The 50182-nt window shown below is 67.5% G+C and carries 38 protein-coding genes, 2 tRNA genes and 1 pseudogene (1 of these 41 cut by a window edge); 16 read left to right on the forward strand and 25 right to left on the reverse strand.

The window, feature by feature from the left end; genetic code table 11:
* Window positions 1-1302: the 3' portion of a cellulose binding domain-containing protein gene (locus QSK31_RS37225; protein ID WP_285689405.1), read on the forward strand. The gene continues 93 nt to the left of window position 1, outside the view; 1302 of the gene's 1395 nt are visible here — the last part of the coding sequence; the start codon falls outside the window, past its left edge; the stop codon is at window positions 1300-1302.
* A gap of 31 nt (window positions 1303-1333) precedes the next feature.
* Here QSK31_RS37225 and QSK31_RS37230 read toward each other — a convergent pair whose 3' ends face one another.
* Window positions 1334-1732 carry a ChaB family protein gene (locus QSK31_RS37230; RefSeq protein WP_285689406.1) on the reverse strand — a complete coding sequence of 133 codons (399 nt, stop codon included), beginning with the start codon at window positions 1730-1732 and terminating at the stop codon, window positions 1334-1336.
* 51 nt (window positions 1733-1783) lie between these two features.
* On the opposite strand from QSK31_RS37230, the gene QSK31_RS37235 reads away from it, so the two are divergent.
* Window positions 1784-1939 carry a hypothetical protein gene (locus QSK31_RS37235; RefSeq protein ID WP_285689407.1) on the forward strand — a complete coding sequence of 52 codons (156 nt, stop codon included), beginning with the start codon at window positions 1784-1786 and terminating at the stop codon, window positions 1937-1939.
* A gap of 21 nt (window positions 1940-1960) precedes the next feature.
* Here the strand turns inward: QSK31_RS37235 and QSK31_RS37240 are convergent, their stop codons facing one another.
* From QSK31_RS37240 to QSK31_RS37270, 7 genes are all read right to left on the reverse strand, one after another.
* Window positions 1961-3295, reverse strand: coding sequence for an AI-2E family transporter (locus QSK31_RS37240; protein ID WP_285689408.1), 1335 nt, complete (start codon window positions 3293-3295; stop codon window positions 1961-1963).
* 196 nt (window positions 3296-3491) lie between these two features.
* Window positions 3492-4523, reverse strand: a complete 1032-nt coding sequence (locus tag QSK31_RS37245; protein ID WP_285689409.1) for a serine/threonine-protein kinase — start codon at window positions 4521-4523, stop codon at window positions 3492-3494.
* The gene (locus QSK31_RS37250; protein WP_285689410.1) at window positions 4520-4786 is read right to left on the reverse strand and encodes a protein kinase family protein; all 267 of its coding nucleotides are present in this window, start codon (window positions 4784-4786) and stop codon (window positions 4520-4522) included. The genes QSK31_RS37245 and QSK31_RS37250 overlap by 4 nt, the downstream gene beginning before the upstream one ends.
* A gap of 10 nt (window positions 4787-4796) precedes the next feature.
* A complete protein-coding gene (locus QSK31_RS37255) occupies window positions 4797-7808 on the reverse strand; it encodes a type I restriction endonuclease subunit R (protein ID WP_285689411.1) in 3012 nt (1003 codons plus the stop codon).
* Window positions 7805-8878, reverse strand: coding sequence for a restriction endonuclease subunit S (locus tag QSK31_RS37260; RefSeq protein WP_285689412.1), 1074 nt, complete (start codon window positions 8876-8878; stop codon window positions 7805-7807). Before QSK31_RS37260 ends, QSK31_RS37255 begins: the two co-directional genes overlap by 4 nt.
* A gap of 194 nt (window positions 8879-9072) precedes the next feature.
* Window positions 9073-11034: a type I restriction-modification system subunit M gene (locus QSK31_RS37265; protein WP_285689413.1), complete on the reverse strand. Its 1962-nt coding sequence runs from the start codon at window positions 11032-11034 to the stop codon at window positions 9073-9075.
* Window positions 11031-12623 carry an N-6 DNA methylase gene (locus QSK31_RS37270; protein ID WP_285689414.1) on the reverse strand — a complete coding sequence of 531 codons (1593 nt, stop codon included), beginning with the start codon at window positions 12621-12623 and terminating at the stop codon, window positions 11031-11033. The genes QSK31_RS37265 and QSK31_RS37270 overlap by 4 nt, the downstream gene beginning before the upstream one ends.
* A gap of 200 nt (window positions 12624-12823) precedes the next feature.
* Between QSK31_RS37270 and QSK31_RS37275 the strand changes: the two genes are divergently transcribed.
* Genes QSK31_RS37275 through QSK31_RS37285 form a run of 3 tightly spaced genes read left to right on the forward strand, consistent with a single transcriptional unit; the run spans window position 12824 to window position 15744 of the window.
* The gene (locus QSK31_RS37275) at window positions 12824-13126 is read left to right on the forward strand and encodes a ricin-type beta-trefoil lectin domain protein (RefSeq protein WP_285689415.1); all 303 of its coding nucleotides are present in this window, start codon (window positions 12824-12826) and stop codon (window positions 13124-13126) included.
* A gap of 58 nt (window positions 13127-13184) precedes the next feature.
* Window positions 13185-14318 (forward strand): Ig-like domain-containing protein, encoded by a 1134-nt coding sequence (locus QSK31_RS37280; RefSeq protein WP_285689416.1) that lies wholly within the window; start codon window positions 13185-13187, stop codon window positions 14316-14318.
* 4 nt (window positions 14319-14322) lie between these two features.
* Complete coding sequence (locus QSK31_RS37285; RefSeq protein ID WP_285689417.1) at window positions 14323-15744, forward strand: Ig-like domain-containing protein; 1422 nt, start codon at window positions 14323-14325, stop codon at window positions 15742-15744.
* A gap of 220 nt (window positions 15745-15964) precedes the next feature.
* Here QSK31_RS37285 and QSK31_RS37290 read toward each other — a convergent pair whose 3' ends face one another.
* The 4 genes from QSK31_RS37290 to QSK31_RS37305 form a co-directional block, all read right to left on the reverse strand.
* Window positions 15965-20926 (reverse strand): diguanylate cyclase, encoded by a 4962-nt coding sequence (locus QSK31_RS37290; protein WP_285689418.1) that lies wholly within the window; start codon window positions 20924-20926, stop codon window positions 15965-15967.
* 448 nt (window positions 20927-21374) lie between these two features.
* Window positions 21375-21767, reverse strand: a complete 393-nt coding sequence (locus tag QSK31_RS37295) for a hypothetical protein (protein WP_285689419.1) — start codon at window positions 21765-21767, stop codon at window positions 21375-21377.
* Between the two features lie 389 nt (window positions 21768-22156).
* Window positions 22157-22507: a hypothetical protein gene (locus QSK31_RS37300; protein ID WP_285689420.1), complete on the reverse strand. Its 351-nt coding sequence runs from the start codon at window positions 22505-22507 to the stop codon at window positions 22157-22159.
* 1088 nt (window positions 22508-23595) lie between these two features.
* Window positions 23596-23671 (reverse strand) — tRNA-Arg (locus QSK31_RS37305).
* Between the two features lie 613 nt (window positions 23672-24284).
* Here QSK31_RS37305 and QSK31_RS37310 point away from each other — a divergent pair.
* Window positions 24285-24524, forward strand: coding sequence for a hypothetical protein (locus QSK31_RS37310; RefSeq protein WP_285689421.1), 240 nt, complete (start codon window positions 24285-24287; stop codon window positions 24522-24524).
* Between the two features lie 9 nt (window positions 24525-24533).
* On the opposite strand, the gene QSK31_RS48960 is transcribed toward QSK31_RS37310, so the two are convergent.
* Both QSK31_RS48960 and QSK31_RS37315 read right to left on the reverse strand, forming a co-directional pair.
* Entirely contained in the window at window positions 24534-24881 is a 348-nt protein-coding gene (locus QSK31_RS48960; protein WP_352244537.1) for a tetratricopeptide repeat protein, read from the reverse strand.
* A complete protein-coding gene (locus QSK31_RS37315; protein WP_285689422.1) occupies window positions 24847-25173 on the reverse strand; it encodes a tetratricopeptide repeat protein in 327 nt (108 codons plus the stop codon). The genes QSK31_RS48960 and QSK31_RS37315 overlap by 35 nt, the downstream gene beginning before the upstream one ends.
* 142 nt (window positions 25174-25315) lie before the next feature.
* On the opposite strand from QSK31_RS37315, the gene QSK31_RS37320 reads away from it, so the two are divergent.
* Window positions 25316-25573, forward strand: a complete 258-nt coding sequence (locus tag QSK31_RS37320; protein WP_285689423.1) for a hypothetical protein — start codon at window positions 25316-25318, stop codon at window positions 25571-25573.
* A gap of 1699 nt (window positions 25574-27272) precedes the next feature.
* On the opposite strand, the gene QSK31_RS37325 is transcribed toward QSK31_RS37320, so the two are convergent.
* The 3 genes from QSK31_RS37325 to QSK31_RS37335 form a co-directional block, all read right to left on the reverse strand.
* Window positions 27273-28268: an integrase core domain-containing protein gene (locus tag QSK31_RS37325; protein ID WP_285689424.1), complete on the reverse strand. Its 996-nt coding sequence runs from the start codon at window positions 28266-28268 to the stop codon at window positions 27273-27275.
* A 65-nt stretch (window positions 28269-28333) separates the two neighbouring features.
* Entirely contained in the window at window positions 28334-29110 is a 777-nt protein-coding gene (locus QSK31_RS37330; RefSeq protein ID WP_285689425.1) for a hypothetical protein, read from the reverse strand.
* Window positions 29111-29461: 351 nt separating this feature from the next.
* Entirely contained in the window at window positions 29462-29611 is a 150-nt protein-coding gene (locus QSK31_RS37335; RefSeq protein ID WP_285689426.1) for a hypothetical protein, read from the reverse strand.
* Window positions 29612-29680: 69 nt separating this feature from the next.
* On the opposite strand from QSK31_RS37335, the gene QSK31_RS37340 reads away from it, so the two are divergent.
* Complete coding sequence (locus QSK31_RS37340; RefSeq protein ID WP_285689427.1) at window positions 29681-29920, forward strand: hypothetical protein; 240 nt, start codon at window positions 29681-29683, stop codon at window positions 29918-29920.
* A 350-nt stretch (window positions 29921-30270) separates the two neighbouring features.
* Here QSK31_RS37340 and QSK31_RS37345 read toward each other — a convergent pair whose 3' ends face one another.
* Complete coding sequence (locus QSK31_RS37345; RefSeq protein ID WP_285689428.1) at window positions 30271-31524, reverse strand: alpha/beta hydrolase family protein; 1254 nt, start codon at window positions 31522-31524, stop codon at window positions 30271-30273.
* Window positions 31525-31561: 37 nt separating this feature from the next.
* On the opposite strand from QSK31_RS37345, the gene QSK31_RS37350 reads away from it, so the two are divergent.
* Window positions 31562-32998: a sensor histidine kinase gene (locus QSK31_RS37350; protein WP_285689429.1), complete on the forward strand. Its 1437-nt coding sequence runs from the start codon at window positions 31562-31564 to the stop codon at window positions 32996-32998.
* The gene (locus QSK31_RS37355) at window positions 32986-33627 is read left to right on the forward strand and encodes a response regulator (RefSeq protein WP_285689430.1); all 642 of its coding nucleotides are present in this window, start codon (window positions 32986-32988) and stop codon (window positions 33625-33627) included. Before QSK31_RS37350 ends, QSK31_RS37355 begins: the two co-directional genes overlap by 13 nt.
* Window positions 33628-33781: 154 nt before the next feature.
* Here QSK31_RS37355 and QSK31_RS37360 read toward each other — a convergent pair whose 3' ends face one another.
* Together QSK31_RS37360 and QSK31_RS37365 are read right to left on the reverse strand one after the other, a co-directional pair.
* Window positions 33782-34699 (reverse strand): type VI immunity family protein, encoded by a 918-nt coding sequence (locus QSK31_RS37360; RefSeq protein ID WP_285689431.1) that lies wholly within the window; start codon window positions 34697-34699, stop codon window positions 33782-33784.
* Between the two features lie 18 nt (window positions 34700-34717).
* Window positions 34718-35386 (reverse strand): SMI1/KNR4 family protein, encoded by a 669-nt coding sequence (locus QSK31_RS37365; protein WP_285689432.1) that lies wholly within the window; start codon window positions 35384-35386, stop codon window positions 34718-34720.
* A gap of 702 nt (window positions 35387-36088) precedes the next feature.
* Here QSK31_RS37365 and QSK31_RS37370 point away from each other — a divergent pair.
* Window positions 36089-36644, forward strand: a pseudogene (locus QSK31_RS37370) (transposase).
* A gap of 400 nt (window positions 36645-37044) precedes the next feature.
* Complete coding sequence (locus QSK31_RS37375) at window positions 37045-38430, forward strand: toxin-antitoxin system YwqK family antitoxin (protein ID WP_285689433.1); 1386 nt, start codon at window positions 37045-37047, stop codon at window positions 38428-38430.
* A gap of 45 nt (window positions 38431-38475) precedes the next feature.
* Here the strand turns inward: QSK31_RS37375 and QSK31_RS37380 are convergent, their stop codons facing one another.
* The gene (locus QSK31_RS37380) at window positions 38476-39216 is read right to left on the reverse strand and encodes an integrase core domain-containing protein (RefSeq protein WP_285689473.1); all 741 of its coding nucleotides are present in this window, start codon (window positions 39214-39216) and stop codon (window positions 38476-38478) included.
* A gap of 839 nt (window positions 39217-40055) precedes the next feature.
* Window positions 40056-40149 (reverse strand) — tRNA-Ser (locus QSK31_RS37385).
* 880 nt (window positions 40150-41029) lie between these two features.
* Between QSK31_RS37385 and QSK31_RS37390 the strand changes: the two genes are divergently transcribed.
* Complete coding sequence (locus tag QSK31_RS37390) at window positions 41030-42013, forward strand: hypothetical protein (RefSeq protein ID WP_285689434.1); 984 nt, start codon at window positions 41030-41032, stop codon at window positions 42011-42013.
* Window positions 42014-42171: 158 nt separating this feature from the next.
* Here the strand turns inward: QSK31_RS37390 and QSK31_RS37395 are convergent, their stop codons facing one another.
* Entirely contained in the window at window positions 42172-42936 is a 765-nt protein-coding gene (locus QSK31_RS37395) for a CPBP family intramembrane glutamic endopeptidase (protein ID WP_285689435.1), read from the reverse strand.
* Window positions 42937-43011: 75 nt separating this feature from the next.
* Here QSK31_RS37395 and QSK31_RS37400 point away from each other — a divergent pair, with 75 nt between their 5' ends.
* On the forward strand, window positions 43012-44118 hold the full coding sequence (locus QSK31_RS37400) for a globin domain-containing protein (protein WP_285689436.1): 1107 nt from the start codon (window positions 43012-43014) through the stop codon (window positions 44116-44118).
* Window positions 44119-44128: 10 nt separating this feature from the next.
* Here QSK31_RS37400 and QSK31_RS37405 read toward each other — a convergent pair whose 3' ends face one another.
* On the reverse strand, window positions 44129-45685 hold the full coding sequence (locus tag QSK31_RS37405) for a peptide deformylase (RefSeq protein ID WP_285689437.1): 1557 nt from the start codon (window positions 45683-45685) through the stop codon (window positions 44129-44131).
* Between the two features lie 274 nt (window positions 45686-45959).
* Here QSK31_RS37405 and QSK31_RS37410 point away from each other — a divergent pair, with 274 nt between their 5' ends.
* Window positions 45960-46721 (forward strand): IucA/IucC family C-terminal-domain containing protein, encoded by a 762-nt coding sequence (locus QSK31_RS37410; RefSeq protein ID WP_285689438.1) that lies wholly within the window; start codon window positions 45960-45962, stop codon window positions 46719-46721.
* On the opposite strand, the gene QSK31_RS37415 is transcribed toward QSK31_RS37410, so the two are convergent.
* On the reverse strand, window positions 46711-47859 hold the full coding sequence (locus QSK31_RS37415; RefSeq protein WP_285689439.1) for a monooxygenase: 1149 nt from the start codon (window positions 47857-47859) through the stop codon (window positions 46711-46713). The genes QSK31_RS37410 and QSK31_RS37415 overlap by 11 nt on opposite strands.
* A 268-nt stretch (window positions 47860-48127) precedes the next feature.
* Here QSK31_RS37415 and QSK31_RS37420 point away from each other — a divergent pair, with 268 nt between their 5' ends.
* Complete coding sequence (locus QSK31_RS37420; RefSeq protein WP_285689440.1) at window positions 48128-50011, forward strand: substrate-binding and GGDEF domain-containing protein; 1884 nt, start codon at window positions 48128-48130, stop codon at window positions 50009-50011.
* Window positions 50012-50182 lie beyond the last annotated feature (171 nt).

Raw genomic sequence — 50182 nt, forward strand, 5'->3', positions numbered from 1 at the left:
GACGGTGGGACGCTGACCGCGACCTTCAGCAAGGACTCCGACTGGGGCACCGGCTACCAGGCGAAATTCACGATCAAGAACGCCGGGAGTACGGCGGTCAGCGGCTGGGAGCTGGACTTCGGGCTGCCCGCTTCGGCCAAGCTCGGCAGTTTCTGGGACGCGTCGGTGAAGGCGGAGGGTGGCGTCGCCAAGGCCGAGGACCGCGGGTACAACGCGAGCATCCCGGCCGGCGGCAGCACCGAGTTCGGGTTCATCGTGGCCGGCAGCGGCGACCCGACGAGCTGCACCGTCAACGGCGCCGACTGCTCCAGTGGCGGCGGAACGACACCGCCTCCCGCGGAGGACCCGACGACCCCGCCGGCCGAGGAGCCGACGCCGCCGGCCGACGACCCGACCACGCCGCCGGCCACCCCGGCCGGTGGGGACGTGCTCGTCGCCCCGTACGTCGACATGGGTCTGCTCTCGAACGGCTCCGCGACCCTGGCGCAGCTGGCCGACAGCGGCAACGTGAACTCGTTCTCGCTGGCCTTCGTCACCGGGGCCGGCTGCAAGGCCAGCTGGTTCGGGGCGTTCGACCCGCGGCAGAAGCAGTTCGCCGACCAGATCGACGGGATCCGGGCGGCCGGCGGCGACGTCAAGGTCTCGTTCGGCGGCGCCACGGGCGTCGAGCTGGCGCAGGCGTGCACCGACGTCAAGGCGCTGCAGGCCGAGTACCAGGCAGTCGTCTCGGCGTACAACCTGAAGTACATCGACCTGGACATCGAGGGTGCCGCGTCCGCCGACGCCGCCTCGATCGCGCGCCGCTCGACCGCTCTGGCCGCGCTGCAGAAGGCCAACCCGGGCCTGAAGATCTCGCTGACCCTGCCGGTGCTCCCGGAGGGCCTGACCGGCGACGGCCTGAACGTCGTCCGCTCCGCTAAGGACGCCGGCGTCGACGTCGACCTGGTCAACATCATGGCGATGGACTACGGGCGGGCCGGCCAGGACTACGGCAACCTCGCCATCCAGGCGGTCCGGTCGACAAAAGACCAGATCAAGCAGGTGTACGGCAACAGCGACGCGGCCGCCTTCCAGATGGTGGGTGTCACCCCGATGCTCGGCCAGAACGACGACAACGGCCGGTTCGCTCAGGACGACGCGCGTGACCTGATCGCCTTCGCGAACCAGAACCACGTCGGCATGGTGTCGTTCTGGGAGGTCAACCGCGACAAGAACGCCTGCACCGGCGCCCTGTTCCAGTGCACGAACGTGGCCCAGTCCCCGTTCGAGTTCAGCAAGATCTTCGCCGGCTTCACCGGCTGACCCGGACTGCTCGAGGGAAAAGCCCGGAGTGCTACTTGCTCCGGGCCTTTCTCGTGCTGCGCTCGTTCGCCTTCTGAAGGGCGTCGACCAGCTCGGCCTTGGTCATCCGGGAACGGCCGCTGATGTCGAGTCGTTTGGCCAGCTCCATGAGGTGCTTCTTGCTCGCGTTGGCGTCCACGCCTTCGGCCGTCTTGGCCTTGCTGTCCCGGCCACCGGCGGCCTTGGCGTCGCTCGGGCCCTTCTTGGCCTTCGGCTCCCAGTGGTCGCCGACCTTCTCGAAGGAGTGCTTGACCGAGGAGAACGCCGTGCGATGCGCGCGTTCGCCGTCGCCGTACTGCTCGACCGCGGAGTCGAGCGTCTCGGCGTACGTGTCCTGGGCCTTCTCGGGCGACCGCTTCAGGGTGCTGGGCATGTCCTTACGTGCAGGCATGTCCCTCGATTGCCCGTTACTCCGGCCGTCAAACGGGTAGCCGGGGTAACCATGAGCGATAACAGGGAACCCATCGGCGATCCCGACGACGATGGCGGCGACTTCGCCGAGGAGCACGAGCAGACCGAGGTCACCCCGTCCGACGAGGGCGAGCCGGAGAGCCCCGATCGCTACTCGGGGGGCCTGGACGACGACGGCCCGGTGTAGGTTCGGCGAACTCCCTGTCGATCAGGTTGTGCTCACCGAGGTCTCCGGCGACGGCACCCCCGGCGCGGTCTCGCCCTCGATCTCGGTCTCGTCACTGTCGTCGGTGCCTGGCGGCTGACGGTCGGGCGTGGGGTCACCCTCCGGATGACGCACCAGATAGCGGATGGCCGTGTTCAAAACCGCGAGCAGGGGTACGGCGATGAGCCCGCCGACGATCCCGGCGACCACGATGCCCGACGCGATGGCCAGGATGACCGCGAGCGGATGCAGGGCCACCGCCCGTCCCATGATCAACGGCTGCAGGATGTGCCCTTCGAGCTGCTGAACCCCGATCACGATGGCCAGCACGATGAGCGCGTGGAACGGCCCGTGCGCGACCAGCGCGACCAGGATGGCCACCACGCCGGTCAGGGTGGCGCCGACGACCGGGATGAACGCGCCGAGGAACACCAGGGCGGACAGGGGCAGAGCCAGCGGAATGCCGAGCACGAAGAGCCCGATCCCGATTCCCACCGCGTCCACGAACGCGACGAGCACGGTCGCGTGCACGTAGGAGACGAGCGTGTGCCACGAGTAGTGGCCGGCGCGGGCGGTGGCCACCCGCGCCTCCCGCGGCAGCAGCCGGCACAGGAACGCCCAGATCTGCCCGCCGTCCCGCAGGAAGAAGAAGAGCGTGAACAGCACCAGGAAGAACCCGGTGACGACTTCACCGATGGTGCTGGCGGTGCTCAGGGCGCCCGTGGCAAAGCTGCCTTGGTTGTCGGTGATGGCCTGCCGTGCCCGGTCGACGTAGTCACCGAGCTGGTCGGCGGAGATGTGCAGAGGCCCGTTGGCAAGCCACTTCTGCACCTGCCCCACACCGTCACTGACCTGCGTAGACAGCGAGTCGATCTGCCCGATGATCGTCCGGATGATCAGACTCAACCCTCCGATCACGATGACCAGCGCCGCAATGAGCACCAGCCCCGCGGCCAGCGACCGTTTCATCCCCCGCCGGACAAGCGCTCCCGCCACAGGCTGAAAGAGAGCGGCAAGCAGCACGGCGACGACAACCGGGATGATCACCACCCGCAGCAGCGAGACCATCCGCAACGCCAGATAGGCCGCAACAACGAACAGAATGAACCGCCAGGCCCAGGCCCCCGCAGTTCGAACCCCACGCGGAAGCACATCGTCAGTGCCTTGCGCTTGAACAACAACAACGTCGTCCCCACCAACGTAGGGAGGCGGATTGCGCACAGCCGCCGCCGCAATCCGTTCGCGCGCCCGCTCCCGAATCCCCTGCACCCAAGTCATCAGCGTTCTCCGTGTCCAGCCGGTGCTCCAGGGCCACACCCCAGCCGGCTCCCCCTGCATGCCCCCTTTGAGCAGGTGTGACACTCAAAGTTCCCACCCGCCGCAAGGAGCGCGTGCCTGCTCGCGTTGCTGGAACACCGACGCCCGGCCGACCTCATGCAAAAAAGCTCGAACGGTGTCACCCTCGACCGTCTGGCCATGGATCTCCGGGATGTCCGTGACCACCTTGTGAGGCCCCGTACGCCGGCCCAAAAGACTAATGGTCAGTACCGTCCATCAGGTGTCGGAGGTGATCACGCAGCGCCTCGACGTCCTGAATGTCGGCGGGGCCCACACCAGGAGTTCGCCTCATGTCGCTCAACAGGTCGTCCAGTCCACCGCCAGCCTCGCCGATCCGGCCGAGGCTGGCGGTTATCACGGCGATCTGCTGCCGCATAGGGAAGCCCGCCGCGCCGGTTACCTCTGCGAGGAGAGTCCGCAACGTCCGCAACGCCTCGGTGGCCTCACCCAGCTCCGCCTGGCAGATAGCCACCTGCTGACGGCACTCCCGGACAAGCTCGTGGTCCGAGCCATACCGCCGAGCCAGGTCAACACCGAGCTGCTCGAACATTGGCAACGCGGCGCGGAAGTCGCCGGCCAGCATCAGCGCGGCTCCGTAGTCCAACCGGGCCTCGAGGATCTCAGGCGAACCGCTGCCATAGATCGGCGCGGCCCGGCGCAGCATGGTGGCCAGCGCGTCTGCTGCCTGCCCGAACCGTTCGTCCTCGATCAGCCCCATCGCCCTGTCCCGCGCTTCGCGCACCTCGTCGATGCTCGGGATGCTCGCCGGCGCCTCCTGGGCCGCGACCAGGCGCGTCCCCGCCACGCTGTCACGGGGCAGCGGGCCGAACGGGAACCGATACGGCGAGGTGGGGTCCGGGGAGCTGCGCTCCTGCGGCGCCCGCGCCATTGGTGGCAGTTCCGCGGTCACCCAGCGCAGCAGGCTCACATAGACCTCGCCGGCGGACTCGGGCCGGTCCTGCGGGTCTTTGGCCAGCAAGGCGAAAACGAGTTCGTCGAGCTCCTTCGGTACGTCGTCGCGGAAAGCGCCCGGATACGGGACCGGCGTGTCGAGGTGCTGGTGCAACACGCCCAGCGGGGTGTCCGACTCATACGGCGGCTGCCCGGTGATCAGCTCGAACAGCACACATCCCAGGCCGTACAGGTCGGCGCGGGGCCCGACCGGTCCCGCGCCGAGGGCTTGCTCGGGCGCCATGTAGGTCGGGGTGCCGATGGTCTCGCCGGTCATGGTGAGTCCCCGATAACGCCGGCGTCGTGCACTGCGGGGACGCCAGGGTGGTCGAGCCGAGCGGTGACCTTGGCTTCGCGCTTGAATCGCTCGATGACCAATTGGCGATCAGCGTCGCTGGCGTACCCGGGTTTGAGGAACTTGACCGCGACGGGCCGGTCGAGCCGCTCGTCGTAGCCGGCCCACACCTGACCCATCCCGCCGCTGCCGATCGGATGCGTCAGCTCGTACCGGCCGGCGATCCGCGTCCCCGGCTGCAGCACATCTCCCCCGTCAGGTCAGGCCGTGCTTACGCCTGATCAACTTGTACGCCTGGCTGCGTCCGAGCTGGTTCATGCGCTGACGCAACATGTCATCGTCTAAATAGCGCTGCATCAGTTTGCCGTTGTCGTCGTGGCGCGACAAGATGACCGACTCGATGCGTTTGTCGAAGACGACGCCGAAGTTGTCCTCGTCGTTGACCAGCGCGGCGGCCTCCATGGTCGGCTCCTCGGTCATCGCGACGATCTGCTGCTCGTACCAGATCTTGTCGGCCTCGCCGAGGCCCAGCCCGAACCGGTCGTTGAGCTCCTCGATCAGCTCGGACAGCGCCAGCTTGTCTGGGTCGTTCTGCGGGCCGGCGCCGCCGCCGAGGTAGCCGGGCAGCATCTGCTCGCCGTCGGCGTCCAGCGAGGCGTCGTGCTCACCGGTCTTGCTGACCCGCAGGTGGGTCAGCTGGATCTCGCCGATGTCGACGGACGGGTCCTGCCGGCGTGGCAGCCGGTTGAGCAGCGCCCGCCCGTACAGGTAGAGCCGTTCCAGGCCCTCGTCGTGGTAGGGAACGACCTGGCTGAGGAACGCGTACATCCGCACGTAGTCGCGCAGCGCGGCCCGGAACCCGTCGGCTGCCTCCGGGTCGTCGGCGACCAGGGCCACGAACCGGTCCTTCGCCGGGTCGGTGAACCGGTACAGCGCGGCGTGCGTCTTCTGCAACGCGGCGTCGGTCTTCGCCTTGCCTTCGGCGGCGAGCAATGCTTCGGCGTACGCCTGCATCTCCGAGTCCACCAGCAACGCGTACGAGGTGACCGCGTTCTCCGCCGTGTAGAGCAGGTTCGGGTCGGTCGGGATGGTCGCGGCGGTCTCGAAGTACGGCTTGAACTGCTCGGCGATGTCGTCGGCCGCGTTAACGAAGTCGAGCACGAACACGTCGCCCTGCACCTTGAGCGGGTGGGTCCGGTTGAGCCGGGACAGCGTCTGCACCGCGGCGACACCCTTGAGCGGCTTGTCCACGTACATCGTGGTCAGCAGCGGCTGGTCGAAGCCCGTCTGGTATTTCTCGGCCACCACCAGCAGCTTGTATTCGCGCTCCTGCTTGGCTTTCGGCGTGCCGGCGTGCTTGTCGTCGGCCGCCGTGTAGCCGAACTTCTCCGGCAGCTCACCCTCGCCGAAGCCGTTCAGTCGCGCCTCGGTCACCTCGACGCCGTCGAGTTCCAGCTCCCCGGAGAACGCCACCAGCGCGTCGCACCCGGTGTAGCCGTTCGTCTCGATGTACTTGTTGATCGCGGTGTAGAGCCGCAGCGCACCCTCCCGCGAGCCGGTTACCACCATCGCCTTGGCCCGTCCGTCGAGCCGCGGCGCGGAGTGGCGGCGGAAGTGCTCGACGATGATCTCCGCCTTCTGCGCGTTCATCGTCGGGTGCAACACCGCGAACCGGGCCAGCTGCGAGCCGGCCTTCTTCGGGTCGACCTCCGGGTCGTCCGGGTTGGCGTTGGCCAACTTCCAGTACGCCTTGTAGGTCAGGTACTGCCGCAGCACGTCGAGGATGAACCCCTCCTCGATCGCCTGCCGCATCGAGTACGTGTGGAACGGGTGCATGTTGCCGTCCGCGCCGGGCGTGCCGAACAGCTCCAGGGTCTTGGCCTTCGGGGTCGCGGTGAACGCGAAGTATGACAGGGTTTCGTGCCGCCCCCGCGCCAGCGCCGACGCGGTCATCAGGTCACCGTCCGCGTCGACGTCATCGCTGCCGAGCTTCAGCAAAACCCGTTTCAGGTCGGCGGCGTTCTCCCCGGCCTGCGACGAGTGGGCCTCGTCGAGGATCACCGCGAATCGCCGGCCCTTGAGCCCTTGTACCTTCTCCAGGACGAAGCCGAACTTCTGCACCGTCGTGATGATGATCTTCGCGGTCTCGCCCTGGAGCGCATCGGCCAACTGCTGCGAGTCTTTGTCGATCCGCTGCACCACACCCGGCACATGCTCGAACTGGAACACCGTGTCCTGCAACTGCCGGTCCAGCACCACCCGATCGGTGATGATGATGACCTTGTCGAAGACCGGCTCGTTCGCCCCGCCGTGCAAACTCGACAGCCGATGCGCCAGCCACGCGATCGTGTTCGACTTCCCCGACCCCGCCGAGTGCATCACCAGGTAGTTCTGCCCCGACCCGTGCTCCGCCGCGTGCTCGGCAAGCTGGGTGACCGCGTGCCACTGGTGGTAGCGCGGGAATATCAGCGCCCGCGACTCCTTGTCCGTGTGCAGGAACCGCCGCACCAGGTCCAGCCACGTCTCCGGCCGCCAGATCTGCTCCCACAGATACCCGGTCCGGTAACCGTTACCAGCAGGGTTGCCCGCACCGCCGGAAACACCCGCCCCCGCCGACCCGGTATTGAAGGGCAGAAACCGCGTCTTCTCTCCGGCCAACCTTGTGGTGACAAAGACCAGATCAGGATCAACAGCAAAATGCACGAGGGTACGCCGAGAGAACAGCAACTCGCGCGGGTCTCGTGTGGTCCGGTACTGCACCTTGGCGTCCTCGACGGTCTGCCCGGTCAGCGGATTCTTCAACTCGGCCGTGGCAAGCGGAATCCCGTTGACGAACAGCACCAGATCAAGGCTCTTCTTCGGTTCGGCCTCGGAGTAGTGCAGCTGCCGGGTCACGCTGAGCCGGTTGGCCCGAAACAGCTTCAGCGCGTCATCGGTGATCGAGTGCGCCGGCTTGAAGTACGCCAGCCGAAACAGAATCCCCTTGTCCTTCAACCCACGCCGCAGCACGTCAAGCGGCCCCCGCTCATCGATCTGCTTGGCGAGGTATTCCTTGAAATGCCGCTGCGCATCCGCCGAGTTGTTCCCGTGGTATGCGACCAGCTTGAGCCAGGCGTCGTTCTGCGTGGCCCCGAGGAAGGTGAACAGCTCAGAGGTGTCCAGCCCCAATTTCCGGTCATAGCTGTACGCCAGCCCTTGCTGCCAGTCAGTATCAAGCAACGATCGCTCGATCGCCTCCTCGAAAGCACCCTCTCCATGCACACTCACTGCAACCCACTCCCCCGAGCCGTAGTCACATCCAGCTGCCCGGTAACCGCCGCAGTAATCAACGCCTGCCGCCGCTCTTTGAGTAACGCGACCTGATTCGACAAGTTCTGGTTGAGATGAGAATGCTCATCATTGAACTCGTCGAGGCGATGGGCGATACGCAGTTGTTCTTCTTCCGGAGGAAGCGGTACCGGTACGGCAGCCACCTGTGATTCACTAACCGACGGAACTGGGCCCGGATTCGAGAGCTGCCCTAGATCCAATAGTGTAAGCAGGTACCGCCAATATCGCGGGTCGCCACCAGAGAATTTTATACCCCGGACATTGTCATCGACGATCGACTCACGCGTGGTAAGCCGACGTTGATTCAGCAGCATGGCCGCGCCGACTCGAGCGTAGAGAACCGAACCCTCCGGAACTACTCGAGCGCGAAGGGTCTTGGCCACTCGTCGAGTGACCCAATTTCCCGCTGTTGACAGCCATCCTCTCGAATCAGCCAGTCCGAAATCGCCCACCTTGATGAACGGGGTTTCACCAGTAGTTTCGCCCTGATACGCATGCGGGAACGTCGTACCCATGTACGTGCGCGACACTCTCCCGATCGTGGTGATCGGCCACCGCGGGTTGATGCGGCCGAGCCACGAGACCGCCATACCGCTGTCGCCATGCGATTCATCGAATCCTGTGACTAGCCGACGGGTTAGTACCTGCCAGCGCTCCGTCATCAACGACCTCAAGCGCTCGTACCCTTCTCGAAGTTCGGCCATGTGGGCCGTCTCGGCGTCGAGGAAGTCGACGATGCGCCGCTGCTCCTCCACGGGTGGGAGGTCTACGACGAAGTCACGAACAAAGTCATCAGGAACACGCTTCTGGCCCGCAACGCCGTACATCTCCGCTTCTCCGAATTTTAGGAAGGGATGACTTTGGGTGATGTAAGCCAGAAAACTTTGGTCTACCGATTCGGTTGGACGCAACACATGCAGTTCGGTTGTGCCAGCTCCTACACCGCCGAGGAGGCCAGAAATCGGTACGGATCGCCCAGCCTCGAAAGTCGGCGTGATCTTCGGCACGAGGACGTCACCATCTTGGAACCGCGTATATCCAGTCGCCACTGTTGCTTTGATACGCACCCGACTCGTATCCAACCGCGAGTCCGCCCAAACCGCCTCCATCGGCAAGAAGGTCAGGTCATCGGTTGGACCAAGCTGATCGAATCGTGGACAGGGCGGATTTACGCGGATGACATGCCGAAGCCTGAGTCGGCTCATTTTGTCACCCGGCTCAGCCGAGTTTGAATTTGATCCTCCAGCGCCTTGATGTCCGCGTCGATCTCCGCTAGAGGACGAGGTGGCTGGTAGATGTAGAAGTGGCGGCTGAACGGGATATCATAGCCAATCTTTGTCTTGGAATCGTCAATCCAGGCGTCGGGGACATGCGGGACGACCTCACGATGGAGGTAATTGTGGATGTCGTCGTTCAGAGGCACGTTCTCGCCGTCGCGTAGGTCGGGGTCGGGCAGCGGGTTGCCCTTGCGATCGGTCTGAATCTCGCCATCCGGATCGCTGACCGAGAATGACTCCCAGACGACCTTCTCCACGGACGCCGGGAGGTGCCCGATGGCGGCCAGTTTCATCGCGAACTCGCCGCGGCTGCTGGCCTTCGTACCGATCAGCGCCGTCGCCGATGCCACAAGGGACTCGCCGCCGTCGTACCTGATGACGGCCTTGGTGCTCGCGAGGAGGGCGACCGCTTCCTCAGTGATCTCGAAGCGCAAGCGCAGCGGGCGTTCGACCGTGATGCGCTGGTAGCCGAAGTCGGTGGCCTTGAAGACCTTCACCTTGCCGTGCCGCGGGTGTTCGGAGTCCTCGGCAACGGCGAGCGCCTCGACATACAGCTTGGTCAGCTCGGTGATGTGGTCGGCGGTGAGCATCTTGCGCTTGTCGCCGAGGCTTTTACGCATTTTTGTCCAGTAGTCGCGGCCGTCGAGCAGCACGACCTTCTTACGGCGCTCCGATGTCTTCCGGTTGCTGAGAATCCAGAAGTACGTGGAGATGCCGGTGTTGTAGAAGAGCTGATCGGGCAGGGCGACGATGCCTTCGAGCAGGTCGTTCTCCAGAATCCAGCGGCGGATCTCCGACTCGCCGGAGCCGGCCGCCCCAGTGAACAGCGGGGAGCCGTTGAAGACGATCGCGAGGCGGCTGCCGCCGTCCTCGGGACGTTTCATCTTGGAGATCATGTGCTGGAGGAAGAGCAGTGACCCGTCGTTGATGCGGGGCAGTCCCGCCCCGAACCGGCCGGCGAAGCCGCGTGCCGCCTCGTCTTTGACGAACTTCTCGACCTTTTTCCACTCCACGCCGAACGGCGGGTTGGCGAGCATGTAGTCGAACTTCTGGACTTCGTGGCCGTCCTGGTTGAACGAGTTGCCGTACGCGATGTTGTTAGGGTTGCCGCCTTTCATCATCATGTCGGAGCGGCAGATCGCGTAGGTTTCGCCGTTGAGTTCCTGGCCGTAGACCTCGACCGTGGCGTTCGGGTTGTGCGCCTCGATGTGGTCCTGGGCCTCGCTGAGCATGCCGCCGGTGCCGCACGCCGGGTCGTAGACCTTGCGCACGATGCCAGGTGTCACCAGCTCGTCCTCATCCGGCGCCAACAGCAGGTTGACCATCAGCTTGATGACCTCGCGCGGGGTGAAGTGCTCACCGGCGGTCTCGTTGCTGATCTCGGAGAACTTCCGGACGAGTTCCTCGAACAGGTAGCCCATCTGGTGGTTGCTGACGACCTCGGGGCGCAGGTCGATCTCGACGAACTTGCTGACCACCTGATACAGCAGACCGGCCTCGTCGAGCCGGGTGATCTGCGCGTCGAAGTTGTATTTCTCCAGCACGTCGACCGCGCCGGGAGCGAACCCGCCGATGTAGGAGCGCAGGTTGGTGGCCACGTTGTCCTGGTCGGCGGTGAGCGTACGGAAGTTGAGTTTGCTGATGTTGTAGAAGCTGAGTCCGGAGGTCTTGCGCAGTACCGGGTCCATGTTCTTCAGTCCGGTGGCGCGCAGTTGGCTGAACTTGTCGAGCACGTCCTGCTTGGTGGGTTCGAGCACCCAGTCAAGGCGGCGCAACACCGTCAGCGGCAGGATCACCCGGCCGTACTCGGATTGTTTGTAGTCGCCACGCAGCAGGTCGGCGATCGACCAGATGAAGTTCGCCAGTTTCTGATGATCGGTGCTCACCGGGAACCTTCTTTCTCGTGCCGGCGGCGGAAGGCGTCGCCATGCTGATCTGGTGCGTCGGGCGCGAAAACGGCGCTGGTCAGTCCATCGACGGCGATGCGGGCGGCTGCCTCGGCCGCATTCGCGACCTGGTCGGCGGCGTCCTTGAAGGCCATCTGCTGACGAAAGGCCTCACCATAGTGGCGTTGCTCCGGCAGTGGCATGCGCGGCACGCGTGCGCGTCGAACATCAAGCCGAAAGGTGCCACCTGAGGTTCCGGCCGCCTGCCGCCGGTTGGCCGCAGAGCGCAGGAAGCAGGCGAGAAAGTACGGGTCCAGCGAATCCGGATCACAGCGGATCACCGACGCCGCCTTGATTCCGCCGGTCGGCACCGCATTGAGCACCACCGCCGCGAAGTCGCCCGATGTCGATGGAACGACCACATCGCCGGGCCGTGCGCGTTCCCGATCCACGATGGTCAGAGCCCCCGAGCGGACAAGGTCGCCGACGCTGACCAACTGGTCGGCGATCTCACCTGACCCGGCCGCAAGCGAAGGTGCTTCGGCGCTCAGCCGGCCGATGGCCTCGCTGTAGCGCTCGCGCGCCTCATGGTGGTCAGGGGTGAGGTCGCGCACTTCGAGGGGAAGGTGCGTGGCCGGGACCAGCAGAACGTCTTCGTCCAGCAGCTCGATCGAAGGCACGTTCCGAGTACGTGTGGGGTCAGCGAACACTGCCGCCCACGCCTCCGGGTCGTGCGGGAGGTCGTCGGCGTCGCGGTCGGTCAGGTCGACCATGCGCAAAACATAGGCCGGTCGATCGGTGGGCCGGGTCAGTTTCCAGATCTGCCAGGGCGCGGCGGTGTTGTTAACGGCGCGCTCAGGTAGGGCGATCACCTCGGTAAGCACGCCGGCGCGGAGTAGTTCAGCTCGGATGCGGCGGGCCGATGCGCGAACCGCGGCTGAGAACGGCACGGCGACGACCGCGGTGCCGCCGCGTTTGAGGCATGCCAGGCAGATCTGGACCCAGCCCAGGGCGTGGTCGCCGCGACTCGGCTGCCCGTACTCCAGAACAGCCCCGTCTATCGAGTGCTCCGGACCTGGCGTGATCGAGACCACCGCATCCGCCTGACCCTTCAGCGCGGCGAATCGATCGTCCGCGGCGGTGATCTCGACGTTCGTGGCGTCTGCGTCGGCAAGAGCATCCTTTGCTACGTCGATCCTGGTCATGTCGTCCGTGCGCCCGACGTAACGGACCCGCGGACCGAGCAACTGCGCGACCTCGGCCAGCAGGGTGCCGTCCCCGCACGCGGGATCGAGCACCATCCCGCGCGTCGAGGGCGGCACGAGGGCGGCCATCGCCTCCGCCAACCCGAGAACGTCCGTGGCCTTCGTCCCGGTCAGCTTTTTCGAGGCGGCCCGGCCGTTGGCGGTCAGCCAAGACTCGACCTCGGGCCAGGCGAACGTCGGGCTGGTCGCCGGTCCACCGACCGGCGACGGGAAATCCGGGTGACGGCGGCGCCAGTTCGAAACGGCGGCGCGGCCAACGCCCGCGATGCGCGCGATATCGGCCGCGGTGACCTCGTTGTTGACACCCATGCCCGAGACCTCCATCAGTGTGACGACATCGTACACATGGATGCAGGCACGTGAACGTTTACGACGTGTGTACTGTGTTCACGCCAGCTGCTCCTCCACACCGGATCGGATGATCTACATGCGGAAGACCGCAGCCATCGACACCACGCCCACCACCGTCGCCGGCGTACACGGTCGAGCAGCGGGGTGAGATCGTCGGCCGCGTTGGCGGCGAGTTGCGCGACAACCCGCAGCTCACCGTCACCCGCCTCGCCCGACGGCCGGTCTCGATCGCGGCGGCGAATGCCCTGCGGATCCCGCTCAGCACCGAACCGGCTCGGCTTGTCGCGGACCTCCGGGAGATCGGCCGCGTCCAGGCCGTTCTCGCCGATGCGCTGGCGGATCTTCTGCCGGAGCGCGTTGACCCGGCCGGGGACCTCGGCGGTCTGTGCGCGACACAACCGGCCACCGCCGACGGCGTTCAGCTGGTCCAGTACACCTGCAACGGCAGCGCGGCCGAGAGCTTCCGGCCGCAATGAACACCTGACCGAAAAGTTGATCGACTGTGGACGATACGGACCCGTACCATCCGCATTCGTGAAGGTACGGGGATTCACCTCAGCAGTTGCCCTGGCCGGCCTCCTGATCGGCGGGGTCGCCACTCCCGCCACCGCGAGCGCCCGGGCCCTGGACGTCAAGCTCTACTCTCCGCGCGCCGAGAGCATCGTGCACGGCCCGACCACGATCAGGTTCACGGCGCCCGGCGACGAGGTGGCCGAGGTGGTGCTCACCTCGGGGGACGGGACCGTGCTGGGCCGGGACACCGAGGCGCCGTGGGCCATCGACTTCGACTTCACCGGGTACCGGGGCGACGTCTGGTACCAGGCCAGGGACAGTGACGGCAACCGGTCGCCGCGCTACCGGGCCGACTACACCGTCGACGACGACGGGCCGACGATCACCCTCGAGAACCCGTTCGTCGCGCCCGGTGTGCACAGGATCTCGGCCGAGTTCGGCGACCGCAGCGCCATGGCCAAGGTGGAGTGGTGGATCGACGGGGCGCTGCGCGGCACCGGGGTGGGGGTCGACTACGATTTCGGTCCCGTCGCCCGGGTCGTGCCGGTCGAGATCCGGGCCTGGGACAACCACGGCAACCAGACGGTACGCACGTTCGACGTCCGGGCCGACAACACCGTACCGGTCGTCAAGAAGGTCACCCCGGACTACAAGCAGCTGGTCCGCGGCACCTCGGTGACCTCCACGGTGACGGTGACCGACCCGGCCGGATTCTCCCGGGTCAACCTGAACGGCGCGGTCGTCGCGGGGAAGGTCGACGGACCGACCGCCACCTTCACGGGACGGTTCCCGGTGGGCAAGGACGGCTACTACACGCTCCGCTGGAACGTCGTGGACAGTGTGCTGAACCGGACGACCTTCCCGCGGACCTTCGTCGTGGACAACACCCGGCCGAAGATCACCAAGGTCACCGCCCCGGCCAACGGCGCCAAGGTCGGCCCGGTCGTGACGACGTCGATGACGGCGACCGACCTGAACGGCATCCGCGAGGTCCAGGTGTGGGTCAACGGCAAGCTGACCAACTCGGACGCCCGGGCCCCGTACGTGATGAACGTCAACACCAGCAGGCACGGCTCGTCGTTCAAGGTCGCGTTCTACGCGGTCGACAAGGCCGGCAACGCGGTCAGCACCTCCGTGCGCACCTGGAAGCGGTAACGCCGTGAAGACACGAAACTTCGCCGCGGTCCTCGCCGTGGCCGGAACGCTCGTCGCCGGAGCCGCTGCCCCGGCCGCGGCCGCCGACGGGCCGGTGATCACCTCGACCGGCCTCACCGAGGGCAAGCTCTACGGGAAGACCACGGCGATCGAGCCGATCGTCAGCGACGACGTCGTGGACGTGCGGGTGCTGGCCGACGGCCAGTACGACAAGGTGTCCTCGTCGTGGGCCGGCGGGAAGCTCAAGGTGACCTTCGCCGCCGCGTGGGGTAACGACGCCGAGGTCGACGTCACCGTCCGGGCCCTCGACGCGGACGGGAACACCGCCGACGCGACGACGCACGTACTCCTCGACGCCGTGGCTCCGGAACTGACGCTGGATCCGCCCCGGAACGCCCCGACCGTCCACGGCTGGACCAGGATCACCGTGACGCCGAAGGTCGACGACCTCGCCGAGGTCGTGATGGGCTACCCGGACGAGACCGAACTGGTCAAGGTCACCTCGGCACCGTGGGTGATCGACTACGACTTCACCGCGTTGACCAGGCGGATCACCTTCTGGGCGACCGACCGGGCCGGCAACCGGAGCCTGAGCTACTACACCAACTGGATCGCGGACAACGACAGTCCGCGCATCTCGTCGACCAACTCGCCGTACGTCATGCCGGGCAAGCAGTCCCTGGCCGTCGACGTCGAGGATCGGAGCGCGCTGAGCCGGATCGAGTGGTGGATCGAGGGCGCCCTCCGCGGAACCCAGGCCGGCCAGAGCGGAACGTTCCGCTTCGAGTACGACTTCGGCACCACCATCCGCGCCGTGCCGGTCGAGGTGCGCGCCTGGGACTCCTGGGGCCTCGCCAGCAGCGAGAAGTTCTCGGTGCAGATCGACGGCACCAAGCCGCGGCTCGGCGTGATCACCCCCGCCCGCAACGCCCTGGTGCGCGGCACATCGGTGACCACCACTCTGACGGCCACCGACGCGGGCGGCCTAGGCGCTTACTACACCAACGCCGGGAACTCGACCGCGGGCGGCGTGACCAGCCACAAGTACGTCATGGTCCAGCCCACCCGCGGCGACGGCCCGCTCAACATCTCCTGGCAGGTGTACGACCAGGCCGGCAACTGGAGCAGCTACGGCTACGGGGTGATCGTCGACAACAGCCGGCCGAAGATCACCAAGGTCACCGCCCCAGGTGCCGGCACCAAGGTCGGCGCCCAGGTGAAGACCTCGATGACGGCGACCGACAAGAACGGCATCCGCGAGGTGCAGATGTGGGTCAACGGCAAGCTGACCCTGTCCGACTCGAAGGCGCCCTACAACCTGGCGCTGAACACGGCCAGGTACGGGAAGTCGCTCACGGTCGCCTTCTACGCCGTCGACCGGGCCGGCAACGTGATCAGCACCTCCAGCCGCACCTGGAAGCACTGACGAGGTCCGCGCCGTCGGATCGTCCGAGTAGCCACGCCGGCAGTGCCACCTGAGAGCCCTGGATAGTGCGAGCGCTACTCGGAGCGCCGAGCTGGTAGTCGTGTCCGGTATCGGTCGCGATGAGGTGCAGGTCTGGCACGTTGTCTCGGGCGGAATACGTTGAGATCACCGTCGTCAGCGTCGTCTTGACGAAGTCTGACGTCGTGCGTCCGCTGGACCGCTACCCTGCCGGCACCTCCACGGGCTGACACTGTTCGGCCGCCCCGGGCACCGGCATGACCCGGTTGCGGCCGCCGTGCTTTGCCTCGTAGAGGTGGGCGTCGGCCTCCGCGAGCAACTGCTGCGGCGTGGTCTCCGGCGTCGGAACCGTCGACGCCACCCCGAGGCTGATGCTCACCGTTCCCAACGGGCTGCCCTCGTGCGGCTCGTTCAGCGCGGACACCCCGGTGCGGACCCGTTCGGCGGTCTGGACGGCGTCCGCCAGGTCCGCCGTGGGCAGGATGATGGTGAACTCCTCGCCGCCGTACCGGGCGACCGTGTCGGTGCCGCGAACCTGGTGGTTGAGGACCGAGGCGACGCTGCGCAGGCACCGGTCGCCGGCGGCGTGGCCGTACCGGTCGTTGTAGAGCTTGAAGTGGTCGACGTCGATCATCACCACCGAGAGCGGCCTCTGCTCACGGACCGCCCGCTGCCACTCGACCATCAGCGACGCCTCGAGGTCGCGCCGGTTGGACAGGCCGGTCAGCGCGTCAGTCGCGCTCAGCCGTTCCAGCTGCCGGTTCGCCGACTCCAGTGCTTCGGTACGTTCGGCGACCTTCGCCTCCAGCGAGGCGTACAGCAGGGCGTTGTCGAGCGAGACCGCGAGCTGACCGGCGACCAGGTTGACGGCGTCGAGCCGCTGCGGCGAGAACGTGCCGTGGCTCTGCCGGTTGGCCAGGATCACCATCGCCCGCAGTATGCCCCGGGCGAGGACCGGCACGACCATCAACGAGCAGGTCTCCGACCCCTGGAAGTACGGGTCGCGGGCGAACCGGCCGTCCACAGTGGCGTCGTCGACCAGCAGCGGCCCGCGGGTGCGTTCGGCGTACCTGAAGGCGGTGCCGGGCACCAGGCCGAGCCGCTCGGCGTCGGCGAGCGCGATCCGCTCGTCCGAGGAGAGCGTCCACTCACCGGTGTCGGTGTTCCGGATTAGCAGCTGGACCGAGTCGGCCCCGGTCATCGCACTGAGCGTGCTGGCGACCTGGCCGCGCAGCAGGTGGACGTTGGTCTCCGAGCTCAGCGTCTGGGACGCCCGCAGGACGCCCAGCAGGTCGATCGCGTCGCCGGTCATGCTCGTGGTGGCGCTGCGGCCCACGGTCGCGGTGGCCGACCGGAACTCGGTGACCTCCTGCGGTACGCCGTACTCCCGGTCGAGCTCGCGGACCTTCGCCACGGCTCCCCAACCGTCATACCGGCGGCGGGCCTCGCCAATCAGCTGGCGGCCGGCGTGGTGCAGGCCGCGCTGGTGGTTCACGAGCCCAGCCCGCTCGGTGATCAGCGCCGTGAAGAGCGGCTGCCGGACCGTACGGGCCTCGTTGATGGCCCGGTCGAAGGCGATGATCGTGGTCCACGGCTCGACGTCGCCGGCCGACCGCTCCGCGTCGACCCAGGTCAGTAGGTGTTGGAAGTTGTGCGGGGCCTCGGCCGCGCGGTCGGCCAGCCACTGCCGGTGCGCGTCCAGTTCGGCGTCGTCGGCGTGGGTCCGGGCCAGGTCGATCATCCGGACCAGCCGGGCGTACAGCTCGGCGTACGTCGACGGGACGAACTGCAGCAGTCCGGCCGCGGCGGCCGCGTTGGTGCTCATGGTCGCGTCGTCCCGGAAGACCAACGCGGTCAGGGCCCGGACGGCGTGAAAGTTGGCGCCGGCGGTCGGGTTGGTCGCGAGGCGGGCCAGGTGCGAAGTCTCGGTGTAGTCGGCGTCGTCGAACTGGCCGGCGCCGCCGGTCTCGCCGCACAGCGCCCGGCCCATCTGCCGGTAGCCGAGGTAGGCGTCGATGGCCTGGTCGTTGGAGCACCGCACGCCGAACGCGACGCCCGCGTCGGCGTCGGCCCGGAAGTTGTCGACGGTCGGCGCGCAGGCCAGCAGCTGAACGGTCGAGGTGTAGTAGGTGAAGGCGGCGTTGTGCAGGTCGCCATGGCGTTGCAGCTCCTCGTGCGCGCGGTGCGACTCGGCCACGTTGTCGGGCAGTGGGTCGAACCAGTGGCCGCTGCTGAGCGCGAAGAGGAAGCGCGACTGCGAGGTCGGCAGCTCGTATCCCAAGGACTCGCCGGCGGCCAGGATCCACCGCAGCACGCGGTAGCCGGTCCGATGATCGCCGGCCGCCACCTTGGTCACGAACGCCAGGTGGCTGATCGGACCCATGAGCGGCGCGCACGGTCCGAGGTCGATCCACCGCTGCCAGGCCTCCAGCGCCAGCCACGCCATGATCGGCCGGCCGGTGAAGAATGCGGACGGCAGCGAGCGGTTGATCAGCTTGGCGATCGCGACCTGAGCCGCGTCGGTGACCCCTGGGCGCACAGTGGCGTCGGTCAGGCCGTCCCGCTCGACCCACGCGTACAGCGCGCCGAGCCGCTCGCCGATCCCGGCGCCGATCGCCTCGTCCGCCGGCACCTCACAGCCCAGTTCCCGCAGCTGGGCCAGCCCGAGGTCGAGGGCCTTCAGGAAGTGGTTGCGGTTGCCCAGGCTGCTGATCTGCAGGCAGGAGGCCTCGATCCGGTCGAGCAGCCGGGGGCTGAGCCGCTCGATCTCGGCGTACATCTCGTCGGAGGTGTCGAGCCGGCCGAGCCGGATGAGCGCGGCGTGGCGGTCGATGTGCAGCTGGACCAGCAGCGTGTGGTCCTGGTCGTCGGTCAGCAGCCCGATCGCGGCGGCCAGGAAGCGGTCGGCGGCGGCCGGGTTGCTCAGGCCGACACCGGCGGCGGTTTCCCGGAAGAGCTTGGCGGCCCGCAGCCGCTCCTCGGGCTCGGTCACCGCCTCGATCGCGGCCAGGTACTGCTCGGCCGCCATGCCGGTCAGGCTGCCATGGCCGGCGAGCCGGCGTGCGAGCAGCAGGTGGGTCGCGACCCGGTCGTCCGGAGTCAATCCCTCGTACGCGGCCTGCTGGACCCGGTCATGCCGGAAGCGGATTGACGGTTCGCCGGACCGGTCGGTGACCAGCAGGCCCTCCTCGAGGGCCGGCGCAAGCGCCTGCTCGACCGTCCCGGCGTCCGCCGAGTCCGCCGCGAACAGCAGGTTCAGGGGCACCGAGCCGCCCAGACAGGCCATGATCGACATGAGGGGCCGGGTCGACGGCGGCAGCTGTTCCATGCGGGAGCGCAGTACGTCGATGACGTCGCCCCGACCGAGGTAGCCGCGGACCAGCCCGCTGTCCCACTGCCAGCCGCCGCCGGCCGGTGTCAGCGCGCCCTCGCGGCGCAGCCAGTTCAGCATCTCGACGGTGTCGTACGGGTTGCCGCCGGTCCGCTCGACCACCGCGTCTAGCAGGCCTCCGACCGCGTCCCGGTCCATTCGCAGGATCGACGCCACCAGCGCCCCCAGGTCGGTCGGGGCCAGATTGCGCAGCCTCAGCGTGACTACCGGACGCGCAGTACGCTCCCACCGCTGCATTCGGGGGGCGAGCGGGTGAGCGGCGTCGACCTCAGCGTCCCGGTACGCGCCGACCACCAGCACGCCGGCAAGCTGATCGTCCATGACCACCCGGTCGAGCAGCCCGATCGCGGTGGAACCGGCCCACTGCAGGTCGTCGAGCACGATGACGACCGGCCGGGCCGGGGATGCGATCGTCCGGAGCAGATCGATCTCGGCCGCGATGATCCGCGAGTCGGCGTCGGCCGCGTCGTCGAGTGCCTGCTCGTCCGGTGCGATGTCGAGCAGCGTCGCGAACTCGGGCAGCAGGTGCGCGATCAGGCTGGTGTTGGCGCCGAGCGCCTCGCGGATCCGCATCCGGTGCACGGCCAGCTGCTCGTCGGGCTCGGCCAGCAGCAGCCGGCCCATCCCGCGCAGTGACTGCTGCACGCCGTCGGACTCCGAGTCGCGGCGGTACTGGTCGAACTTGCCGGTCACGAACCAGCCGGCGGCCGCCGTGACCAGCGGGCGCAGCTCGTCGATCAGGGCGGTCTTGCCGACCCCGGGCACGCCGCTGACCAGGACCGTACGCCGCTCGCCAGCCGCCACCCCGGTGAACGCGTCGCTCAGCAGCCGGATCTCGTCGTCCCGGCCGACCAGCCGCGAGGGCGCCGCGAGCTGCATCGGGAAGTCGCGCTCGGCCAGCGGGAAGGTTGGATATCGGCCGTCCGCGTCGGGGACGAGCCGCGAGAGGTCGTGCGCGAGCCCGTCGGCGCTCTGGTATCGCTTGTCCGGTTCCTTCTTCAGCAGTCGCAGAATGATGTCCGACAGGGCGGCCGGTACGGCCGGGTTGACCTCGGACGGCTTTCGCGGCGCACGGGTGAGGTGCGCGTGGATCAGGTCGAGCGGCTCCCGGTCGCTGTCGCCGAACGGAGGCTCGCCGACTGCGAGCGTGAACAGGGTGGCGCCGATGCCGTACAGGTCGGCGCGGTGGTCGACCGCCCGGCCGGTGCGCCCGGTCTGCTCCGGCGCCAGGTAGGGGAGGGTGCCGGCGACCCGGTTCTCGTGGGTGAAGCCGGGGCGGTCCTCGGCGAACGTGGTCGCCAGGTCGAAGTCGATGAGCTGAACGAGTTCAGGTCGCCCGCCGAGAATGATGATGTTGGCGGGGTTGACGTCCCGGTGGATCACCCCGTTGCGGTGCAGCTGCGACACCGCACGGGACAGGGCCCCGGCCAGCACCACCAGATCGGTGACGTCGAGCGGCTTGCCTGGAACCATCGCTGAAAGCGGCTGGCCGCCGGCGTCCTCGAGGACGATGGCACCCGCCCGGGAGATGTCGGGCGAGATCCGCGGCACCGCATCGGTGCCGGCCAGTCGCTTCAGGATCATGTTCTCGTGGCGGAGGCGTTCGCTGGCCCGGGGCCCCCGTGGTTCCTTGACGATGACCCTGCTGCCGTTGGTGAGCGTCAATCGCAGGACGCGGGTTCGGCCGGTGTGATAAAGCACCTCCTCGGCGGCCTCGGAGGCGGAACGGCCGGTCTGCGACTCGCGAGGCAGAGTGGTCACATTGTCGCCCATCGGCACCGGGAGGCTGTTGCTGAGGAAATTTCAGCTCCCGGGCGCTGCACGGGGTGGATGGTGTGCATCCCCGGCGCTGACTCGCGCGCATGCAATCCGGAAGCCGCGTATCCCGTGATCGCCACGATGGCTGAGCAGCTCGCGATCGTGGAGGGTCAGGGGGACTAGCCCGCCCTCGCTCAGCCGCTCTGTGAGGTGGTGGGCTGCCAGGCGGAACGCGATGACGTCTTCCTTCGAAATGCGCTCGGCAGTGGCCCTGCTGTCACTCGAGGAGGCCACGACGTCCGCCGGCGTATCGCCACTGAAGTGCAAGGCCGAAAATGGGAACACAGAAGGCCGCGCTCTGCGTTTCCGCAGCTCACGGCCCTCATGATTGGCCGCCCGAAGGGACTCGAACACTTCCCGGGCTGGTGGTGGTCGGCGACCGCGGACCGGCATGTGCTCGCAGTCAGCCCACCATCGCTCGGATGGCTGCGGTGTCCCCGTCCAGTTTCAGCAGGCGTACGACGTACCCTCCCGGCTCAGGCTTGGCTTCGGGATTGTCACACCCGAGTCGCCCGCCGCCGTCGGCGTGTAGCTCCACAGCGCATCCCGGTCCTGCCAGGAAGCCGCCACCGCCGCCCAAGCCATTGGGTTTGATCAGTTGCACCCTGACACCGCCATCCTCCACGGAAGCCGACACCGTCCACTTGCGGAGGGAGAATGTGACCGAGCCGGAGAAGGACACTTTGCAGTCGCCGTCGGCACACCCCGCGTATTTGGTGCCGCCCCCGCTCGGCGCCTTCGTCTTCTTTGGCGCTTTGGGCTTTGGTGACGTCTTCACTTCCCGTGACTCGTCCACGACGGGGGAGGACGATGCGGAAGGTTCGGCGTCACGGGTACTTGGGGCGGAAGAAGCGCGGGAGTCGGTCGCGGTGGGGACGATGTCAGGGCTCGACCACGTGGCACCGGAGGACGACTCCGCCGTGGAGCCGCAGCCGGCCATTGCCAAGACCAGCAGTAGCGCCCCGATCGCGGTGAGTTTTGTTGAGTACTGTGGACAGTGCTGCATGCGCGGAGTTTAGCGACCCGACTTTGCCGGAGCCCTGCCCGTGATACCCACCTCGCCGGCGCCGGCGATACCGAGTGGCGTGCTCGGGTCTGGGTCGCCTAGGAACGACACGTCGATCGGTGAAATGTCGGCGTGCGCGGGAAGGTGGTATTCCGCCAGGCTCGGGTTCAAGCACTACGTTAAGTGGGCTCGCCATCCGGGCCGAGGACGTAGCCGAAGGCGGCCATCGACCCCGCCCGGTCGATCTCGTCCAGATCCTGCTGCCCGAAAGCCTTCAGAGGCGCGAGATCGGTCCGCCACACTCGTGGGAACAAGGTCAGGTACTCGAGGTTGACTTCGCCGTTCTCCATGTGGAAGCCGCCGTCGCGCTCGAAGACCCAGATCAGCGGGTCGAACGGGTCATCCAGATCCGCCGGCATCGAGAAGCCGGGCGTGGCCCGCAGCACGGTCCAGTGCAGGATGAACAGCGCCAGCCGGGTGATCGCGTTGGGGCCGACGCGCGGTACGTCCTCCACGACACGATCGATCACAGCCTAATCGGCCCGCACGCTCGGATCGACGCACAGCGCGAGGTCGAAGAACGGCGTACGCGTCTCGCACCCGAACCGATCCACCCACAGCGCCATCCGCCGCCACCGATTCGGTGACAGGTTGCGCGCACCCGGATGTTCAGCGTTACCGAAGCTCCACCGTCTTCGTCGAACGCGTCAAGATGCGACGACCAGTACGGCAATCCGGCCTTCATCACCTGGATTCGTGTCGCCGCCCTGGGAAGAGTTGCCCGGGTGGTCGGCCCTGAATTAGCTAGTTGCTGGGCCGGCCAGGTCGGAGAACCGCGTCTGCCACAGCGTCCGCATCCGAGTGGGTAACCAAAGATCCGGCCATAGCCGAACGAGCCTGTCGCGGTCGAGCCATCGATGCAGGTCATTGGGAGTGGCTGCCTGGTTCAGCACGGTCTGATACATGACCTGGAGGTCGCCCGGCATCATCCAGGTCATAGCTGCCGTCGCCCGACCAGTCCAGCCATCGGTCGATCGTGAGGATGCCGCCGACCGGGCCGCGCAGATCGGCCAAGCTCGCAGCGACGAGATACCGTCGCTGGTCGGAGTCTCTCGACCCCGGCGGCGGGCTACCCACGGCCCGCCTCGGTCGATTCACCCAATGTCGGGGACAGTGGTGAGCACCCCCAGGCGGCGCGACCGACAGCACGCCTTCAGAGCTGAGCTCATAGCGATGATTCTCGTCCGCCGCCGCCATCGCAGCGAGATCAGCCAGCGTTGTATGGGTCTGCATCTGTACACCCCAATCGGCCGAAGAGCCACGCGCCGGGATCCGCATGGAACCCCGGCGACGCTGCCATGGTGACGGCGATGCACGCTGCACCTTGGTGCTGACCTACGGGCCTTATGGCACCGCAGCCCAGGTGCACGAACGATGGCGCGAACCTCCGCATAGATCAAGTCGTGCCGGCAACGCCAGGGAAGACAGCCGTATTGACCGTTATAACGGCCGAGCACCATCAGAGCGCCACGGGCCAAAGGGTGGTATCCGAAGGCCGAAAGGTGGGAAACAAAGAAGGCCGCAATCCGCGTTTCCGCAGCTCACGGCCTTACATGATTGGCGCGCCCGAAGGGACTCGAACCCCTAACCTTCTGATCCGTAGTCAGATGCTCTATCCATTGAGCTACGGGCGCTCCTGCAACTACCCTCCGTGACCGCGCATGCTAATGCGTCCACGGCGTAGCGGTTACGTATCCGCTGGTCCAGGCATTTTTCGTTACTCCTGGACCCGCGAGAAACGACTCTAGCATGCCACCGAGTGGGGCTTGCGTGCCGGTTGGTGCCGCACGGCGCTGCACCGTGCTCCGACGTCCGATCACCAATAGAGCACCACGCCGCCAACCACGACCTTCACCCCAAGAGTGCATCTGACTCGCCAGGCACAAGCGGCTGCGGCTCGTCACCCCCGGAGACACCAGCACCAGCCAGCCAGCCGACGATACCAACCTTCAGCAACCCACCGTTGGCCTACACCGGCCGATGACCTCCATGCGCTTGTGCGACCTCCTGCAATGGGGGCCTGAACGTCACAAGCAATGGGGGCCTGAGCGTCACAAGCCCAAGTAGCCGTACCCGTGTCAAGGCAGCTTCGACACCGACCAACACAGACTGAGGCAGGCGCCAACCGCAGCGCCCACTCATGGTAATAGCTCTGCTACGGAATGACGTTGGGCGACTCCCGTGACTCCAGGGATAGTCCCCCGCAAGAGAAGATGCCGGGGTTCGGATCCAGCCAGGCGGCAGAGGGTGGCGGCGACCGGCCATCCCTTGTGCGGCTGGGACAGCCAGCCGAACATCGAATTTGTCGTACACCGCACCTTCGGTCACGGAACGCTGGACCTGGCAGAGCACCTCGTCGAGCTTGACGACGCCTACGACTGCCTCGACTTCAGCGACACCACCGAACAGGACCTCGATGCAGACGTCATCGCCGAGGCCCGCCGCATCGTCGCCTCGACTAGCCTCAGCCCGACAGAACTTCTCTAGCTGGACGTGTCACCCACGTCCCGAGACAGATTCGTCACGGACGTCATGAGACTCGGCACCTGTGCCCGAGGGTGCTGTCTCCCAGGAGTCTGCCCTGCCGTGATCGCGATCGCGCCGCACGAGGCTACGTCGGGTACGCAGGGTGTCTGGGTGCTCTGCTCCCCGCAATGCGGTCTTGGCCTCAGCCTGCTCGAACCGGCCCAGTTCTTGCATCACGACTGCGAGGTGTTGCAGCGTGTTCGGGTGCTCGGCTCCCAGCAGTGCGGTCTGCGCGGCCGGCACCGCCCGGAATTCGGCCTCAGCCTCCTCCAGTCGACCCCGATCACGCAGCGCAACCGCCAGCCTGTGCCGGGGTATACAGGGAGTCCGGGTGCTCTGCTCCCCGCAGTGCGGTCCGCGCGGCCAGCACCACCCTCAACTCGACCTCGGCCATCTCGAACCGGCCCTGATCTTGCAGCATTTCGGCGAGTACCGTCCGGATGTGCTGACCTTCATCAGTGTTGCCTTCACGCAGGTGGGCGGATAGCAGGGCGACTGCGGTTAGCGCCAGCAAGCGGCGTCGAGCGGGGTTGGGGATGAGGTCGACGAGCTCAACGAGTGTGCCGCCTGTCCACGATGCGCCCCGTTCATCTACGACTTCGGCGATCACATCGTCGAGGTACGCCCGCGGCGAGCACGGCTGAGATCGCGATGGTGGTCATCTAGGCGCCGGCAGCGAAGAGGAAGGCCCGTGCGGCGGCCCGAGCGGGCGAGGCGTGGACCCTCGCGCGTCCCAAGGTGCTGATCAGACGATGTCCGCGATCCTCGTCGCCCTCGACCGCGACGGCCATTGCCGTGTCGGCGGCGAGGACCGCGATCGCTTCGGATCTTCAAGCCGGGAGAGTGATCCGTTCCGCGAAGTGCGCCATGTGGAGCCGGTCGGCTTCGGAGGGCGCGGTGCGTTCACAGGCTCGGGGCGTGATGCCAGGCTGGTTTTGATCAGTCCCGTGCGCCCCGGAAGCCGACCAGGCTTCCAGCGGGGGTACATCTGGACCGGCTACGTAGCGTAGTCTGTCTCGCCGTTGCCCATTAGGCCGTAATGACCAACATCAGCTTTGAGCCAGTCGCGCCAGGGCTGAGACAGCTTGCGACAGGCGCCGCTCGGGGCGGTGGTTAGCGAGGCGTATTCCGCGGCTCTAGACACGCTGTAGGGGCTGCGGTTGCTCACCTAGCTGTGTGATCATGCTTGGGCGGTTTCGTGGTTTCCGCTGCATCGCCCGTGCCGCCAGAGGATTTCTCACACAGACGATTCCCCGCACGTCGATGCCGCCGTTGACTACCGCGTCACTCTGTGTGAAAAAAACAGAGGACCCCTCCGCGTGGCAGGCAGAGGAGTCCTCTTCACTCAAGCCCCGCCCACTCCACGTGACAGAACCTTGAGGTGCTTAGTTGCAGGTCAGGCTGTGTCCAGCGTATCGCACCTGCGTGATGCAGTCTGCCACAGACCATAAGGGAGTAAACGGCGAGGGGCAACATCTGGGTACGGCAAATCATATGATTCATAGCGCTAAGGGCATTGTATTTACTCTGACATTAACTTGATCAGTGATCTCGCTGTACCAAAAGCAATTGCATCCAAATGGGTGGTCAGATGTTTTATCTTTTACCTCGGCCGAGGTAGGTGCTGGCAAGCACTGCTTACCACTCGGTGATGACCGGACCTATAGTCACAACTAAGTCCCAAGTAAGTCCCAAATCCGCGTTCCCGGTTGATTGGGTCAAAGATGATCGATCCCAATGGGTCTATTCGATATTCCGCCGCCGAGGCAACCACTTACCGTATAAGTTGAAGGATGATCACAATGCCGCCCCTCCAGTGAGCAGCGCGAACATTCACCAATCTCCCCTCTGCTGGGACCGCGGCGAGTGTGGTATATGCCCCGCGTGCGCGCTGACGCCGCGCGGGGCGTAAGAACAAAGAAGTGCCCAGTTTGGAGACACCTGGAGACACCTGGAGGCTTGCGTCCGGCCTGAGACTTTCGTTTACGAGATAGGAAACGTGGGAGCGAAGATCTCAGGAAGAGGGTGCTGCCTGCAAGGTTGGCCCCACACCCCAGTCGGGCGGCAGAACTGGCGGCAGAAAGGGACCACCCACAAGCCTCTACGGCGTTTGGCGGCCTCCGGTGAATGCAGCAGCATCAGTTATGCTGACCCCCGGCTGAACCGATGAGCCGTTTCGACCGATGGGGTACCCGTGGCAGGGGGCCTCGCCGCTAGGTCGAGCTGGTACGCAGAGGGACAGCTGGTCCAAAGATCCACTCACCCGCCCACTCCACGGGCTGACCTTGAGGGGAGGTGAACAACCTCCATGACTGAGCTCTACTTCTCCGTCCGCGTGCCGAGGGCTGTGGCGATTAACATCGTCATCGTCATCGCCATCTTCCTCGGCGCGGGTGTTATGACCCCCGTGATCATGTGATCGCGGACCGACTAAGCAACGTCCCAACACGTGAAGCCCTCGCCGTTCAAACGGCGAGGGCTTCATTTTGGGCTTGGCCTACGCAGACACGATCGAGGGGTTCTGGCCACGCTCGAGTGATGCCGGCGGCATCACCCCCCAGTTGCACCTAAGGGAGGCCGGCGGGCGGGGGCGGCGGTGCGTCCCCAGTGCCTGGGCGCGCTCGGGTCCTGGTTTGTCAGAGGTCGGCGTTAGCCTCGGCGCGTGTCCAGTCCGCTCAGCACCTGTACCGCTCGGAAATGCGGTTCGGGCTACGCTGCCTGCGAGTATTCGCTGATCAATCCGTTGAGGATCTTCCTGCGGCGGACCTGCGCCGAGGCGAGGTCGGCGACGGCCGGTCCGGTGTCCGTGGCGTTGGGTGGGCGTTGGTGAGGGCTCTGGTGTGGCCGGTGCTCGTTGTAGTGCGCGACGAACTCGGCCAGGACGGCGAGCAGGTGCCTCGGGTGGTAGACCAGCATCCGGTCAAGGCACTCGCGGCGGACAGTGCGTACCCAGCGTTCCGCGTATGCGTTCGCTCGCGGCGCTTGCGGTGGGCTGCGCAGGACCTCGATGCCTTCGCTGGTGAATACCTCGTCGAACATGGTGGTGTACTTCGTGTCCCGGTCGCGGATCAGGAACCGGAACTTTCCGGCCCGCTCCCCCAGGTCCAGCATCAGGTTGCGGGCCTGTTGCGCCACCCACTCCCCGTTCGGGTGGGTCGTCACACCGAGGATGTGCACACGGCGGGTGGCGATCTCCATCAAGAACAACACGTGGACACGAGTCAACCCGATCGTGTCCACGTGGAGGAAATCGCAGGCCAGAATCCCTTTAGCCTGCGCGGTCAGGAACTGCGTCCAGGTCGGCCCCGTGCGACGCGGCGCCGGATCCACCCCGGCTTTGGTCAGGATGGACCACACCGTGCTGGCCGCCACCCGGTAGCCCAGGCCGATCAGTTCACCGTGGATCCGGCGATACCCCCAGCTCGGATTCTCCTTCGCCAGGCGCAGCACCAGCGCCCGAATCTCAGCCTGAACCGGCGGACGGCCCGGCCGGCGCCGCGGATAGGTCCATTTCCCGGCGATTAGGGTGCGGTGCCAGCGCAGCAGGGTGGCCGGGGTGATCAGGAACGTAGCCCACCGCGGTCGGGGCAGCAGCCGGGCCAGGGCAGCGGAGTTCCTGGTTCTGGGTTGTCTTGGAGTGACAAGCCTTGATACCGGAACTCCGCTTCTTACTTCCCGATCAACACGCCCCTTGACCAACCTCACCCACGCTTAACTGAGCGGCGTTGCAGCTAGCCCAGTCCACGGCATGGAGGGGCTTGCACATCCCCCTACGGCATACGTGGCGGCTTGGCGTGGGCGGCGGGCACCTTGGCGGCGACAAGGTGTACGTCGTCGGGGTTGAACGCCTGCACGGTGAGGTCGACTCCGCGCATGGCCCCGAACCGGGGAGTGAAACTCTGGTTCGGCACTTCGAGCAGGGCAGCGAGCCTGTCGACGCTCTGGACCGGTATCCCCCATATCGCCGCCACCTGGGACCGGGTGTACCAGTGCTCGATGGTCATGTTCAACCGGTTGATGACCGTTTCGGAGGTCACCTCGACGCCCGCGGGTCCGAGACGCTCGGTGAACCATCCGTCCAGCTTCGCGGCCGGCACCCTGAGCGGTTCGATCTTGGGGAATCTGAAGCGGCGGTCGGAGGTGGTGAACCAGACCTCGCAGCCGATGCTTCGGCCGAGTTCGATCGTCTCCACGACGTGGACCGACCGCAGGTCGGCCACCGCGACCGCATCGGTGCCACGCACCTTGGTGAACCCGACACGGGTCGCCGCCCCGGGCGGCCACACCTCGATCCAGCGGGTCTCCCCCAGCTGTTGGTAGACGAACCACCCCACGATGACGAGCCCGAGGATGAGCCCCAGGGCGGCCAGGACGAGTCCGGTCCGCCAGGCTGCGGAGAAGCTCCCGAGCGCCCACACCAGCACCGTGACCAGGAAGGCGGCAGGCCCTGCGACCATGAAAGGGACTGCCAGGCCGGCAAGGGCACCTCTGAACAGGTGCCTGCCGACGTGCCGGATGTAGGTGATCCGCGAGGCATCGACAGTCATGCCCGCAGGGTACAACGACGAGCGCGGACAGCCACAGGTCCGAGCGGGTGCGCTACTCGTGCTTTCGAGCCGCCCGTCTGAACCGGCCATCGACCAACGACCGTATCGACGGTCATGAGCCACCACATTGCCCTGTCGCGGTCACCGGTAGTCGTCAGATCGTACTGATCCATGACGTGCTGGTCCGTGGTTGATCGGGCCTGGTTGGACGCTCGTACTCCGGCACACAAGCGGAGAGTTCGCGCTTTCAACCCCACGAAGGAGACCGTCGTGAAGACCCCGAAGAGGAGCCGGGACAGGACGTGTGATCGCGATGGCGGCGACACTGGTCGTGACAGGAACATTCACCGCCTACTTCGTGTCGAGCGGAGGCAAGGGCGAGGCGTCCGCGGCGACCAGCCTCGCCGATTTCGTGCCGATCGAGAAGGTCGTGCCGAACGTCGTCCGGGTCAAGCCCGGCAAGGGCGCGTCCACCGGCATCTTCACCGTGGACTGCGGCACCAACGGCAACGGCAAGTTCAGCCCGGACAACCCGGTGGCGCAGCCCGGCATCAAGAACGGTGCCGAGCATTGCACGACTTCGTGGGCAACCAGGCGATCACGGCCGACACCTCGGACAAGGCCCTCGCCGCCTCGGGGACGACCTGCCGCATCGGTGACAAGTCCTCGTACTTCTGGTCGGTCGTCAGGATCGACAAGGCAGTCCGCGCCGACGCCAAGGCGCAGGCCAAGGCGGCCCTCGCCGCGACCACGCCGACCGGTGTCCTGCCCGCGGGTGCGCAGCCAGCTTCCGGCGGTGCCCGCTCGTAACCGCGCCTCTGTCGACCGCCAGCTCGCCAAGCTGGACCAGTCGCTGGCCGCTGCGAACGACCGGATCGTGATCTCCATTGGCCGCAACGCGCAGTGGCCAGCGGGCTTGGACAATCGCTTTCACCTCGGGTCCGTAACGCTCCAGATGTGCCAGACAAGTACGAAGTTGGCTTCAACTATCAGTAGGCGGGCGGGGCACGCGGACGGCGGCTGTGACGATCCAGGGGCCAGTGTTGGTCCCGATGTCGGAGACGGAACGGGCGGCAGCGGTGTCGGTGCTCATCGGAATCCTCGCGGATTGGTGGACCAAGTAGGGTAGCGAGGATTCAGAGCAGCGGGACGAGAGCCGCTCAGCCTGCCGTGTGGGATCGAACGAACTGGACCTCCGGGTACCGTCTCGATGGTCCGGCCAGCAACACCTGGTGGCGGTGGCGCAGCCAGCGGTCGAAGAAAGCGCGCAGGTATGTGCGCTGGATCGTCAGTGAGCGGCCCGGATCGATGGTGCCGACCAGTTGGGCCAGGTCGTCGGCGCCGAGCCCGAGCACGCCGGCCATCTGTGGGAAGAGCGGTTGCCCGTCGTTGAACGATAGGTGGGCTGAGCCGGCCAGCCGCAGTTCGAGGATCGGTCCGCGGTGCTGGGCGAAGAGTGTGTCCCAGGTGGGATCCTCGGGGATTGTCGGGTGGTCGCTGCTCAGCAGGAGGAACGGCCGGTCCGAGCCGGCCGGTCCGGCGGTTCCGAACAGTGTGCCGTCCATGTTGACGCCGGCCTGGAACCGCCGGTCGTCGTGGACGGCGGCGGCGGCTGTCGCTCCACCCAGTGAGTGGCCGAGGATTGCGATGCGGTCGAGGTCGAACGCGCCACGCATGCCGCTCGGGAGCGGCCGGTGTTCGGCGTCCGGGTTGCTACCGGCGTTGATCGTGGTCAGTTGGTCGACGACGAACCGCGCGTCGGCGGTACGCACGGCGACCTCCTGTGCCAAGGTCTGGTCGTCCGCGTCGGTGATGGTGGCCGTTTCGACACGCCCGTCGGGGAACTCGACCTCGGAGGCGTCGTGGGTGTGGTCGATGGTGACCACCACGTACCCGTGGCTGGCCAGATCCTCCACCTGAGCGGTGGCGAAGCCGCGGTCGGCTTCGAAGGCCGGTGAGTACACCAGGACCGGACGGTGGCCGGGTTTTGCTGGCGCGTTGACGTGGCCGTGGGTGGGCGGTAGGCGTACGGCGCCGGCCGGCAGTCCCTGGCTTTCCTCGAAGTGTGGCACTGCGCCGGCCGACAGCCATGGCGCGGTCGGGTAGCCGCGGACTGTCGAGGCCGGGTACCAGATCTGAATCATGATTTCGCGTACCTGGTTGCCGGGCACCCAGGGATCCGTTCGGGCGTGGTCGACCAGGTGCAGGCTGACGGTACCGATGCGGTGCGGCCCGGTCGGTGCCGGCAGGGTGAGCGATACGGCGGCCGGGGTGCTCGCGGTTCGCGCCGTGGCCGCGACGAAGGCCGCGCCAGGGGCGACCGCCAGCACCGTGGCACCTGCGAGGGTGAGCGCCACGCGCCTGCTTGCCGCGTGACTGCGCAGCCACCGCGCCACCCTCAACTGTTTCGTCATTTCCGGCTCCTCGTGGCGATCTGTCAGGACGGGCAGAGTGTGGCCGCCCGCCGCGCTCGTTGTCGCTGGTGCCGGCCGCAGCTCATCGGCTGTGGCTGTCCACACCCCCAGTGCTGTGGTAGCCATGGTGGAGGCGATAGCCGGCCGCGACTACCGTGGCCTGGTGAGCTCGGTGGACCAGACAGAACCGCCGCGACCCGGCCTGCCGCCGGGGCCGGTGGACACGCCGCCACCGGCGCCGGCTATCCGCGCGAGCCTGCACGTCCTGGCGGGCCTACCGCTGTCGATCACCGGCTGGACAATGGTCGTCGGTGTGCCGGTGGCTGTGTGGTACTGGCCGGTGTGGCGACTGATGTACGGCCACGTCGGGTACGGGCCGCTGAGCGACTGGCCCATCACCCCGGTTCTGTTGGTGCTTGCGGCAGGGCTCACGCTGCTCGTGCTACCGGCCAGGATCCGCGCGGCGACGCGGTGGCAGCGGCTGCGGTTCCGGTACTTGCTGGCCGTGGAACTCCCGCCACCGCCGCCGACCCGGGCCGGACGGCCGATTGACCGTCTGGTCCGGGAGTGGACAGCGCCCGGTACCTGGCGTCAATTCCTCTATCACGCGGTCGCGCCATTGCCCGCCGCCATGGCCGCCGTCGCGGTCCCGGTGTGCTGGCTGCTCGCCCCGCCGTTCGCGCCACGGGCCGCCGGCGCCCTGGCCGACGCGGACGCCGCACGGGCTGGGGCGCTGCTTGGCCCCAGCCTGGCCGAGGAGATGGCCCGCCAGTTGGCCGAACTGGCCCACAGTCGAGCGGAGGTCATCGCGGCAACCGACGCTGAACGCCGGCGCATCGAGCGCGACCTGCACGACGGCGCCCAGCAGCGGCTCGTGTCGCTGGCGATGAAGCTGGGCCTTGCCCGAACCACGCTGACCGACATCCCTGAGCCGGCGCGGCGCACCCTCGACGAGGCGCACGACGAGCTCAAGGCGGCGTTGGCCGAGTTGCGCGGCTTCGTCCGCGGGCTGCACCCGCCGATCCTCGACGATCGGGGCCTGGATGCCGCCCTGTCCGCGGTGACGGCCAACTGTCCGGTACCTGTGCGGCTGCGGGTCCGGGTGGCCGACCGTTGTGCGCCGGCTGTCGAAGCGGTCGCCTATTTCGTCGTCTGCGAGGCATTGACGAACGTCGCCAAGCACGCCCGGGCCAGCCGGGCCGAGGTCGACGTGGAGCGCACCGGCGACCGGCTGCGCATCGTCGTCAGTGACGACGGCTGCGGCGGCGCCCGCCTTGACGGCCACGTTCGCCTCGACGGCGACGCCCGCCACGACATCGGCGACCGGCTCGACGGGGCCGGCCCCGTCGGCGCTGCCGGTACCGGGCTTCGTGGTCTCGCCCGACGCGCCTCAGCCGTCGACGGCACCCTCTCAATCGTGAGCCCGACAAGTGGACCAACGCGCATCACCGTGGAACTGCCGTGCGGGTGGTGATCGCGGAGGACTCCGTCCTGCTCCGCGAGGGCCTGGTCCAACTGCTCAACGCTTTCGAGATCGCCGTCGTAGCCGCAGTCGCCGACGCCGACAGCCTGCTGCTGGCGACCGCCGAACACCAGCCGGACCTGGTCATCGTGGACGTGCGTATGCCGCCGACATACACCGATGAAGGTATCCGCGCCGCTCTCGCGGTACGTCAGCGGTGGCCACGGACCGGCATCGTGGTGCTTTCCCAGTACGTCGAAGAGCGATACGCGGTCGACCTGCTTTCCACCTGGTCCAGCGGAGTGGGGTACCTGCTCAAGGACCGTGTGGCCGACGTCGCGGACTTCGTGGCCGCACTGCGCCGCGTGGCCGTCGGCGGTACCGCGCTCGATCCCGAGGTTGTCGCGCAACTACTACAGCGCCGCGCCAACCCGATCGACCGACTCACCGGACGCGAACTCGACGTCATCCAGCTGATGGCCGAGGGCCGATCCAACACCGCGATCGCGACCGCCCTGCGCATCAGCCCGAGCGCCGTAGAGAAGCACGTCAACAGCATCTTCACCAAACTCGACCTGCCACCCGCCGATACCGACCACCGACGCGTCCTCGCAGTACTGAGCTACCTGCACGCCCACTAGATCACCCGCATAATGCCGATGTGAGGACGTGGCGTTGCGCCAGCCTGCCGAGTGGATCTTGCTGGGTCGGCCGGCATTTCACCGCTGATCGCGCTCAACGGTGAACAGAAGCCCCGTCGTTGAGCCATTCCCGTAGCCGTCGGTGGCCCGGGTGTCATGTGGGCGGGTCGGCGGGCAGGGCCCGGGCGGCGAGGAAGGCGGCCGGGTCGGCGAACCGGGCCAGCCATGCTGCGGTGGCACGGTGTTCGGTGAACGCGCCGGGCAGGTCGTGGGTCTGCACGCTCCACCAGTGGCCGCCGCCGATCGACATCATCGAGGTCCGGTGCCACGAGTTGGCCTTGAGCGGTTGCAGGAACTGGTCGACGTCGGCCATCAGGGTGGGAAACTCGCCGCGCTGGATATCGCCGAGGGTTGGTGCGTCACCGGCGCGGATGATCAGCCCGTGCGGTATGCGACGGATGTCGATGCCTGATGCCTCGAACTGCGGTGCGGTGTGCTCGGTCAGATATTGCGTGAACGTGGGGCCCAGCACCGTGAGCCAGCCGGCGCCAAGGACCCGCCGGGACGTCGCTTCCAGGAAGCCGTCGACGGAGCCGACGTCGATGGCGAAAAACCGCTGGCACCAGGCGAAGACCTGGTTGTAGGGCTCCGGGCCGCGCTTGGAGGCGTAGGCGCTGAACCCGCCGTGGCCCGAGCGGACCGGCAGGACCGCGACGAGGTCGTCGGCCAGCCGGGCAAGCTGTTCGTGGTCGGCGTCGGCCGGCACGATGACCTCGCAGAATGATGCGCGTTCGGCGCCGTCGTCGCTGGCAGGTATCCCGCACACGTTCAGCGTGTAGTCACCCACTGACAGCCGGATGCCGAACATCCCAGTTTCGACGCGCATCCGGTCAGCCCAGGACTCGTCGTCGGGACCGTCGGCGGTCGTGGGATAACTGCCGAACCGGTTCGGCAGTTCCCAGCGCATCGTGCCAGCAACAGGAAAGTGCCGGCGGAACGCGCGGAAGCAGGCCAGTACCTCCGCCGGTGACGGGTACGCGCCCAGGTAGAGGACGAGGTTCAGCCGCACCACCGCCAAGTCTTTGCCTACCTAGTCGCGTACCGCCAGCTCGGTGGCTGTGACGATGGCCGGCGCCGGATCCAGGGCCGTCGGCGCAGGAGAACACGGTGCGCCGGCCCGCGACCGGTCGGGCAGGACGCGCAGCTCTTGCAGGAGTTGTGCTTCCTTGGCGGCGCGGTGTTCCGCATCCCAGTCGGCCTCGACCTCGGCCTGGGTCGCCAGCACGGCCGCAAGGTGCGCCTCCACCCTTTCCCGCTCTACCGCGAAATAGGCGGCGAGGTCGGCGTGCCGCTCGTACTCCGCATACAGGAACTCCACCACCTCGCCGCTGTCAAGCAGGAGCACCAGTTCCGGTTCGTTGTAGGAGTTCGCGATGATGGTGGCGTTCATCAACTCCGCGGGAACACCATCATCGACTTCGTTGCAGATTTCCAGGGTGTCCCAAGCGTCCACATACGCCGCGCCGGTGAGTTCGTCTGTGCCGAACAAGTTAACGCCCCACGGGAAACCGGGCCACCCGTCATGCAGACGCAGAAACTCCACGTACGCGGATGGCAGAACCTTCCCGAGCGCCTCCTGGACGCGATCGATACTTTCAACCGACGCCGGACCGCGGGGGCGGGAAGGCTCGTCCTCGTCCCGGTTGTGGACCGCTATCCGATCGAGCGCTGCCAGAATCCCGGCGACCGTCCGCTGCACCGGCGCACGCTAACTGACTTCAATACGTGTGACAACCGTCGCCCACGTCTCCACCACTCTGCGGATCATCGACGACAACGAGAAGTCAGCATCCGGGCGTCCCGCCGGGTGACCCTGGAATGCCAGCCTGACCGACCCGAAGATCCGCAGACGGTCATCCACGCTCCACAAGATCAAGCGTGCTGTCATGGCCGCGACCAGCTCGCTACGGAACGTCATGGTGAGTTGCTCGCCAGGCGCGCGGACATGCCGATGACCGGTCGTCGTGTCATTGCATCCCGCGCGCCCGAGCCATGGATACGTGCCGTCCGAATATGGCCCAGGTACTACAGCTGCGGATCTTTCAGACCTGGATGACGTCCGGGCGGTTTACCCATCTCCGTAGGATTCGGGTAGGGGGTCGCCGCGGCGGAGGTGTCAGCTGATCCGGGCGCGGACCTTGTGTTTGAGGTGCCAGACGGTCTACCGCAGGGTGTGGCGCGGTTCGTGGCGGGCGCATGATCAAACGCTCGAACTCCAAATACCAAGCCCGCGGACCCAACATGGACCGGCACAGCTACAAAGCCACCATCGCCGTCGATATCATTACAAACCATTGCTAACGCCCGCCGGACCTTAACCGAGCGGCGTTGTGCCTGGACGAGTAGTTCCGATGTCCGAGGTCGATACGAGGGCATAAAGGAGGGTGCCGATGATCATGTTGTGACACAAGACCTCGACACCCTCTTGACCGCATTTTACGTGAAGATCGATGACACGATCCGGACGCCACGATGGCTGGGCCGGCCACCACTGCTGACCGATTCCGAGCTGGTCTGCCTGGCCGTGGCCCAGGTCCTGCTCGGCACCCGGTCAGAGGCACACTGGATCCGCTGAACGCGAAGTCCTCACCGCGATGCTCGAGATCGAGGCCGGCGTGGTCGCCGAGCACCACGGCATCCTGATGATCAGCGACAAGGGCTTCGCGTCCAAGACCCTCGAACGGGACCTGGCCGAGCAGGGCATCCAGTTGCTGCGGCCCTCCCGCAAACGGGAGAAAGCCCGCTACGGCGAAGCACCACTCAAGAAGATCCGACAGCTGATCGAATCGGTCAACGACACCCCTCAAAGGTCAACTCGACCTGGAGCAACACGGCGGACGAACCTTCGCTGGAGTCGCCGTATCGCACAACGTCTCCTGGCCATGGCCGCCACGATCTGGCACAACAACAAGACCGGAGCACCGATCACCCGGTCACTGATCGCCTACGACCACTGACCGGGTTCGGAACTACTCGTCTAGGGATGGTCTATATCGTCGGCGACCGCGAACCGCTCTTCACACTCACCAACGGTGATGACCCGATATCTACGACCATCCACGTCGGCCCCGTTTCCATAATGGTCACCTCGACATTCGAGATCGTACATATCCCGGCCCCGCAGGACGTCGAGCAACAGCAGGAGCGATTCGCCGTACTGCCCAAGGGTCAGCGCGCCGAGCCGTCCACGAGCGCATCCGTACCTGGTCGATATCGCGCCCGTCGATCGGTGCTGACAGTGCCCGAGGGGGTCCGGAGGTCGCTTGTATGCTGCCATCGATCCACCGTTGAAGTCCCTGCGAACATCCAATGAGTGAGGCCATGGACCTGTTTCCACTCGCCGATGGAGTGCGTTCGGTGCCGGCTGCACCCGGTGCCCGCCGGTACGACGTCACCATCGATGACGTGAACCGGCGTCTGCGCGCGGTCCTGGCCGGGCTGCCGGCGGACCAGCAGGCCGGGCTGATCACCCCACTGCCCGGCGGGGCCGACGACGATACCGATCTCGGGCCGGCCCTCGCAGTGTGCGGCCCGCGGCTGTTGCTGGAGCGGGACCTGGCGATCTTGCCGCCCGAGCTGCGGTTCAACAGCACGCGCATGTTCGGCGTCCACCGGATCTTCGCGGCGAAACGATGGGTCAACGGGGTCAACGGCTACGCTATCGCGCCCAGCGACTTCCGCCCGGGGATGTCGGTGTGGGCACACAGCGAGGGTGGGCTGTTTCGCAACGGGGAGTACGGCCCATTGGCCGAGTGGCTGGCCGAACAGATCGAGCCGCTCGAGGCGCTGGTCGCCGACCGCACGGAACTCGAGCCCGAACTGGTCGACAGGCTGACGCAGCAGGCCGCCGATCTGTGGGAGGGCATCGAGAGCGACCTGCCGGACGCGCAGCCGCGCCCGTCGTGGGACCACCCCGGCGAAGAGTGGAGCGGTGAGCTTGTGGCCGGCCGGCCACACGGGCGGTGGACGATGACCAACGCCGGGGTCGTGGTCCGGGAGGAGCACTATCGCAACGGGTTGCGGCACGGCCCGACCACGAGATGGCACCTGGAGGACCAGGTGAAACAGCAGTACGCATCCCTCAGCATGGAGCAGCTCGAGGAGATCGACGACGACTGGCTCGAGTCCGTCCGCGGCGCGGTCGAACGCGTGGGTGTCTTCGTCGACGGGGCCGCGCATGGCGAGTTCCGGTTCTTCGACAAGAAGGGCCGGCCGCTGCAAGAGGGACGCTACGTGCGCGGCTGGCCTGAGGGCCGGTGGACCGTCCATCCCGAAGCGGCCAGGGGACTGGCCGACGCCGCGAGCGTCGAGTACTCCGCCGGAATTCCTGTGTCGTGGACCATTCCGCCGCTGGCCTTCGACGCGGTGCAGGTTGAGCGCGGCGACGCACCGGCCGGTCCGCTCGCCTCGCTCGCGTCCGCCGCCTCCGGCGTCATCCTGGTCGACTGCGCGCAGACCTCCGAACATGACCTCGCCGAAGGCGACGCCCAGGACCTCGCCGGACTTCCCGGCCTCCTGGTCGTCGGCGTCCATCCCGATTCCCCGGGGCGCGGCCGCTTCGGCGGCCGCCCGATCGAGGTCGTCGCCGACCCCGCCGCCCGGCTCACCCGTGCCTACGGCACCAACCACGAACACCTGACGCTGCTGACTTTCCTGAACGGCCAGGGCAGCCTGTTGGGTGGATCCGAGAAGCTCGCGAGATTGCGTCTTCCCACCTGGTTCGAGCCAGGAGGCGACCGATGACCGATCCCGAAATCTCGCCTGTATCGTTCGAAAACCCGGTTTCGGCTACGCAGCCTGGGAGTACTCGCTGATCAGGCCGTTGAGTACGCGTGTCCGGCGTAGCCGCACGGTGGCCAGATCCGTGACCGGGGTTGGGGACACGTCCAGGGCTGGTGGGCGTTGCTCGCGGCCTTGATGGGGTCTGTGCTCGTTGTAGTGCCGGACGTATTCTTCGAGCGTGGCGAGCAGGTGCCGCGCGTTGTAGATCAGGATCCGGTCGAGGCACTCGCGGCGTACCGTGCGTACCCACCGTTCGGCGTAGGCGTTCGCCCGGGGCGCCCGCGGCGGCGTCCGCACGAGCTCGATGCCCTCAGTAGTGAACACCTCGTCGAATACGGTGGTGAACTTGGCATCCTGGTCTCGGATCAGGAACCGGAACGGCGAAGTGCGTTGCCCGAGGTCCCTCATCAGGTTGCGGGCCTGCTGCGCCACCCACTGGCCAGTAGGGCTCGCGGTGGCACCCAGGATGTGCACCCGCCGGGTCGCGACCTCCATCAAGAACAGCACGTAGACCCGGGTCAGACCGATCGTGTCGACATGTAGGAAGCCGCATGCCAGCAGTCCTTTGGCCTGGGTGGTCAGGAACTGCGTCCAGGTCGGCCCGCCGCTACGAGGCGCCGGATCGACTCCGGCCTTGGTCAGGATCGCCCACACCGCGCTGGACACGACCGGGTATCCCAGCCCGGCCAGCTCACCCGGGATACGCCGGCAGCCCCAGGTCGGGTTCTCCGCGGCCAGGCGCAACACCAAGGCCCGGATCTCGACCCGTAGTGCCGGCCGACCTGGCCGGCTCGGGTAGGTCCATTGACGGGTGACCAGGCGGCGATGCCAGCGCAGCCGCGTGGCCGGGGTAACGAGGAACGCCGCCCACCGTGGCCGGTTACAGCCCCAAGGGGCGACCTACCTACCTGGCTGTAGGTTCTCGGCGCGGGGCCAACGAGCACGTGGCTGAGCCCTCGTCCGCCCGGCGAGTTCTGGCATAGGAGGACCCGCGTGAGGTCCTGCTCGGGTGCGGGCCGCCCACCTTCAGCGGGTGGACCATGCGGCCACCAAATCGAATGGATCGCCCGGAGCATGGTCGGCCCATCTCGCAGCCGCGTCGGACGATCCGCTCCCCGCTGGCACGCTCCGCACGAGGTCCAGCCCCGGGCCTGCTGATTCTGCAGCCCGACGATCACTTGGACGCAGCAGCACGGTCTGATCCGCTACGGCATTGGCCAGGACAGACCGTTCCCAAACGACCGATCACCACCCGAGCACCACGGTCCCAATGGATGGGAGATTCCGCCATTATATGGACACAAATAAGGCCGCAAGCCTGTGTTTATGCAGGTCGCGGCCCATCTACCCAGAGCACAGAATCAATATTTATGAGCATCTACTTCTGATCCGTAGTCAGATGCTCTATCCATTGAGCTACGGCGCAGTCTTGCGTGGCTGTTGGCTGCCCAGCCAGGTGACTACCTGGTAGCACGCCCTCCCCGGCGCCTCGGCGGGCGGGCCTGGGTGGTGCTGAGCTGATGCTGGGGGCTGCCGGGAACGCGAACGGCGGGCCGCCTGGGGCAGCCCGCCGGGTGAGGAGTGGGTGGCGGAGACTCCGGGATTCGAACCCGGGAGGGGCTATAAAACCCCAACCGCATTAGCAGTGCGGCGCCATAGACCAGACTAGGCGAAGTCTCCTCGACAGCATGTAGCCGTCGAACGACGAGGATACCGGACCCGTTTGCCGCCGAGCAAAGAGGTTGGCATCGCGGGTGTGGATCTTTCGGATGCGGTTCGATCCGGGTGAAAACCTTGAGCTGCGGTTAGGCTCTCGCGGATGGAGGAGAAGGAGCCTGGCAAGCGCTCACCCGAGGCGGAATTCAGCGCGCCCGACCAGCCCCCGCCGGGCCGTCGCCGCACGTCGAAGGCCGCTCCGCCGCAGGTCACGTTCCAGCCGCCGGCCGGGGAGGCGGCGGTGCCGGCTCCGTCTGAGGGTCGCGCTGGAAGACCGGCTCCGTCTGAGGGTCGCGCCGGAAAACCAGACGACGGTACGCGCACAGCACCTGACCGCAACCCTGCCCCACAGCCGCCTTCAGCTGGGCGACGCAAGGCAACGCCCCGCAAAGCCACGCCGTCAGCGCCTCCCGCCGAGCCCGAAGGCGCAACCGACCGGCCCTCCGCTCCGCAGCCTCCCGCTGCCCAGCGTCCGACCGAACCTGACAAGGCCACCCCGCCCAGCCGACGCCCGGCGGGATCCGCCAAGGCCGCCCCGAGTGGTCAGCGCCCGGCCAGGCCCACGAAGGCGACTCCGCCAGCCAAGGCCGCCAAGGCGACGCCGCCAGCCAGACCGTCCGAGGCGACGGCTCCGGCCAAGGCGACCACGCGAGCTAAGGCGACCAAGGCACCCGCCCAACGTCGCAGTGAGAGCGCCGGCCCGGCCGTACCCGAATCAAAAGCCGCAGCCGAGGCACCCACCCCAACCGCCAAGGCGTCTCCGCCCGGCGGCGAGCCGATCGACAAGGGCCCCGCCGCCCCGGCGAAGCGCGCCAAAGCATCACCCGCGAAGAAGGCCACCTCCGTGACCACCGCACCGGCCGACGTACCCGCCCAGATGTCGCCCGCCGAGCCCGCGTCCCCGCAGCCTGCCGCGCCCCCGCAGCCCACCGCGCCCGAGCCGACCGTGGCCAAGCCCAGCGAGCCCGCCCCCAAGCCGGCCGTCCCCACAGTGACCAAGTCCAGCGAGCCCGCATCCAAGCCGGCAGCCAGCGCGGCCGTGGCCGAGCCGACAGTTAGTGAGCCCACGACCGTGCCGAGCCAGCTCGCCCCCTCAACGCCGAGCGACAAGCAACCAAGCGAAGAGCAGCCGAGCACAGAGCGACCGAGCGAAGTGCAGCCAACGACAGAGGCGGACCTGGCCGCAACCGTCATGGAGGCCCGCACCGACCCCTGGGCCCAACTGGTAGCCAACCCCGGCCACGCCCCCGAACTCCTGGCCCTGGCAGCAGTCCAGACCATCGGCCCACGTGCCGCCGCCTGGGCCGCCCGCCTCCGCGAGCGCTACCCCCACGCCACCGACGACGGCCTGGCCCGCTTGGCCGAGCGCCAGTTCATCCGCTTCGGCGGCGTGGGAAGCGTCTTCGCCGCGGCGGCCGGCTCCTACGTCCCGGTGGCCCTGCTCAGTTCCAATGCCGTCACGTACGCCGAGCTCATCCTGCACGTGGCAGCGGCATACAACGTCGACCCGACCGACCGTGCCCGCGCCGTGGATCTGCTTGTTCTCACGCAGGTGCACGCCACCCCGGAGGACGCCGAGGAAGCGTTGTCGGCGGCGGAGCAGCCTGCCTACGAGGAGGAGACCCGCCTGACGGACGCGATCTGGCGGCTGGGCCGGATGGCTTCCGCGCAGGCCGCCGTGTGGGCGCTGGTCCGGGGCGTCAACCGGCTCTTCCCGGGCGTGACAGTCCTGTCCGCGATCATCACGAGCCGCTCGGGCGGCCGCACGATGGCCGCGCGGGCGACGCGTTACTACAGCGGCTTGAGCCGGGAGCTCGGAGCTCACTGACGCGCGGTTGTCCACAGTGCGGAGGGCCTGTGGACAACCGCGCGAGGTCGGCGGCTGCGGAGCTAGGTTGGCACCCCACCCATGACAGGGTGGGGGGAGGCGGTGGGCGGCGGAGACAAACCCGGGCGCATCGGGCGTCGGGTGTAAACCGGACACGCCTAGAGCCAGCTGAGCCAAGACTCCGGCAACAGCGTGTAACCCACGAACGCGACGATGTCGAGCAATGAGTGCGCCACGATCAACGGCATCACCCGCTTGGTGCGCACAAAGAACAGCGCGAAGATCACCCCCATGACGGCGTTCCCCACGAAGGCGCCGAACCCCTGGTACAGGTGATACGACCCGCGGAGCACCGCCGACGCCGCGATGATCGAGACCATCCGCCACTCCAGCGACCGCAACCGGGTCACCAGATACCCGACGACGATGACCTCCTCGAGGACCGCGTTCTCCACGGCTTTGAGGATCAGCACCGGCACCGCCCACCAGACCGGCTGCAGGGCCGCCGGCACGATCTGTGCGTTCAGGCCCAGTTGCGCCGCGGCGTACACCAGCAGGAGGCCTGGGATCCCGATCGCCGCGAACAAGCCCGCACCCCAGCCAGCGTCGAAGCCGGGTTTGAGAAGGGGTTTGCCGAGCGCGGAGCGCCGGTCGTCGAGCAGGTAGAGCGCGAGCAGCACCGGCACCAGCGCGAAGAAGATGCCGAGCAGCTGGTAGGTCAGGTCGAGGTAGGGCCGCGGCGACTGCGACGGGTTGAGGGTCGCCTTCGAGGCGGACAGCGGCCCGGCCGAAAGCTTGGCGATGAGGGACACCACGGCATAGACCGCGCTCGCGCCGAGGGACAGCAGCAGAACCAGAAGGATCTCTATGCCCGGCCGGGTCCGGCCGACCCGCTCCGCGGCGGGTGATACGTCGCTGGTCACCCGCACAACGATAAGGGTGGTCAATCGCACTGACGGTGCGTCGTATACCCGACTGCGCTGCCCACCCTGAGTCACATGGGAGACCTGGCGCGCTTACTCAAGGAGAGTTGGAGCCTCGTCGAGGAGCATCAGGACAAAGTTGCGGGCTACTTCTACGCCCGTATCTTCCTGTCTTATCCCGACTTGCGGGATCTCTTCCCGGTGCACATGGACGTTCAGCGATCGCGGCTGTTGAACGCGATCGTCACGGCCGTGCAGACGCTGGAGGATCCGGAGCGGTTCGAGGACTACCTGCGCGGGCTGGGCCGGGACCACCGCAAGTTTCACGTGGAACCAGAACACTACGAGGTGGTGGGCGGCGCCCTGATCGAGGCCATGCGGAGCTACGCCGGTGAGCAGTGGGGCGTCGAGTTCGATCAGGCCTGGGCGGATGCGTACGCGGTCATCGCCTCGAAGATGATGGCCGGCGCCGAGGCGGACACCAACCCGCCGTACTGGTATGCCGAAGTCGTCTCGCACGAGCGGCGCGCCCAGGACATCGCGGTCTTCACCGCCCTGCCGATGCAACCGCTGGAGTATCGCGCCGGGCAGTACCTGAGCCTCGAGTACCCGCGGGCGCAACCGCGATTGTGGCGGACCTACTCGCCGGCCAACGCTCCTCGCCGGGACAACACCCTGGAGTTTCACGTACGGGCGGTGGGCGCCGGGTGGGTGTCCAGCGCGCTGGTCCAGCGGATGCAGGTCGGCGACATGATCAAACTGGCCGCGCCGATGGGCACGATGAACCTCGATCGCCGCTCGACCCGGGACGCGGTCTTCGTGGCCGGCGGCACCGGCCTGGCGCCGATCAAGTCGCTGCTGGAGGAGCTGACCCGCTACAACCGGACCCGCTGGGTGCACGTCTTCTTCGGAGCACGCAACCGCGATGACCTGTACGACCTGGCCGAGCTGAATCGCCTCGCCGCCCGCTACCCCTGGCTCTCGGTCGTCACCGCGTGCAGCGACGACCCGTCCTTCCCGGGCGAGCAGGGCAACATCTCCGACGTGGTCGCCCGGTACGGGCCGTGGAACGAGCACGACTTCTTCGTGTCCGGCTCCGGCGCCATGGTCAAGGCGACCATGAAGACGCTGGCCGAGCTCCAGGTCCCTTCGGTACGCATCAAGTACGACGCGTTCAACTGACCGCGGAGACTCAGTAAGCCCAGGGGCGTCCGGTCTGCTGGTACTCCGACACCGGGACCAAAGACGCGTCCGCCCCCATCCGGTCGACGTAGAGCTTGCCCTCCAGGTGGTCGATCTCGTGGCTGACCAGCCGCGCCATCGCCAGCTCGAAGGACGTGATCACCCTCGTCCCGTCGAAGCGGGCGTGCTCCACCTCGATCCGCAGCGCCCGGACCACCAGCCCGCGGTAGTCGAAGAAGGAGAGACAGCCCTCGTACTGCTCGTCGGAGTCGCCGGACTCGCCGACCACCCGCGGGTTGAGCAACACCACCGGCTCGGCGTCGCGCTCCGGCGGCCGGACCACCGCCGCGGCGACCGACAGGCCGATCTGCGGCGCGGCCAGCCCGACGCCCTTGCTGAAATCGTGCAGCGCCTCCAGCCGCTGGAGCGCCGTGAGCAGCGAGGTCACGGCGTCGCGGGCGGACTGCTCCTCGCGTGGCAGCTGGAAGTGCCGGCACCGCTGCCGGAGCAGGTCGGCGCCGCGCTGGACGATGCCGACGCCGCGCATCCGCTGGGAGGCGCGCTGCTCGGGGACGACGAGCTGATGGATCGAGCCGTTCATGGAGGCCGGCGCGAGGTCCTCGTACGTCGGCGCCCCGGCCCCGCGGAACCGCCACTCGAGCCGGTACCGGGCGTTCAGCGACGGCTGGTCGGTGGACCACTCGAAGATGGCCCGATCCTCCTCGTTGTGACGTTCGAGGGGGTTCCGTACGGGTACCTCAGCTGCCAGGGACGTCTCCACGCCCCAGACCTGAGGCTCGAAGTGCACCGGGAAGTCCAGCCGTACGGTGAGGCTCCGGGTTGGCACCCGCATCGCACGCTGGAACCACTGCCCCCACTTCTCCTCACCGACGGTGTACGCGTATGAGATCGTCGTCCGCTCGCCGGGATAGAGGGGGAACTGGCCGTGCTCGTTGGCGAACAGCAGCCAGACCTCCTTGGAGGCGTCCCGGTCCAGTTTGAGCCGTTGCTGCATAGGCTCGGCCGCCTCGCCTTCACCGGCGACGGCCTCGATGTCGAGCTCCTCCCACGTCAGCGGGTGCTGCCGGTGGTGCCGGTTGGAGCCGATCGGGTCGTGCGGGTAGCGGTCCACCGAGATCTTCATCAGGTATCGGGTGACCGGCTCGTTACCGGCGTTGTAGAGCGACCGCTTGATCCGGCACCGGTACGCCCCCTCGGTGTACCGGAGTTCGGCGAGCTCGCGCTCCACGATCAGGCCGGTACCCGGCGGCATCCACTGGGCCGGCACCGGCGGATCCCGGTGTGCCGTCGCGCTCCGGGCGTGCCGGAGCTCGTCGTACTCCTGGAATTTCTGCCAGATCGCACCGCCGGCGGCGAGGACCGCCTCGGCACGCCGGGCGAAGTCCTCGGTCGGCTTGTGCCTGCGTCCCTCCACGTGACTCACGTACGACGGATCGAAGCCCATGCGTGCAGCGAGCTGCTTCTTCGTCATTCCCCGCTCGGCGCGCCACTGCGCGAGCACCGTGACGAACTGGTCAGCAGCCCTCTCGACGGGCGAGGTGGTCATCACAGATGTCCCCTTCGCGACGGGAAGTTCAGTGTGTCTGGCTCCCGGTGTCAACAAGGGGCTAGTAGCGCGTTGCCGACAGATACCTTGACGAATCCGGCAACGCCGCAACGGTCAGTCAGGTCACCGTCGCATCGGGTATTCAGATGAATAACACCTGTTGGGGGGCGGTGTGCCGGACTCATGGTTAGCGTGGTTAGGTTAGCCTCAGCAAGGTACGGTGGAAGTCAGCCAAGGGGGTGAAGGACGCGTGACGGCAGCTTTGGAGCGCGCGATGCCTCAGCCTCTGGCACCCATCACCGACACCCTCCGGGCGATGTTCGGCACGAGCACCCAGCTGCCCGGCCTCGCGCCCGACCTGCTGGTCACCGACCCGACCGGCTGGCGGCCCGCTGCGGACCTCACCGGCACCGGCCTGGACACGCTGCTCGAGTCGTCGAGCCGCCGATGGAACGCACAGCCCCACGCGGCCGCGGCGCTGGCCTGGAAGGCGTACACGTATTGGCTGGCTCTTCCGGCCGTCCTCGGTTACGCCTCGGCGCGGCGCGTGCCGCTGCTCACCGCACAGGACGTCCTGATCCACTTCGATGACCCGCGCCCGCTGGTGACGCTCGGCCTCCGGTCGGACATCACGGTCGCGGTGCTGGCCAGTGACCCGCTGGCGCTGAGCGGGCTACCGCAGGTCAAGGTGGTGCCGACCGAGGCCGCGCTGCGCGAGGAGCTCCGCGCGTCGCTGCTCGACCAGCACCTGACGCCGCTGCTCGACGCCATCCACGGCCGCGTCCGCCTCGGCCGGCGCACCCTGCTCGGCTCGCTCGCCTCCGGCGTCTCCTACGCGGTGCTGCGCTCGGCCGACGTGCTGCCCGGCCGGTCCACCGACACGATCGACACGCTGCTCGCCACGCTCGGCGTCGACGACCTGGTCGAGCTGGTCCAGGGCCCGACCGGCCGGTTCGACGTGCAGCGCAAGACCTGCTGCCTGGCCTTCACGCTGCCGCAGCCCAAGTTGTGCAAGGGCTGCTGCATCAAGCCGTAGCGCTGGAGAGCACCACGACGCCCAGGCACATCTCGTCGCTCGTCCCCTCGCCCCACACCACGTAACGCGGCGCCTGATCGCGCAGCTGCGGGAGCTGCCTGCGCAGGCCCACGTCGTGCGTGCAGGTGACCCGCAGCGTGTCGCCCGGCTTCACCGTCGCCGGCTTGGCCAGCGGGAAGATGCCCTGTTCGTCGAAGTTGTAGGCGGGCACGTCCAGCAGCGTCGAGGCCCCCGGCTTGCCCGGGTTGAGCTCGATCTTGATCGACCGGCCGAGCAGGTGCATGTGCCCGCCCATCGCGTAGATCGTGGCGTTCCCCCGCACCGGGTACTCGCAGCGGGTCTCGGTCGACGCGGCCGGCGCGCGGTCACCGTTGCAATGCCTGTGCAGTCCCTCGACCCTTTGCCCGGCGTCCTCGCCGAAGCGTGAGCTCACGTCTCGTACGGCCGCGGTCCGGTCGCAGAGCGGGCCCTTCTCGACCGGCGCGCAGGCGAGCTCGATCGGGGCGGGCAGCAGCTTGGTGCTCAGCGGGGTGAGGCCGGGCTTCTCGGTGAGCCGCAGCCGTACGCCGGAGCGGTCGGTGTCGCCGGGCTTCGCCACCAGCAGGTTGTAGTGCACCTGCATGACCAGCTTGCTGCCGGCGGCCATCGGGTAGCCGATGTCCGGCCGCAGCAGGGTCTCGTCGGCTCCGGGCGCCCAGGACGCCACCCAGGCGGCGGTCTCGGCGATGCCCGCGTTCCCGAAGCAGGTCCAGCCCTGCCCGGGCGTGTTCGCGTCCATCCGCTCGGCCTCGGCGGCCTGCTCCGGCGTGATCCGGAAGAAGATCGCGTGGTGTACGACGCCGGCGTTCTGCGGCAGGAACTGGCTGCCGGTCAGGAAGGACGTGCCGGTGATGCCGGGGTCGACGAGGAAGCACCGGTAGTCGTCGGTCCCTCCGTGCGGCGCGGCGGGCGAGTAGGCGGCCTTCATCGAGACGTCGACGAAGCGCTCGCCGTCCCGCAACGGCGCGGCCGGCGCCGCGGAGCCGCTGTGCTGGTGCGCCGGAGGTGGTGCGGTGGTTCCGGCCGGTTCCCCAGATCCACAGGCAGACCCCATGACGAGTACGCCCACCAGCACGCCAGCCCATCCGATTCGCCGCATTTCAGCGCCACCTCCGCAACGCAGCGTGCTCCACCAGGAACCTTCTGTCACCCTTCGGTGCACTATTTGCTGGTTCCAGATCCGTCGACTCGCCAAGATCTCTCATCTCGGCCGAATCTCTGACGAATCGATGTCAGGAGGCGGTTCGCCAAACCGGTCGCCGGGGCCGGATCCGCGCAGCCCGCAGAGAAACGGACGACGATCTGCTTATGCTGCGCATAGACCGGCCGGGGCAGCGAGCGGCGACAGAGCAGGGAGTGACACGCGGATGACGGGTCGGACATTCGCGGTCCTGTCGCCCTTCGTCGGCGGTGACTACTACGGCGCGATCGTCGCCGGCGTCAACGCGGCCGCCGCCCGGCACGGTGACTCCGTCGTCGCGATCCAGACGCTCGACCCGGGCTCGCACAGCGCCGACCACAGCGGGCTGCCCGACTTCCACCGGCCGGTCGCCTGGGCGCACGTCGCCGGGCTGATCATCCTGCCGGGCGCGGTGCACGACGAGTACGCCCTGGCTGCCCGCCGCGCCGGGAAACCGGTGGTGCTGATCGGCCACGAGGTCGACGGCGACTGCTCGTCAGTGGTGGCCGACAACCGGTCCGGCGTACGCGAAGCCGTCGCCCACCTCATCACCCACGGCCATGAGCGGATCGCCTTCGCCGGCAACCTCAGTCATTACGACGTGCGCGAGCGCTACGAGGGCTACCGCGAGGCCCTCCACGGGCACGACCTCCCGCCCCGCGCCGACCTGCTCTTCGACCTCCGGGACAACCACGAGACCGGTGGCGAGGACGTGGCCGACGCCCTGGTCCAGGCGGGCATGCCGGCCACCGCGATCGTGCTGGGCACCGACCGCAACGCGATCGGGCTGTTCCGGCGGCTCACCGCGGCCGGCTACGAGCTGCCCCGCGAGCTGGCCGTGGTCGGCTTCGACGACATCCCCGACGGCATGTACCTCTACCCGGCCCTGTCCACCGTCCGGCAGCCACTGGACCACGTCGGCGCCGCCGCCCACGCGCTCGCCCGGGAGATGGCCGACGATCCCACGACGGTCCGGCAGGTGCGCGGGGTGCCGACCGTCTTCGTCCGCCGCGACTCCTGCGGCTGCCCCAGCGACGGGCTGCCGGTCTCCGAGCCACACACCCGCGAGCTCTTCGCCGACGTCCAATACCTTCAGACAACCCTCAACATTCAGTACGAGCTGAGCATCGAACTGCTGGGCGCACACGGCGACCGGGAACCGCGGGAACTCAGCTGGCTGGGCCGCACCACGGCGGTGGGCGGCTGCCTCGGGCTCTGGTCCGGCTCCGCCGACGACGCGGTCGCGACCCCGGACGCCGACGTCGAGCTGGACATCGTCGGGGAGTTCCGCCCCGGCGGCGTCACACCCGGTGACGTCGGCGCCTCGATGCCGGTCAGCCAGTTCCCGCCGCAGAGCCTCTTCGACGTCGCCGACGGATCACCCGACGAGGTCGTCTTCGTGGTGCCGGTGAAGAGCGACTCGCGGGACTGGGGGCTGCTCGCCGCGGTCGGCCGGATCCAGGCGAGCACGCCACCCGGCCGCGAGATGATGAACCACTCCGGTTCGCTGCTGGCCACGGCGCTGGACCACGTCACGATGGTGCAGGCGCTGCGCGAGCAGGAGGAGCGCTTGCGCAACGCCGCCCTGCACGACTACCTGACCGGGCTGCCCAACCGGGTGCTGCTGGCCGACCGGCTGCGGCAAGCCGGCCTGCGGGTGGCGCGGCAGCCCAGCCACCGGTTCGCGGTGCTGCTGCTCGACCTGGACGGCTTCAAGGCGGTGAACGACTCGTTCGGGCACGCGGCCGGCGACGAACTGCTCGTCGAGGTGGCCGCCCGGCTCACCGGCCTGCTGCGGGAGTCGGACACGGTGGCCCGGCTGGGCGGCGACGAGTTCGTCATACTCCTCGACGGGGTGACCGTACCGGACGGCCCGCAGGCCGTCTGCGACGCGATCCGCGACGCCCTCACGAAGCCGTTCGTGATCGACGGCCGGGACGTCCACGTGGGGGTGAGCATCGGCGTGGCGCTCTCCGCCACCGGCGCATCCGACCCCGACCACCTGCTCCGGGAGGCCGACGCCGCGATGTACCGCGTGAAGTCGGCCGCCCGGGACGTGCCCGCGAGCTGAAAGTCGGCCGCCCGGGACATGCCCGCCAGCTGAAAGTCGGCCACCCGGGACATGCCCGCCAGCTGAAAGTCGGCCACCCGGGACATGCCCGCCAGCTGAAAGTCGGCCACCCGGGACATGCCCGCCAGCTGAAAGTCGGCCACCCGGGACATGCCCGCCAGCTGAAAGTCG

The sequence above is a fragment of the Actinoplanes sp. NBRC 103695 genome (assembly GCF_030269485.1).
In the GTDB taxonomy this organism is placed as follows: Bacteria; Actinomycetota; Actinomycetes; order Mycobacteriales; family Micromonosporaceae; genus Actinoplanes.

Excerpts from the sequence above, each read along its gene's own strand:
- QSK31_RS37400 (WP_285689436.1), top strand. The coding sequence starts at position 43,012 with ATGGGAGACCTGGCGCGCTTACTCAAGGAGAGTTGGAGCCTCGTCGAG.
- QSK31_RS37320 (WP_285689423.1), top strand. The coding sequence starts at position 25,316 with ATGTCCGCGATCCTCGTCGCCCTCGACCGCGACGGCCATTGCCGTGTC.
- QSK31_RS37405 (WP_285689437.1), bottom strand. The coding sequence starts at position 45,685 with ATGACCACCTCGCCCGTCGAGAGGGCTGCTGACCAGTTCGTCACGGTG.
- QSK31_RS37245 (WP_285689409.1), bottom strand. The coding sequence starts at position 4,523 with ATGACCGGCGAGACCATCGGCACCCCGACCTACATGGCGCCCGAGCAA.
- QSK31_RS37415 (WP_285689439.1), bottom strand. The coding sequence starts at position 47,859 with ATGCGGCGAATCGGATGGGCTGGCGTGCTGGTGGGCGTACTCGTCATG.
- QSK31_RS37330 (WP_285689425.1), bottom strand. The coding sequence starts at position 29,110 with ATGACTGTCGATGCCTCGCGGATCACCTACATCCGGCACGTCGGCAGG.
- QSK31_RS37345 (WP_285689428.1), bottom strand. The coding sequence starts at position 31,524 with ATGACGAAACAGTTGAGGGTGGCGCGGTGGCTGCGCAGTCACGCGGCA.
- QSK31_RS37290 (WP_285689418.1), bottom strand. The coding sequence starts at position 20,926 with ATGGGCGACAATGTGACCACTCTGCCTCGCGAGTCGCAGACCGGCCGT.
- QSK31_RS37270 (WP_285689414.1), bottom strand. The coding sequence starts at position 12,623 with ATGGAGGTCTCGGGCATGGGTGTCAACAACGAGGTCACCGCGGCCGAT.
- QSK31_RS37235 (WP_285689407.1), top strand. The coding sequence starts at position 1,784 with ATGAGCGATAACAGGGAACCCATCGGCGATCCCGACGACGATGGCGGC.
- QSK31_RS37230 (WP_285689406.1), bottom strand. The coding sequence starts at position 1,732 with ATGCCTGCACGTAAGGACATGCCCAGCACCCTGAAGCGGTCGCCCGAG.
- QSK31_RS37410 (WP_285689438.1), top strand. The coding sequence starts at position 45,960 with ATGCCTCAGCCTCTGGCACCCATCACCGACACCCTCCGGGCGATGTTC.
- QSK31_RS37420 (WP_285689440.1), top strand. The coding sequence starts at position 48,128 with ATGACGGGTCGGACATTCGCGGTCCTGTCGCCCTTCGTCGGCGGTGAC.
- QSK31_RS37240 (WP_285689408.1), bottom strand. The coding sequence starts at position 3,295 with ATGCAGGGGGAGCCGGCTGGGGTGTGGCCCTGGAGCACCGGCTGGACA.